This window comes from Deltaproteobacteria bacterium HGW-Deltaproteobacteria-18 (assembly GCA_002841885.1).
Taxonomy (GTDB): Bacteria; Desulfobacterota; Desulfovibrionia; order Desulfovibrionales; family Desulfomicrobiaceae; genus Desulfomicrobium.
On the sequence record PHBE01000004.1, the window covers coordinates 1 to 57671 of the forward strand.

Below are 57671 nucleotides of genomic sequence, written 5' to 3' on the forward strand. Positions count from 1 at the left end.
TCATCCTGGAATCAAATCATCACATGAACGACACAATACGTAGGGGCGGCCCTGCGTGGCCGCCCTTCTTCCCTGCGGCCTGCGTGATTGTCTCGCCTTGCACCGAGAATGGGCAGACACGTAGGTCTGCCCCTACGGTTGCACCGGCCATCCTGTTTTATGCAGACCGCACCCACCGCACATGAAAACGGCAACTGCGGTCCTGGGCCAGGACCGCGCCTCCCCCGACGTCGACGAACCAGGCCGATGTATAGCTGCGCCGATCCCCTGTCCAGAGCCACAAATACCTGTCCTCAAATGGCCCATGGCAGAATTCCATCAGCCCCTGTCCGGGCCGCAGCAAAGAAACCAGTTCTTCCACCGTGGGCATCCGCCAGTCCTCGGTCACGGAAGCCACGCCCTCGTCCCAGGTCATGGGCCAGGGAGAGATCGCCCCCCAGACCAGTCCGGTGCAGCGATCCAGCCAACCGTCCGCAACCTCTTCCAGCTCGGCTTCGTGATATTTCAAGGGCCGGTAAAGCTCGTCCAAAAAATCGAAGGGATGTGCCTTGACTCCCGTACGCACAGGCGTGGAGCGTAACGTACCCATGACGGTGCACTCGGGTTCGACCAGCACGCAGTCATTGCCTGCCCGTTGCCGCAGATCCGCTTCAAGCTCATCCAGAGCGACGCGCATTTTCCCGGCGGTCTGAAACCGCGCAACCGGATCGACAGCCAGGGCCCGGTCGAAAAAATTCCGCCACGCAGCGGAAAAAAGCGATGAATCCCCCACCCCATCCACAGGAAGCAAGCCCGTGACCAACCGATGCAAAACCACACCGGCAGCATATAAATCGGCTCTCTCGTCCGCCCTCTCGGGGCTGTCCTCCTGTTCCGGCGCGGCATAGTATGGAGAGCCGATCTTCAATCCCCGCGGCTTGGTCCAGGCCTCGCCATGCAATCGCGACAGGCCGAGATCGATGAGCTTGATGGTCCCGTCGCTGCCAAGCATCAGGTTGCCGGGTTTGACGTCGAGATGGATGATGCCCTGGTCGTGCAGATATTCCAGCCCAACAAGGGTTTGACGCACGAAATCCAGGGCTGTGAAGGCAGGCACGACGCGGGTCGCGTCCTCCACCACCCGGCCTTCGCCGATGAGGGATCCCACGTTCATGCATAGATATTCAAGGACCATGAAGGGCCGCCCCTGGTCCTCGTCCAGATCGAGAGCCGAGGCGATGTTACGATGCTCGCACGAACCCAGCAGCCTTGCCTCACGCAGAAAGGCGGACCGAACCTGATCCTCGCCCATAAGTTCGTTCAAGAGCTCATGGGGCTGCAGAAGTTTCAAGGCCATGATCCGGCCCAGAGCCTGATGCCTGACCTTGTAGACTCCGCCCATGCCGCCCCGGCCAAGACCACCAAGAATATTGTAACGCCCTATCTTCATGCTCACCAAAGCCTTGTGGCGTAATAGTCGGGAAAGCCCCGCTCGCGGATTTTGGCCACGGTGCTTTCAATATCGTAGGGAACGAAGCGCACCTCAATGAGATCCGTCGTTGTATTCCAGAGCAGGTATTTCGCGTTGTTGTTTCCGTCCCGGGGCTGTCCGACGCTGCCCGCGTTGACGATGCAGGGGCTCCCGCCCAGCGCGAACCGTTCCCGGCCTAGGTCCCGGCGTACGACTTCGGTCCCGTTCCAGGCGACAAGGCCCAGCTCATGGGTGTGGCCGACAAAGGTCAGTGCTTCACCCGTTGCGAACCAGTTCTCAAGGGCCTCCTCATCGGCCTGAAAAAGATAGGAGGTCACGCTGTCCGGCGGAAACCCGTGCACGAACCTGGCCCCGTCGAGACACAGAAAACGCGGCAGGGTGTCGATGTAACGCAGACTCTCGGGCGACAGGAGATTCGCGGTCAGCCCCAGGCCCTTTTGCGCCGTGGAGTTGAACCAGGCGCGCTCCGTCGCGTTGACGATGCCGAGTTCATGGTTGCCCATGCAGCACAGCACGTCATGTTCGCGCACCGAAAGAACGGCTTCCTCGGGGTTCGGGCCGTAGCCGACCACATCCCCCAGGCTCACGATCCGGTCGACGGGCAGCGGAGCCATGTCCTGCCAGACAGCGTCCAGGGCTTCCATGTTGCCGTGAATATCCGAAAGAATCGCGACCAGCATACATTCTCCAAAAAAGGGAAAGCGTCATCGCCCCTTTTCATTTTTCAAAACCAATGCTAAGCGAGCGCTCAACATCGACAACATACCTGCAAGACAATTTCAATATTTCAACACGATAGCAATAAAGAGTTCACTCATGATCCGCAAATACATCTTCATGTGCCTGATTATCCTGTGCATCGCATCCCCCGCCTCCGGCGGCCAAATCGGCGATATCACCCTGCCCGACCAGCTTGCCCACGGCGAATCCACCCTGACCTTAAGCGGCCTCGGGATGCGCACCTTCACCTTTTTCGATGTCTACGCCGCCGGGCTCTACCTGACCGCACCGTCCACCGACGCCGGAGCCATCCTGGCCACGGACGCTCCCCGGGCCATGACCATGCATTTTCTGCGCAAGGTCGAGGCCGAGAAGATCGCCGGGGCCTGGCTGGAGGGCCTGGAGGCCAACACTCCCGCCGCCGACGCGTCGCTCAAGGAGCGCTTTGCGACGCTCGGGAGCATGATGGAAACCATGAACGAGGGCGAGACCCTGAGCTGCCTTTACGATCCTGCGGACGGAACAACCATCGTGGTGCGCGGTCAACTCAAGGGCGTGATCCCGGGCAAGGATTTCAGCGATGCCCTGCTTGCCTGCTGGATCGGGCCCAAGCCCGGACCCGGTGAAAAATTCAAGGCCGGGATTCTGGGCCTGCGCTAAAAAGACCCGAAGCCCAAGGCGCCCCTGGCGCCTTCATTTTTTTCTGCGCCATGGAAAGCGGCAACTCACTGCCTCCCACGCATATCGCAGCCCCCGCACCACAAACACCCCCAGCACGGTCAGCAGCGCCGCATTGACCTTGGCCGCCTGGACCGTGGATTCCTTGAAATATGACTTGGCGTGCTCGTATTCCTGCTCCACCGGCGTAACGGGAGGCTCTTCCCTCTTTTCCACCGGCACCAGAGCACCCTTTTTTTCTTCCATCACTTCTTTCTCCCCATGAATTCTTCAGTGAGCCGTTTGAATGCCTCAAGGTCTCCCCGGCCTCCGTAACGCAACGCGGCGTACGCTTCGGCGATATCCCGGACAGCCGGGGCCAAATCGGGACGCAGCGTGCCGACGCGGCGGGCAAAATCGCGCGGGCCCTCGGCCGATCCCCTTGGCAATCCCTGTTTCTCCAATTTGCGGCAAAAGCGAGCGTACAAAGCCACAACCATATCCCGTCGGCCACGCTTTGCCCGGAGCATGAAGCCAAGCGCCCCGCCCAGAACGGCGCAAAGCCCCACCGCGAGGATACCCGCCAGTTTTCCGGCTCCGGCCTTGGAGGTGGGATCGACGCCCAGCCGCTCCCACAGGCTGCGCTGGCGTTCATGGCTGAAGCCGAGCACCCATTGATTCCAGGAGTTGTTGGCCGCGTCCCATCCCAGCTGAAAAAATCGTCCCAGCTTGCGCAGGGCCTGGACCCCTTCAGGCAGCGCCCCGCCCTGGCCACGGGGCACGAAGGTCTCCACGCCGGTCACCAGCCGCTGCGGGGCGACCACGGAGGTGGGGTCCACGCGCAGCCAGCGGCCTTCGATCCAGACCTCGACCCAGGCGTGGGCATCGGATTGGCGGACGATGAGGTATCCGCCCATGGGATTCTCCTCCCCGCCCTGATAGCCGACCACAACCCGGGCCGGAACTCCGGCGGCGCGAAGCAGAAAGGTCATGGCCGAGGAGTAATGTTCGCAATATCCCAGCCGGGTTGCAAACAAAAATTGATCGACGATGTCCTGGTCCATGGCTCCGGGGCGCAGGCTGTAAACGAACCCGCCCTCCCGGAAAAATTTCAGCGCGGCCGTGACCATCTCGGCCGAAGAAAGGCCCTCCTCCTTCCACTGGGCGGCCATGGCGCGGGCCCTGGGATTGCCGCCAGCGGGCAGCGTGCTCCACGACAGGCCGGGCACGGGCGCGGGAGCGGGCGTCGGCACCGAAGAAAGCTCGTAACGAACCCGCGAGCGGACCACGCGCAGACTGGCCAGGGTCTGATCATTGCGGAGCACCGTACCCCTGGGGGCGATCACCGGCAGGTCAAGGGCAAAAATCCACTCCCTGTTGTGCGGCTCCATGGTCAGCGTGTAGGACACTGCTCCCTCCGGGAGGTCGCCACCGCGCGGGGCGGTAAACTCGAAGGGAAGGTCCCGGAACCAGGTCTGGCCGTCGAAGCTGTCCAGCACCAGGCCGCGCCAGTAGAGACTGTCCCGGCCAGGGATGAGGCCGGGAAAATCGACCCTGAAGGCCACCTCCCGGGACAGGGCCAGGCTCGCCACTGACCCCGGCTCAAGGGTCTCGCTGAACCCGCTGACGCCCTCGTCGCGCTCGTCGTGCACGCCCCACAGGGCGCCCTGCAGACGCGGAAAAAAGACAAAGAGAAGCAGGGCCAGCGGCAGGGCCTGAACAAGGAGCATCCCGCCGCGTCGCAGGTCCGGGAACAGGCGGGATTCCCCGGAATGCAGATGGACCAGGGCTGCGGTAACGGCCATGACCGAAAAAAACATGTACGCGCTCATGACCAGGGTCTGGGAATAGAGCACGTTGGTCACGACCACGAAATAGGCCAGAAAAAGCAGGGCCAGCATGTCGCGCACGGACTTGCTCTCCACGGCCTTGAGCCCGAGCATGAGGGACAGCAGGGCCACCCCGGCGTCGCGGCCGAAAGACCGGCCATAGGTGAAGAGCACCAGGGCAAGGCAGCCAAAGGCCAGAATGGCGCGCAGCCACCGTGGCGGAACGGGCCAACCCCGGTACTGCATGCCCAGGGCGTAGCCCCAGGCCGCGCAGACGAAAACTCCGACAAAGAACGGCACGCGGGGCAGGTGCGGGGCAAAGGCCAGGGCCAGAGCCAGCAGGGTCACGCTGAAACGGCGTTTGTCGTGGATCATGCGCCCTCCGGGAGCAGGGCCAGCGCTTCCAGACAGCGATGCGCCTGTCCTGCGCCGCTGCCCGGCTCGATCATCAGCCCCGGCACCCGCAGCCCGTAGCATATCCCTTCACGCTCCGCTTCACGCACCAGTCCGGCCAGCAGGCTGATGCGCTCCTCGTAGCCGGAAGACCGGACCTCGTCCCAGTCGAAGACAAGCGTCCGGGCCACGCCGGACCTGAACTCTTTGGAAAACAGGCCCGCACCCCTGGCCGAGGCCTTCCAGGAGACCCGGGACAGCCCGTCTTCAGGGCGATAGGGCCGCACACCGCCGAACTCTCCTGACTGGCTGACGATCCCAAGCCCGCCCTCATCGCCATCACCCAGCAACTGATGGCGGTCCATCCTGTCGACGGCCACAGGTTTGGGATAAACCAGACCGGTCACGGGCAGGACAAGAGGGGACCAGGCGCGAAAGAGCCCCAGGGGATAACGGGTGCTGATCACGACCTGTCCCAGGGGCAAGAGGCCGCGCCTTGAGGTCGGGACATCAAGATCCAGCTCCCGTCCGGCTCCGGCATGCAGGGAAAATTTTTCCTCGGCCGCACCGACGCGCACGCAAAGGTGCCTGCGCTCCCGGCCCGCAGCCCGGAAAAAGAGCTGCAATCGCGCGTCATCCTGACAATAGGCCGGGAAGAGTCGCCCGGCCTCGACCTCGAGCCCTGCCAGATTTGCATACGCATGGATGGCGGAAAGAATGGAGATGCTGCCCAGCAGGAAGGTTAGCAGGAACGCCAGATTGTTGGTATAGTTGATGGCCGCAATGAGCATGGCCAGGAGAAAAAAGGCAAAGACCGTCCCGGCCCGGGTAGGCAGGATGTAAATCCGCCGCCGGTTCAGACGCAGGGGCAGATCCGCGCGTTGCCGCGCCAGGATCAGATTACGGATGAACCGTGGCAAAACCATGCTGTTCTCCCCGCACGGAGTTCAGGGGATGGGCACCGCGCCCAGAATCGCGGTCAGGTCGACGCCCGATCCGTCGGCCGAGCGCAATCTGTGTCCGGCGAGGCTGGGGAAGACGGCCTGCACGTCCTCGGGCAGCACGAAATCCCGGCCGTCAAGGAAGGCCCAGGCGCGGGATGCGCGGACCAGCGCCTGCCCGGCGCGGGGGGAGAGGCCGCTTACGAACCGCCCGCCCGTTCTGGTCCAGTCCAACAGGTCGCGCACGTAGCGCAGCAGGGGGCCACTGGTACGGACATGATCGACGCGTTCCTGCAGATCGAGAACCTCGCCTGCGTTACTGACCGCCTCGGGCAGCACCGGGCGGCCTGCATTCTGGCTGCGGCCAAGGAGCTCCAGTTCGGAATCGAGATCCGGATAGCCAAGACTGATGCGAAACAGAAAGCGATCCAGCTGCGATTCCGGCAGGGGGTAGGTCCCGGCCTGATCCAGGGCGTTCTGGGTGGCCAGAACGAAAAAGGGGCGGGGCAGCAGGCGCGTGCTGTTGTCCAGGCTGACCTGCTGCTCTTCCATGACCTCCAGAAGCGCGCTCTGGGTGCGCGGCGTGCCCCGGTTGATCTCGTCGGCCAGAAGCACGTTGGTGAAGACCGGGCCGGGATGGAATACGAAAGAGGACTCGGCCGCGTCAAAGACCGAGACCCCCAGCACATCCGCCGGCAGGAGATCGTTGGTGAACTGCACCCGCTTGAATTCGAGACCCAGCACCACGGCCAGGGCCTTGGCCAGGGTTGTCTTGCCGATGCCGGGAATGTCCTCGATCAGGAGATGCCCACGGGCCAGGAGGCAGGCCAGGGAGAGGCGCAGCTGCGTGTCCTTGCCCAGGACCACGCCCCCGAGCAGATCCAGGGCCTGCCGCAAGGTGCCTTCCATCTATTCTCCCAGAAGCTGGCCCATGGAATAGAGCCCGCCGGGTTTGCGGCTTGAAAGCCAGGTCGCTGCGCGCAGTGCGCCACGTGCGAAATTTTCACGGGAATGGGCGCGATGGGTGACCTCGATGCGCTCGCCCGGGCCAAAGAAATAGACCGTATGGTCGCCGACCACGTCACCGCCGCGCAGGGCGTGCACGCCCAGCTCCTTTTCCGGCCGCGCGCCGATTATGCCCTGACGGCCATAGTTGCCGACCTCGTCCATGTTCCAGCCGCGAGACTCGGCCAGTACCTGGGCCAGCTTGACTGCCGTGCCGCTGGGGGCGTCCTTCTTGTGATGATGGTGTATCTCGGTGATCTCCATGTCGTAGGCTTCGCCCAGGATGCGTTCGAGCATGGGCAGGATGCGGACCAGGGCGTTGACGCCGATGGACATGTTCGGTGACCAGAAAATCGGGATGTCCCGGGCCAGGGTTTCCAGTTCGGCCTGCTGCTCCGCCGAAAGTCCGGTGGTGCCGATGACGATGGGATTGCCCGTTTTTGCGGCCTTGCGTGCCGAACTCAGGCTCACTTCCGGAGCAGTGAAGTCGATGACAGTGGCGCCGGGACAGGACGGCAGCAGCTCGCCCAGATCGTGCTTGACCGGGCAGCCCAGCGCTTCCAGCCCCTTGCTGTATTCGGCCCGCTCCACAACCCCGCTCACGGTAAACTGGACGGACTCCATGGCCAAATGGGTCAGGGTGGAACCCATCCGCCCCTTGGCGCCCATGATGATGACTGGAATGCTCATACAAGACTCCTCGTGTTTGATTGCCCTTCCGCGCCGATGAGACGCAGATATTCGTCTTCCTGCAGGATGGCCGTCCCGAACTGTCTGGCCTTGGCGAGCTTGCTCGCACCGACGTTTTCGCCGCAGATGAGAAAATCCGTTTTGGAATTGACCGCGCTCTGCACCAATGCTCCCTGGGCGCGTGCCTCTTCCTGCATGTCCTCGCGCGAACCGCGCATCTTGCCGGTGAAGACCACATGCCTGCCCGCCAGCGCACTGTCCGCGACCTGCTCACGGGCCGCTCCAGTGGCCATGATCTTGAACCCCAGATCAAGCAGATGACGCAGGGTCGGGGCCACACGCTGCAGCCCTGCGGCGATGGAGCTTGCGGTGATTGCGCCAAAACCGTGAATGGCTTCGATCTGGTCCCGGGTGACTTCCGGCAGGTCCTGCAGGCGAAACTGCCCGAGCAGCTTGCGGCTGTCGCCCTTGCCCAGATCCTCGATGCCAAGGGCGGCCAGGAAACGCCAGTCCTCCACCTCGCGGGTGCGGCTCAGATACACGGCCTCGGCCAGGTTGGAAGACTGCACCGGCCCAAAGCCCATGGCCCGAAATTCTTCCTCACCCAGTTCGTAAACCTTTTCAAGGCTGTCATAACCGGATCGGACCAACTTTTCCACGGTTTTGCGGCCGAACCAGTCGGCGTTGCCCAGCGTCTTGAACCAGTGCTCGATGGTCTGCACGACCTGATCGGGACAATGTTCGTTTCCACAGATCAGAAAATCGTTTTCCCGGACCAGCGCCGTGCCGCAGGACGGGCAGATTTCGGGGAGCGTGGTCGGGGCCGGGACGAGCACTGCTTCGACCTTGGGAATGACCTCCCCGCTGCGGATGATCTCGATCTGCGCCCCGGGACCAAGGCCCTTCTTTTCCATCAACCCGGCATTGTGGGCCGTGACCCGGCGAATGGTCGCTCCGGAGACGTTCACGGGTTCGACCATCAGCACCGGGGTGACCTTGCCCGTGCGCCCGACCTGCCAGACCACCTCCCGCACCTCGGTCAGGGCGGTCTCGCCCTTGCGCTTGATCGCGATCTGCCAGCGGTAGTGATGGCTGGTGGCGCCCATGCTGCTGCGCACGTCTGCGTTCACCACCTCCGCCACCATGCCGTCCAGGGGATAATCCACCTGTCCCGAAAGCTCATCCGTAAGCGCGTCCATGCGCTCGAGCAACTCCGCTGCGCTGCCTTCCCAGCTGGGCAGTTCCGAGTAGGGCACGAAATGCACGGCCTCGTCGTCCAGGGCTTTTCTCGCGAATTCGTTGACCGTGTCCGAGGACACGATGCCGACCACCAGGTTACGCGGATGCTCGAAGGCGTCTGACAGGTGCTCCTGAAAATAGCTCTGCAGGATGACCATCTCGCCCACACCCTTTCCCCGTCCGCCAAGCGGAATCATACCCTTGGCAAAGGCCGAACTGACCTCGTAGCCGCTCTCGCCGTTGCCGCGCGTGACAAAGACCGTCCCGTCGTCGCGGCCGGCCAGGCCGTCGAGCTTGGGCGTGACCCTGAAGCGCACCTCGCTCACCCCTATCTCCGCAGCTTCCTTTTCCACGCGGGCCACAAAGCGCTCCAGTTCCTCGGGGGTGTAGGCCTTGTCGGTGGAGAGCATGGGCACGGGGTGACGGATTTCGCGCTTGCCGGAAAAAGTTTCTGGTTCGACCCGGTGCAGGAAAGGATGCTCCGGGGCGAGTTCCCGCAGCCGGGCTAGCAGCAGGTCATACTGGGCGTCGCTGACCTGGGGCACGCCCCGTCGGTAGGCGTCGTTGTACTCGTTCAGTCGCTCGACCAGCCGCATCTCCTCGGAAGGAAGATCCAACGGCAGGCTCATGCTTCGTCCTCCTGCGTGCCCCGGCACACGGACTGCAAGCCGGAAAAATTCTCCGGAGGGCCGACGGCGATGAGCGTGTCCCCGACCTCGATGGTCACTTCCGGATGCGGATTGAAGGTCATCTTCCCGCCCATCTTCTCGATGGCGATGATCATGAGATTGAACCGGGGCCGGATGCCGGAGGTGATCAGGTTCTTGCCCACCAGTTCCGAACCGGGCCGCACGGGGATCTCCTCCATTTGCAGGTTGTGCCCCTGGGTGGCCAGATCCATGAAATCGGTGACCGTGGGCCGCAGCATGACCTGGGCGATGCGCTTGCCCCCGATCTGGTGCGGGGTCAGTACACGGTTGGCCCCGGCCCGCTCCAGCTTGGAAACGGATTCGGGCCGGTCGGCGCGGGCGATGATGGTCAGTTTGGAGTTGAACTGACGCGAGGACAGCGTGATGTACACGTTCTCGGCGTCCTGGCTGACGCAGGCAAAGAGCCCCTTGGCGCGCTCCACCCCGGCGGAGATGAGAAACTCGTCCGAGGTCGCGTCCCCGGCCAGAAAAAGATAGTTGTCCCGCTCCAGTTCAAAAAGCAGCTCCGGGTCCTTTTCAATGACGACCACGGACAGGTTTTCCCGCCTGAGTTCCTCCGCCACCACGGCGCCAATGCGCCCGTATCCGCAGATGATGTAATGATCCGCCATTGAATCGATGATTTTCTGCACCTTTCGTTTCCCCCATAAATCCTGCAACCGGCCCTCGACCACGACCTGAGTAAAGGCGCCCACCAGATAGGCAAAGCTGCCCACGCCCATGAGAATCAGAAAAGAGACCATGAGCCGCGCCCGGTCCGAGAGCGGATGCAGCTCCATGAAGCCCACGGTGGAGAGGGTCATGACGACCTGATAGAAGCTGTCCAGCAGGCTCCAGCCTTCCACCACCAGAAAGATGAACAGCCCGTAGGCAAAGACCGTGAGCAGAAAGCCCGCGCCCAGAACCAGTGGAAAAAAGGATCCGAAACGGAACTTGACCATCTGGTAGAGCCCGGTGAAGCCGCGGATTCCCGCCGAACAGCGCGGCAGGAAGCGGCGCAGAAATGATGTCCGCAGTGAGCATGTGTTCATGATCGTGTCGCCCTGGAACCTTCCAGACCGTGGCGCTTCTCCAGGGTCTTGATCCGGTCCCGCAATCGGGCCGCCTCCTCGAATTCAAGCATTTCCGCCGCCTTGCGCATTTCACGGCTAAGGCGGGCCACTTCCCTGGCCGCGTTCTCGGGTCCGGGATCATAGTCCGCCGTTCGCTCTGCCGCCCGTTCCAACTCCTTGGTCTCTCGGTGCAGGTCGTAAAGAGTGTTCTCCGAGGTCTTGCGGATGGACTGCGGAGTGATGCCGTGCTCCTCGTTGTAGAGGGTCTGCCGCTCCCTGCGCCGCTGCGTCTCGCCCATGGCCTCGGCCATGGAGCGGGTCACGGTGTCGGCGTAGAGCAGGACCTTGCCCTTCACGTTGCGCGCGGCCCGCCCGAAAGTCTGGATCAGGGACCGGGTCGAACGCAGGAACCCCTCCTTGTCGGCATCCAGCATGGCTACCAGAGAGACTTCCGGTATATCAAGGCCTTCGCGCAGAAGGTTGATGCCGACCAGTACGTCGAACTCCCCAGCTCGCAGGGCCTGGATGATGGCCACCCGCTCCAGGGTGTCGATGTCGGAATGCAGGTAGCGGGCGCGCACGCCCCGGGCCTGCAGGAATTCGGTCAGGTCCTCGGCCATGCGCTTGGTCAGGGTCGTAACCATGACCCGCTCGTCCACGGCGATGCGCGCCAGGCACTGCTCCATGAGATGATCCATCTGGCCGCTCGTGGGCACGACCTCGACCTCGGGGTCGATGAGGCCCGTAGGGCGGATGATCTGCTCCACCACCACGCCCTGGGCCCGCTCCAACTCCCATGGCGCGGGCGTAGCCGATACAAAGACGGTGGTGCCGATGCGCTCCAGAAATTCTTCGAAGTTCAGGGGCCGGTTGTCCAAGGCCGAGGGCAGGCGGAATCCGTAGTCGACCAGGGTCTGCTTGCGCGAGCGGTCGCCCTTGAACATGGCCCCGACCTGGGACACCGAGATATGCGACTCGTCCATGAAGAGCAGGAAATCTTTCGGGAAATAATCGATGAGCGTGGCCGGAGGCTGCCCGGTCATGCGGCCATCCAGGTGCAGGGAATAGTTCTCGATGCCGTTGCAGTAACCAAGCTCCTCGATCATCTCGAGGTCGAGCTGGGTCTTCTGCTCCAGTCGCTGCGCCTCGACCAGCATGTTTTTGCCCTGAAAATACTCCAGACGCTGCCGCAACTCCTCGCGGATGTCGACCATGGCCCGGATCAGATTGTCCCGGTCCGAAACGTAATGGCTGGCCGGGTAGATGACGGTCTTCGAAATGCGCGACAGGATCTCGCCCGTGAGCGGATCGGTCTCGTAAATCCCGTCGATCTCGTCCCCGAAAAATTCAAGGCGCAGGGCCTGCTCGTGCTCGTAGGCCGGAATGATCTCAAGAACGTCCCCGCGCACTCGAAAAGTGCCGCGATGCAAGTCATAGTCGTTGCGTTCGTACTGCACGTCCACCAGCCGCCCGATGATCGTCTCCATGGCCACGTGCTGCCCGCATTCGACCGGGATGACCATCTTGGCGTAGTACTCCGGCGAACCCAGACCGTAGATGCAGGACACGGAGGCGATGATGATCACGTCGCGACGGGTCAGCAGGGCGTGGGTGGCGGCATGGCGCAACTTGTCGATGTCGTCGTTGATGGCCGAATCCTTCTCGATGTAGGTATCGGAATGCGGCAGGTAGGCTTCGGGCTGGTAGTAGTCGTAATAACTGACAAAATACTCGACGGCGTTGCGGGGAAAGAGGCCCTTGAACTCGTTGTAGAGCTGCGCGGCCAAGGTCTTGTTGGGGGCCATGATCAGGGCGGGGCGATCAAGTCTTGCGATGACGTGGCCCATGGTGAAGGTCTTGCCCGAGCCGGTCACGCCGAGCAGGACCTGATCGCGCACGCCCTGCCGGATTCCCGAGCAGAGGGCGTCGATGGCCGCCGGCTGGTCGCCGCGCGGGACATATTCGGATTCAAGCTGAAAAAGAGACATGGATAACCTGCACGCCGGGCCGCTGGCCTGCGTCATGAGGGGCTTTATTTGGGCCGGATGCCCAGCACATTTGGCGCGGGCCAGAAATTCTTGTTGCTACCCTGAAAAAAATCGGACCGGTATTCGCCGACGAATCGGCCCACAAAACCGCCCACATCGACATACATGGCCGCATCGGCCCCGCCTTCGACGTACATGGCTCCGATCAGGTCCAGGGGCAGGTCGATGAGGGCCTGGGCAAACTCGTGCAGCGACAGCCGGGGACGGCAATGGACAAAGAGCAACCGCCCTTCCCGGTCCATGGCGATGGCCGCGCCGGAATGACGGCGCTCGCTCTGTTCCCAGAGATTCTCCCGCTCGCGGCTGATAAGGCGGTAATTCTGGATGATCCCGTCGTAGCCGGCAAGTATGTCCTGCCAGTCGGAGTCGCTCTTGCGGTCAACCCAGCGCAGTGAGGGCTGGTCGGGATCGTGGGGATGGAAGGCCAGGAACGCGCCGTAGTTCGGATGAATGAAGGAATTGATCACCACATTGGCGTCACGCATGTAGCCAGTGCTGCGCATCCGGTCATCGGCCCGGAACATGCCTGCATTGATGACCGCGACGAATCCCGAATGCCTGGCCCATTCCTGCATGCTGCGCATGCGTCCGGTGCCCAGGGCCGAACCCAGGGCCACGTCATACCGGCCGGGATCAATGCGCAACACAGCCATGGTGCTCTGCTCGCCCGCCAGATCCCCGAACTGGTCGGGAATCATGAACTCGCGCAACTCAAGCCCCGGTGCCAGCACGCGCCACTCTTCCGCGTGCAGCGGAGCGGCCGGGACGCAGAGAACCAGGCAGGTAAAAATGGCGCGAAGAAAAAAGGCGGACATGCTCGGTGCTCCCTGAAGGCCTGAAGGCCCAACTCGCAATTACATTCCACAGAAGCGGAATCATTTCAAGCAGAACGGCGCGCGCGGCATTGAAGCCCATCTCAAAGCGTGCTACACGGCTCTTCAAACACCGTCGCAATCAACCCGTCCAGGGAGGAAGGTTTCATGGAGATAGTCCGACAGGAATCAAGATCCGCACACCTCTGTCCCCGCGGATATGTCGCCACCATCTGCATCCGGGTCTTCAAGGGCCGCCGGGATGTCCTTGTGCACCTCTTTCGGCCCGACTGGGCTTCGGAGGGCGCCGATTATCCCTGGCCCGATCTCGTGCAGGAATGTCCAGGCCTCGATCCGTCCACGAGCCGGGGTGACAGCCGGGCGGTCCTGCTCGAATCCTTCAATCGGGAGGAAATGGACCAGATAGTCGAATACCTTGGCATCAGGTACACTGACCGACTGACCCGCATCAGCATCAATTCCCTGGAATTCCCACTGCCCGCCGGCCTGCTTCCCTTGAGTTCCATGCCCGAAGGCAAGGACATCGGTCGCATCCGTTTTGAGATCGTTCCCCGTTATCCCCTGCCCTTCGCCGTACACGGGCTCTACGACCTGAGCCAGCACAAGCCCATGGATCAGGGGATGGCCCAGACCTAGTCCGAAGCCTGCTCGCGTTCGAAACTCTGGCGCAAAAGCCGGAAAAGGGCGCGACCGTTCTTGGCCGGCTTTCCGGCAGCCTTCTCGGCCGCAGCCTGCTTCGAGAGCTGGCGCAGTTGCTGAGGGTCAAGCCCGAAACGCCCCACCAGCTCCGTCAACACATCCGTATCACCAGCCACAAGCGCGTCGCGCCAGATCTCGATCTGATGAAAGGCCTCGGCCTGCTGAAAACGAAGCTGATCGAGCTCGTTCAAAGCCTCGCGCAGGGGCACGGGATCGATCTTGCGCATGACCGTGCCGATGAACTGCTGCTGCCGCCGACGGGCTTCCTTGTCCTTGAGGGTGTGGAAAAAGCGGATGGCCTCGACCAGATCCTCGTGCAGATCAAGTCGCCCCAGCTGTTCCGGGGCCAATTCGATCAGGCTTTCCCCGAGCGTCTGCAGGGCGACCATGTCCCGCTTGCGTTGCGATTTGCTTGGCCGTCCTTCCCAGTCTTCCTCATTTCCGCGTTCAAATTCAGTCATTGTTTGGCTCCGTTAAATTTATTCATGGCCCCGGCCGAGCAGGGCTCCATCACGCAGGCTCCAGGGCCCGCAGGGAGTTTGCAGCTTCAGGGCCATCTCCAGGCGGAAAAGAAATTCGCCGCGCGGCACCTCGAATCCGCCGAAGCGGAGCATGTGCGGAGTTGTCTGCTGGCAATCGAAAAGAACGAACCCTGCCCCCTCAAGGGCCCGCATCAAGGTCACCAGACCGGCCTTGGAGGCGTCGGGCTCGCGGTAAAACATGGATTCCCCGAAAAAAGCCCCGCCCAGGGCCACGCCATAGAGACCGCCGACCAAGGTTTCGCCGGACCAGACCTCGATGCTGTGCGCGAACCCCAGCTCATGCAGGCGGCAATAGGCGGCCAGCATCTCTGGCACGATCCAGGTCCCGCATGCGCCACAGCGGGGCGTATCGGCGCATCCGGTGATGACCTGTTCGAAGACCGTGTCCAGGGTAAAGCGAAAGCGCCCCTGGCGCAAAATGCGTTCGAGTCTTTTGGGCACATGAATGCGCGCGGGCTCCAGGACAAGCCTGGGGTCGGGACTCCACCAGAGGATGGGGGAGTTCTCGCTGTACCAGGGAAAAATGCCCTGGGCATAGGCCATGAGCAGCCTGTGCGACGAGAGGTCCCCGCCCACGGCCAGCAGTCCGTCCTCGTCGGCATGCACCGGATCGGGAAAGACGGGCTGAACGGGCAGGGCAAAAACGGTCATGGCAGAATCACTTGAGGGAGAAGATGAAATCCAGTTCCCCGCTCCCAGTCAGTCCGATACGCACGCTTCCGCCGCTGGCGAGTTCTCCGAAAAGAATCTTGCCTGCCAGTTCGTCCTTTATTTCCTTCTGGATGAGCCTTCCCAGCGGCCTGGCCCCGAAAGCTGGGTCAAAGCCCTTCTTGGCCAGCCAGGAACGGGCCTCGGGCGAAAGATCCAGGGTCACGTTCTTGGCCGCGAGTTGGACACCCAGTTCGCCCATGAACTTGTCCACGATCTTTTCCATGATGTCCTGGGTCAGGGAATGGAACGGGATGATGGCATCGAGTCGGTTGCGGAATTCCGGGCTGAAGAGCTTCTCGATGGCGGCCAGCCCGCGCAGCCCTCTGTCCTCCTCGGCTCCGGCCTTGAAGCCGATGGCGTTGCCGCTCATCTCGCGGGCGCCCGCATTGGAGGTCATGAGCAGGATCACGTTGCGGAAATCGGACTTGCGGCCGTTGTTGTCCGTCAGGGTGGCGTGGTCCATGACCTGCAGCAGGATGGAGAACATGTCCATGTGCGCCTTCTCAATCTCGTCCAGCAGGAGCACGCAGTGCGGGGTCTTGCGGATGGCGTCGGTCAGCAGGCCGCCCTGTTCGAAGCCGACATAGCCGGGAGGCGCTCCGATGAGCCGGGCCACGGCGTGCTTCTCCATGTATTCGCTCATGTCGAAGCGCACGAAGGCCACATCCAGACAGTTCGCAAGCTGCTTGGCAAGCTCCGTCTTGCCCACGCCCGTGGGGCCGCTCAACAGGAAGGAGCCCAGGGGCCGCTCGACATTGCCCAGGCCAGCGCGGGAGCGCTTGATGGCCTGGGCCAGCATCTCCACAGCCTCCTTCTGACCGAACACCTTGGAGCCGAGCTCGTATTCGAGGCTGGCCAGACGGTCACGGTCCGAGGCGCTGACGCGGGCGCTGGGGATACGGGCCATGCGCGCCACCACTTCCTCGACGTCGCGCCGGGTCACGAATTTTCGCCGCTTCTTTTCCCCGGAGAGAACAAAGATGGCTCCGGCCTCGTCGATGACATCTATGGCCTTGTCCGGCAGGAAACGATCGTTGATGTGCCTGGCCGAAAGCTCCACGGCGGCGGAAATGGCCGAAGGCTGGTATTTCACTCCGTGAAAATCCTCGTAATAGGGCCGAAGACCCATGAGAATCTTTTCGCTCTCGGCCACGGTGGGCTCGACGATGTCGATTTTCTGGAAGCGCCGGGACAGGGCCCGGTCCTTCTCGAAATGATTCTTGTATTCCTCGTAGGTGGTGGAGCCGATGCAGCGCAGTTCGCCCGAGGCCAGCACGGGCTTCAGGATATTGGAAGCGTCCATGGATCCGCCGCTGGTCGAGCCCGCGCCGACGATGGTGTGGATCTCGTCGATGCACAGGATGGCCCCGTCCATGGCCTTGAGTTCGGAGATGACCCCCTTGAGGCGGGCCTCGAAGTCGCCACGATATTTGGTTCCAGCCAGCAGACTGCCCATGTCCAGGGCGAAAATTCGGGCTTCGGCAAACTGCTCCGGCACCTCGCCGCGGGCGATCTTGAGGGCCAGCCCCTCGGCCACGGCGGTCTTGCCCACGCCGGGGTCGCCGACGAAGATGGGATTGTTTTTTTTGCGCCGGGCCAGAACCTGCAGAGTGCGCTTGAGCTCCTCGTCACGGCCGACCAGAGGATCGATCCTGCCTTCCTTCGCCCTGGCCACCAGATCCACGGTATATTTCTCCAGGGCGCTCTGCTTGGAGGCATCCCTGGTCTCGGCTTCGCCGCTGCCACCGCCATCGGGAATCTGATGGGAAATGTACTCGATCACCGCCAGCCGCGTCAGGCCCTGGGCCTTGAGGTAATAGACGGCAAAGGCGTCTTCCTCTTCGAGCATGGCGGCCAGGAAATCCCCTGCCTCGACCTGGGACTTGCCCGAAGACTGGATGTGCAGGATGGCCCGTTGCATGGCCCGCTGCACGCTGACCGTCTGCACGATCTCGTGCTCGGGACGGGGACTTACATCAAGATGATCGATGAAAAATTGAGCCAGCTGCTTGCGCAGGCGCTCCAGATCTACGCCGCAACCGGCAAGCAGGCTTTGACCGTGGGTGTCGAGCGTATAGCTGTACAGCAAATGCTCGAGGGTCAAAAACTCGTGCTGGCGGAGTTTGACCTCACGCACGGCATTACCAATGATTCTTTCAAGCTCCTTACTCAGCATTTACACCTCTTCCATGGAGCAGCGCAGGGGAAAAGACCGGGCTTTGGCCATCTGATGCACAAGCTGCACCTTTGTCTCCGCGACCTCGGCCGTGTAGATTCCGCACAGGCCAATCCCTTTCTCGTGAACACTCATCATGATGGCAAACGACTCGGATTCGGATTTGCCAAAAACATTCATAAGCACTTCCACGACAAAATCCATGGACGTATAATCGTCGTTATGCAGCAACACCTTGAACTGCCTGGGCTCCTGCAGCTGGTCCTCGACCATGATGTCGGGATCGGAACCCGGAACCTCAAATGGTTCGGTCATGACACACCCCGGCCCTACTCATCTTCACCGTATTCGTCGATCCAGGCCTGCAGAATCTGCACAACCTGCTTGGCCTGCTTGACCGAGGATATATTGAACTTGGAGTGCGGGGAAAACCGGCCGTTGCGCTTCTGGTAGCGTCCGACCCTGAACTTGACCGGCCCGAACTCCTCCTCGCCGCGTCCCACTTCCTGATAGGCGAACATCAGGGTTGACCATGCTCCGCGGGTCAGCACTTCCTTCTTCAGTTCCTTAACCTTCTGGACACCCTCTTCATCGGTCCAGTCTATGGAAATATCGTCGATGGTTTCAGCCATTGTCTCTCCTCGTGATTGATTCATCCGTCAGGCAGGTTCTTGGGTCCGGGCAACGCTGCTCGGGAACCGCCGTCGTGCGGGACCGCCCCTCAAAGGGATACTGCCCCACAAAGGGGGACTATTAATGCCGCGTTCGCTAAAAGCAAGCCTCAATACTGCCCGTGATCCATGGCGCATCGCTCGGCCATGCAAACTCCGAGCGTGCCGCTCCGAATGCATTTTTCCACTACCGCTCCAGGACGAAATATATTACCCAAGGCATGTTTTTTCCAAAACAACTCCTATTTTTTTACTATCAACATATTTAATTTCAAGGAGTTTTCATGTCTCTCAAAGTCGTTGTCATCGGCGGCGTGGCTCTCGGGCCCAAGGCCGCATGCCGCATCAAACGCATAGCGCCTGATTCCGAAGTGACCCTGGTCGACGCCAGCAAACTCATCTCCTACGGCGGCTGCGGAATCCCCTATTATGTTTCAGGTGACGTCAGCGATCACCAGCAACTGCAGGAAACAAGCTTCCACATGGTCCGAGACGAACAATTCTTCAAGGATTGCAAGGACTTCAATGTCATGACCGAGACCAGGGCGCTGTCCATCGACCGCAAGGCCAAGACCGTCCTGGTCCAGGCCAAGGACGGCACGCAGACCACGCTGCCCTATGACAAGCTGGTTCTGGGCATGGGCAGCACGCCCCGCAAACTGCCCATCCCCGGACGCGACCTGGGCAACGTCTTCACCGTGAGCACCCTGGGCGAAGCCATCCGCATCAAGGAACAGGTGGCGAGCGGCAGCGTCGGTTCGGCCGTTATCGTGGGCGGAGGATTCATCGGCCTTGAGATGGCGGAGTCCTTTGCCGACATGTGGGGCATCGAGACCACGGTCATCGAGGTTGCGGACCAGATCATGCCGGGCTTCATGAGCAAGGCCATGGCCACCATCGCCGAAAAGCATCTCGCGGAAAACGACGTCACCGTTCATACCTCGGAAATGGTCCAGGCCATCGAGGGCGAAGACGGCAAGGTCCAGCGCGTGGTGACCAACAAACGCACCATCGACGCAGACCTGGTCATCCTGGCCGTGGGCGTCGTGCCCAACGATACCCTCGCACGGGAGGCCGGACTGTCCTGCTCCGAGCGCGGCGGCATCATCGTCTCCAAGACCATGCAGACCTCGGATCCGGATGTTTACGCCGGCGGCGACTGCGTGGTCATCGAAAACATCGTCACGGGCAAGATCGGCTACTATCCCCTGGGCTCCCTGGCCAACAGCCAGGGGCGCATCATCGGCACCAACGTGGCCGGTGGCAGAGAAACCTTCGACGGGGCGGTCGGCACCTACATCATCAAACTTTTTGATTTCGCCTTCTCGGGCACAGGACTGTCCCTGCCCGTGGCCCTGCGCGAGGGCTTCGACGCCTTCAGCACCCATGTCATCATGAGCGACCACTCCCACTTCTACCCCAAGCGCGACATGGTCAGCCTGGAGATCGTGGTCGAGCGTCGCTCCGGCCGGGTTCTTGGATTGCAGGGAGCCTGCCATAACGGCGATTCGCTCAAGGGCCGCATCGACACCATGGCCGCCCTCCTCAAGTTCCGGCCAACCCTGCGCGATGTTTCCAGCCTGGAAATGGCCTACGCCCCGCCTTTCGGTTCGGCCATGGATGTTTTGAATGCCGCGGCCAACACCGCCGAGAACATCCTGGTAGGCAGGAACGTCCCGCTCCAGCCTGTCGATTTCGCCAAGCTCTGGGAGAATCGCGTCAGCGAAAACCTGCTGTGCATCGACACCCGAGAGTGGGGCAACGCCGAGCCCTTCGTCAACAAGCACCCGGAATTCTGGAAAAACATCCCGCAAGGGCAACTCAGGAACAGACTGGACGAGATTCCAAAGGACAAGAAGATCGTGCTGCTGTGCAACACCGGCGGCAGATCCTACGAATCACAGGTCATCCTGCGGCACGCCGGTTTTCTGGAACCGGTCAATCTGCAAGGGGGCATGGGCTTCATCAAGCAGCTCGGATTCGACCCGAGCCAGGAAGATTGAGAACACGGCCAACCCTCGGGTTGGCCTTTTTTTACGCAGGAGGACACATGACCAGAATTCTGACCGCGCTCATGCTTCTCTTTCCTTTTTGGGCCTGGGCCACGCCGACTCAGGTAACGCTCTTTCCCGATTCCGCACAGGTCGAAGAGGTTTCGACGGTGACGCCCGAGACGGCAGAGGCGGGTCTTTCGGCCTGCATCCTGATCCTCCCGGGACAGGCCGATCCGGCCAGTCTTCGCTTCGGTCGTCTGGCAGGCGGGGGCACCATCGCGGACCTGAGCTGGAAGACCAGGCACGAACAGAACCACAGTGCCATCGAGCCCCTCAACCGCCGTCTGGCGGATTTGAAGGCCGAGCGTGGCGAGGTGCTGTCCGAGCTTGAAGGCGTGCGCGGACGCATGGCCTTCTGGAAGGCCCAGACACTGCCTGCCGAAAAGACCGTGGCCGCCCTGCGCGAACTTGCCGCAGAGATGGGCAAGGCCCTGCGTGAAGATTCCGCTCGTGCGCAGGGTCTGGAAACCCGCCTCGAAGAGCTGAACACAAAAATCGCCTGGGTGGAAAAGGAAATTGCAGACGCCGTAGGCCAGGGACGCACGGTCTGGGAAGTGCGCGTTCTGGTAGCAGGAGCCGCCCCCAAAGAGCTGGATTACGCCTATACCCTGCGCGACTGCGGCTGGGCTCCGCTCTACCGTTTGGAGGCAGCCCCGGCCAGCGACAAAATCGACTTTTCCTGGCAGGCCAAAGTCTGGCAGCGCTCAGGACAGGACTGGAGTGACGTGCGTCTTTTCCTGGCTACCATGCAGCCGCAAATCCAGGCCGAGCCCTCAAGCCTCCCGCCCTGGGAAATCGGTCCGCTGCGGGTCTTCCGCAAGGCCATGGCCGGAGCGCCCATGATGGCCATGCGCTCCGATGCCGCCAGCGAAGAGATGCTCGCGCCCGCCCCGTCCGAACCCGTGCAGGTCCGGCACAGCACCTACGCCGCCTGGGACATGGGCAAGAAATCGTTACCGGCCGGAGATACACGCATCCTTGAGATCGAGCGCGACGCCTGGCCGGTCGGCTTCACGCACCTGATCCGGCCAAGCCTCGATTCCAAGGCCTTTGTGCAGGCGACCGCCGAGTTCACCGAGCCCAAGGAACTCCCCCCAGGCTCGGCCTTCTTCTTCATCGACGGTGCAATGGTCGACCAGCGACAGTTCTCGCTCTCCGGCCGGAAAGCGACCGTGTTCTTCGGTACGGACCCGCTGCTGACCTGCACCACCGTCCTCAAAGACAAGAAGACGGGTGAAAAAGGTATCTTCAAGCAAAAGCAGACGTTCCTGCGGCAGTGGACAATGACCGTGCGCAATGCCTCCGACCGCCCGGCACAGGTGCGCATCGAGGAACCGCGCCCCCTGCCCCGCGACGAACGCATCAACCTCGAACTGACGGCCAAACCCGAGCCCCTCAAAGAGGACGATCCGGAAATCCTGGCCTGGAACAGCACCATCGCGGCCGGAGCGGAAACGACCATATCCCTGGACCTCAAACTCGACGCCCCCGGAGACCTGAGCATTGATCCGGGCTGGCGCTGGTAAGGCCCGCCGGAAACACGAGCCGAAGCAAAAACGCGCGCCCTTGCATATGCAAGAGCGCGCGTTTTTCATCGCCGATCTTTCGATTCCCGATTTCAGATCCCAAACTTCAAATTCCTGAAAATCATAAAACCAGACTCGGCCCCTATCCCTTGTCCTTGGGGAACGGCAGGGGCGCGCCGCACTTCTCGCAACGCTCCCGTCGCTTGTCCACAGGCTGGGCGGACTGCCTGTGTCCGCAATGCGGGCAGACCCGGACCTGGGAAATCAACCTGCGCATCATTTCAACGAGAAACATGTCATCACCCCATCGTTGCAATCAATTCCAGGTGTCGCCTTCGGCACCGATAAAAAGCGCGGCCTTCTCGGAAATCAAATCCTGCTCGCCAAAGACATGCACGCGGTCCCCGGCTTCGAAAATCCATTCCGGATCGGGATTCAGCATGGTCCGGCCTTCACGCTGCACGGCCACGACGGTCAGGCCGTGCTCCTTGCGCAAGCGCGCCTCGATCAGGCTCTTGCCCTCGACGAACGCGCCCGGGACAACCCTGAGCACTGTCGCGCCAAAAGAGGAACAGACCCCGCCAAGGTTGCAGGCATCGGCGGTATTGAGCACGGGCCGACGCAGCATTCCGTAGCCCTCCGCCCTGATCTCGCGCACGAATCGTTCGATATCGCCTCGTGGTACCAGATAGGTGGAAAGAACGCGAATGAACATCTCCACGGAGGTCTCGTATTCCTCGGCCACGACCTCCTGCGCCCCCAGTTGCAAGAGCGGCTCGATCTCGCTGACGAAACGGGTGCGGACCACGATGTGCAGGGCCGGATTCTGGGTCCTGGCCGTGGCCACGATGCGGCCGATGGCGGCCGGGTCGGAAATGACCACGGCCAGGATGCGGGCTTTGGAAACGTTGATGTGCTCCAGCACTGCCGTCTGGGAAGCGTCTCCGAAAAGAATGGGCTCACCCTTGTCACGTTCGCGGCGCACCGTGTCCGGATTCATTTCAAGGATGACATAACGGATTCCGGAAGCCTGGGCCGCCCTGGCCAGATGGTGCCCGCCCAGACCAAAACCGGCGATGATGAGATGATCGGACAGGTCCGTGTCCGCATCCTTCTCCGCCTTGAGACTCATGCCTACGGGCAGAAGGCGGGCCAGTCCGGCTGAGATGGAAGGCACTCCTGCGATAAGAAAGGGCGTGAGCGCCATGGTCACGATGGCAACGGCCAGAAAATATTGGTACTCAACCGGAGAGAGCAGGTGGTGCAGCATGCCCACACCGGCCAGGACAAAGGAGAATTCGCCAATCTGGCACAGACACAAGCCTCCCAGAAACGCCACATGCAAGGGGTAGCCCAGAATTCGCCCGGCAACAGCGGCCAGCCCGGTCTTGACCAGGAGTACGGCCAGGGTCAGGCTGAGCACCTGCGGCAAGTGCGTCAGTACAAAAAAAGGGTCCAGCAACATGCCGATGGACACGAAAAAGACGCTGGTGAAGACATCGCGGAACGGCAGCACCCCTTCCAGGGCCGAATGGCTGTATTCCGACTCACTCATGATCAGCCCGGCCAGAAAAGCTCCCAAGGAGAGGGACAGCCCCGCCGTGGATGTCAGTAGGGCAATGGCGAAACACAGACCGAGCGTGGTCATCAGAAAAAGTTCCCGGCTGCGGGTCCGGATGACCGCGCCAAGGATCAGCGGCACAACCTTGCGCGCGCCGATGAAAATGACACCTGCCACAAAAGCGCCTTTAAGTCCCATTTCGCCCAGCGCGAGCCAGGGATTGCCCGAAGCACCGGCCAGCAAGGGCACAAGCAGCACCATCGGCACCACGGCCACATCCTGGAAAATGAGCGTTCCCAGGGCGATGCGTCCATGTGGCGCGGCCAGTTGCGCTTTCTCTCCCAGCACCTTGAGCACGATGGCCGTGCTGGACAAGGCGGCCAGGAAGCCGATGAACAGGGATTTGCCAAGCCCCGTATCAAAAAAAACCAAGGGCAGTCCCATGACCGCGATGGTCAGCAAGACCTGGGCAGCACCACCAACAAAGACCGGACGCCTGAGCCGGATCAGTTCATCCAGAGACAACTCCAGGCCGATGACAAATAGCAGCAGGATGACCCCGACCTCCGCGAACATCTCGACCTCATGCGACGCGCCCACCAGACCAAGGCAATTCGGCCCGGCCAGCACGCCGGTAAGCAAAAAGCCGATGATAGTCGGAATGCGCAGTTTGTGGCTGGCCACGATGACCGCGCAGGACAGGCCAAAGATCATGACGGCATCGGCCAGAATGGGAATCTCGACGATCATCGCACTCCTCGAAAATTATTTTGCCGCATCTTCACTCCTCCTTGACTCTTCTCATGATCCGTCAAAGCCAAAAAAAACGGCGGGATCGTTCCAAAAAAACAACCGGTCAAACCCGCGCAGGGCTTGACCGATTGTAGTTTAGAATATGGGTATGGATAAGTCTAGCCGAAGAACTCCGCCATGTACTTAAGCGCCGTGCCCAAAATGATGACGCACAGCATGGTCTTGATGAGACGTGCCGGAACGTGTTTCTGCATTCTGGCCCCGCAATACATGCCGCACATCCCGCCCAGGCCGAAAAGGATGCCAAGCCCCCAATCCGGGGCGATGGACTGACCGGCATGAAAGGCGGCCAGAAACTGGTAGAAGGCCACCCCGGCCACGGATGTGACCAACGTGCCCATGAGCGCCGCCCCCGCGACCGTATAGACCGGCAATCCGCAGATGGATACAAAGAATGGAGCGACGATGGACCCGCCGCCGATGCCATACACGCCGCCAACTACACCGACGACGAGGCTCATCATGAAAATGGTCATCGTGGAACAGGTATAGGTTTCACCGGAAAATTCATAACTGATCCACTTCATGGAAAATTCCTTGACCGTAACCTGGCCTGTGGCGCCCCCCCCCTTGGACTCCTTCACCGACTGGCGAAAATTGCTCTCCGACTTCTTCTCCTTTTGTTTCAAGAGATCCCTGAACATGCGAAACCCTATATATGCGAGCACCAACCCCGCAAACACCTTGAAATTCTTCGGGTCAGGCAGATAATTGACCCGGATCACGGCCCCCAGAATAACCCCCGGCAGGGTGCCAATAACCACGGCCCAGGTCAGGGGCCAGACCATGCGCTTTTCCTTGAGATATCGGTACACACCGCTGGGGATGGCCACTATATTGAAAAGCTGGTTCGTGGCGCTGACCGAAGGCGCGGTGTATCCGAGAAAGGACATCTGGAAAGGCAGGAGCAAAAACGCTCCGGAAACCCCACCCATGGAGGTGAAAAAAGATACGACAAATGCGGCCAATGGGGGGAGCCATAGGGAAACTTCAATTCCGGCGGTTTCAAAATACATAGGGCCTCCTCGATTCGGCAGAACCGAAAAAATGAATGTGGATCACCATCATCCCCGTACGGATGACCCGAATTCCGGGGGGCGGCGGGGACTCAGCAGGTCAGCCAAAGAACACACAGAGACATTTTTTTAATTTTTATCGTGTCAATAAATATCCAGAGTCATCCGCCCATGTCAAGATATGCTTGTCAATTTCCACAGGGCAAAAAATTTGCGTTCTCGACTCGAATTTTTGCGCTGACATTGACGAGACAAGGCATCTCGGCTCATCTGCGGACCGGGAGGAATAATCATGCGCGCTTTGAAGGGTTCGCTCCAGTTCAAATTCGTGTCGGCCATCATCTGCATCGTCGTGCCGCTCCTTGGCATCATCTTTCTGTGGCAGGGCTTGGCCGAAGAGCGGCAGGCCTGGTCCCAGGTGGTCAATCAGGCCCGTGTCCTGACCAGGCAGATCATCCTGACGCGCCAATGGGTTTCGGACAGCCAAGGCGTCTTTCTCCGACAGGACACTCCCGGCGCACAGGGCGGCGGCGGGTTCTACTCCGATCTACTGCCCACGGAGCGCGGAGTTCTGCAACGCTTCACCCCCTCCATGATCACCAAGCAACTCTCCCTCTATTCCTACAAACAGAATCTCTATCGCTTCCGTCTGGCGGGCATAGCGCCCATGAATCCGGAAAACAGACCTGACGAATTTGAACAGGCGGCCATCAAAAGCTTTTCCCAGGGAGAAAACACGGAATACTACTCCCTCGCCGATCATGACGGAGAGGCAATCTTCCAGTATTCAGCCCCCCTCTATGTCGACGAGACATGCCTGTCCTGCCACAAAAACTACACAAGCGGAACCGTCAGCGGGTGCCTGAGCATCCACTTGCCCGTTCAACATGTGCTCGACTCCCTGAGCAGTAGCAAGTTGCAGCTCTTCTCCTCGGCTCTGGCGCTCATCGTACTGACGGTGCTGACCCTTTATTTTCTGGTCCGGCACCTTGTGCTCAAGCCACTGAGCGCGCTGGAGAACGTGGCCGAGGGCATCAGCCGTGGACAGTTTCCGGAACGGATTAACATCGACAGCAGCGATGAAATGAACCGGGTCGGACAGGCTCTCGGCAGCATGAGCGCCAAACTGCGGGAGGGACGGGACAGGCTGGAGGAAGAAGTGCAAAGCGCGACCAACGAACTGGCCCTGGCCAACGAGGAGCTCAAAACCCTGGACCGCCTGAAGAGTGAATTCCTGGCCACCATGTCGCACGAACTGCGCTCTCCGCTGACCTCCATCCGGGGCGGGCTTGACTACCTGCGCCGCACGGAGACCGCCTCCGACAGGCAGGACTACCTCCAGATCATGGACAAGAACCTGCGCCGCCTGGTGCACCTGGTCACGGACATCTTCGACATTACACGCATCGAGGCGGACAAGATCGAGTGGAACTTCGGACCGGCGGATATGTCCGAACTGGTGGGAGAAATCGTGGAGATCATGACCCCGCTGGCGGAAGAGCGCGAACTGCGCCTGCACTTTCTTTCGCCCGGTCCCATGACCGCCAGGGTGGACGTGGAACGCATTGAGCAGGTCATCGTCAACCTGACGGACAACGCCATCAAGTATTCTCCCAGGGGCGGACTCGTCAGCTTCGTCGTTACGCGCACGGCGATCGAACTCAGAATCCAGGTCCGCGACCAGGGCCCAGGCATTCCGGTCAATGACCGCGAGGCCATCTTCAAAAAATTTCACACCGCCCCATCTTCCGGTCATTCCGGCAAACCGGGTGGCACCGGCCTCGGGCTGTCCATCTGCAGCCAGATCGTACGCGCTCACGGTGGACGCATCTGGGTCGAGGACAATCCGGAAGGCGGCAGCATCTTCATCTTCACCCTGCCATGTCCAGACGCCTGAGGATGGAGTGACCAACCGGCAGAAAAACAGGACGGAATCGACCTGGCATGGGGGCGCGCCGATCAAACATCATAAAAAAGGAACTGATGCTCTGGGCACAAAATAACTTTGAAAAACAATTAAACGATCTATTCAAGCCCATTGCATGCATTTTGAGTCATGAAACATTGTTTTCCGGAAAAAATAAAAATAATAAACGTTGACATTAAATTCGGCGCCACCTAGTGACTACTGACTTTGGCGGAAATGAAATCCTGAATTCAAGACTGAATCCACTTTCATTGTTTCGCAATCCTGTCGGTAGCTGTTTTCCGCAGGAACAGAGTTTTTCTTTTTACTTTTTTTTCTTTGGAGTTACTGTCTTGTCTAAGAACATCTATGTTGGAAATTTGTCCTGGTCGACCACTGATGCAGATCTGCACGCCATGTTTTCCCAGTACGGTCAGGTCAGCTCTGCCCACGTCATTGAAGATCGTGAAACCGGTCGTTCCCGTGGCTTCGGCTTCGTGGAAATGGATGACGAAGGTGCACGCAAGTCCATCCAGGCGCTGAACGGAACCGACTGCCAGGGCCGCAACCTGAAGGTCAACGAAGCGCAGCCCCGTGAAAGCCGCTCCGATAGCCGTTCACGCTACTAAGCAGAACACTACGATCGCGATGAAGCCCGTCACCTGACGGGCTTTTTTTTGGCCAAAAATCCACGAAAGCCCGCAGCCTATCCCGGGTTCGCTTCGAATCTGTAACCGACTCCGGACACGGTCAGAATGAAACGCGGGGTCTGAGGGTTGGCTTCGATCTTTTTGCGCAGCCGTTGAACATGCACGTCCACGGCCCGGCTGTGGGAATAGAGCTTTGAATCACCCCAGTTCTGACTCTGGATGAAATCCCGGGACAGGGTCTCGCCGGGATGGGTGATAAAAAGCTCAAGCAGGGAAAACTCGGTGCGGGTCAGGCTCGCCTCGCGGCCCTGAATCGTGGCCTGATGGTTTCGGTAATCAAGAACAATATCTCCGTGGCGATTCAAATTGGCCGGCTCGCAGCGATGCACTCTGCGCAGCACGGTTCGTATCCTGGCGGAAAGTTCCAGCGCGTTGAAGGGCTTGACCAGATAATCGTCGGCACCGCACTCGAGTCCCAGCAGCTTGTCGGCGACCGTGTCCCGGGCCGAGAGCATGATCACCGGCACCCCACTCTCCCGGCGCAGAATCTGACAGACCTTGATCCCGTCTATGTCGGGCAGGTTCAAATCCAACAGGACCAAATCGGGCGATTGCGTTTGCAAAGCTGCAAGCCCCTGGTTTCCGGTAGGCGCGCTTGACACCTCAAAGCCGTCCAGTTCCAGATTGGCGGACACCGTTTTCACAATGTCCGCGTCGTCATCGATGATCAAAATTCGTTGCTGCGTCATGGGCATTATCCATTAAAAAACATTCCCGAAAAACAAAGTCCCTGCCAAGCGCGACACCCCTTGCGCACGAATTATCCGATACACAAGTTTCAGTTCTGTTACAACTTTTACCACCCACTCACGATATATTCATGATAACCAGCAAGTATAAATGTCGGCACCAAATTGAAAACTCGCGGTGTGCAGGCAATCCATGTTGATCCCATAGTACCTTTCACAGGAGGGAGTATGACCCGGAAAAAAGATGCATCCAGCGGACGGGGATGGCGGTTCGCCCTGCCTCCGGCCATAGCGGGCATCGTGGTCACGGTTGGGGCGGCGCTGGCCATGACCGCGACGGACCAGGCCAGTTTCTGCGGCAGTTGCCATTCGATGGCGGAAGCAGCCTTTACGCACAAGACGTCGGTCCACGCCGAACTGGCCTGCAACGAATGCCACGCGCCGCACAATCTGGCGGCCAAGATCCCGTTCAAGACCAAGGAAGGCACCCGGGACATCCTGGCCACGGTGACAAAGACCATCCCTGACCTCATTCATCCGGGCGAGGAAACCAGGGAAGTGACCCAGGAAAACTGTCAGCGTTGCCACGGTGCGACGACTTCCACGGTTGTTATGCAAAGCAAGAAGTTCTGCACCGATTGCCACCGCCACGTGCCCCATTCTCCCAAAATCCCCGTAGCCAAAAGGAGTGCCGCCGATGCGTAACACCCGATCCCTTATTGCCCTGCTGGCCGTGGGCTGCGCCCTGGCCTTGAGTGCTTGTTCCGAAGCCACCGAACCGAAAGCTCCGGAATTCAAGACCAAACTCAAATCCGACGAGATCAAGAACTCCGCCTTCAAGGCTGAATTTCCGCTCCATTATGAAACATTCCTGCGCAACAACGAGTCCGAGATCATGACCGAGTACGGGGGATCTGTCGCCTACAACAAGCACGACAACGTAAATCCCCTGCCCGAAGGCTACAAGCACGCCCAGCCCTACCTGAAGAACCTCTGGCTCGGCTACGCGTTCAGCTACGAATACAAGGCAGCACGCGGACATACCTACGCCATCAAGGACATCCTGCACATCGACCGTCTGAACCGCTACGACGAGAAGGCCGGACTGCCCGCCACTTGCTGGAACTGCAAGACCGCCAAGATGAACGAATGGGTCGGGGAGTACGGCGACGAATTCTGGGCCAAGGATTTCAACCAGTTCCGCGAACAGATTGATATGGACGACAACACCATTGGCTGCGCCAACTGCCACGACCCGGCCAACATGGAACTGCGCCTGTACTCCGTACCCCTGCAGGACCACTTGAAGGCAGAGGGCAAAGACTTCAAGACCCTCTCCCGCAACGAACAGCGCGCGCTCATGTGCGGCCAGTGTCATGTGGAATACTACTTCACGGACAAGGGCCAGGGCACGCCCAAGAAGCCCGTCTTCCCCTGGGCTGAGGGCAAGGACCCCGAGCAGATTTACGCCTATTACAAAGGCCACGGCGACACCACCATCCCCGGCTTCGAAGGAAACTTCGTGGATTGGGTTCATCCCGTGTCCAAGACCCCCATGCTCAAGGCCCAGCACCCTGAGTACGAAACCTGGTATAATGGCGTGCATGGTGCGGCCGGTGTCAGCTGCGCCGACTGCCACATGAGCTACACCCGTCTCGACGGCAAGAAGAAGATGTCCAACCATCACTGGAACTCGCCCCTGAAAGACCCGGACATGAAGGCCTGCCGCCAGTGCCATACGGACAAGAGCCCCGAGTATCTGAAGCAGCGGGTCATCTACACCCAGGACAAGGTCTGGGAGCAGCTCATGGCCGCCCAGGACATCTCGGTCAAGGCGCATGAGGCAATTCGCATGGCCGATGAATTCCAGGGCGAAAAACCGGCAGATTACGCCCAGCTCATGATCGATGCCCGCGAAATGTGCCGCAAGGGCCAGTTCTTCTGGGACTACGTCTCCGCCGAGAACAGCGTCGGCTTCCACAACCCGGCCAAGGCCCTGGACACCCTGGCCAAGTCCCAGCAGTTCAGCCAGAAGGCCGTGGACATCGCCATCAAGGCGGCGGCCTTCACCACGGCCCAGGCCCTGTCCGGGGACATCAAGGATCTGGTGCCGCCCATCATGAAGCACAGCCGCGAACTGCAGATGAATCCCGAGCACATGGCCAGCCACCAGTGGCTCAAGTATCTCAAAGTCAACCCAAAGGCCGAAAAGATCTGGGAAGGCAACAAGCGCCTTATCCCGGCTCCTGCCGCCAGCTAGTCAATCCGTCTTCCCGACCTTGCACGGGGGTTTCGGCACAACGCCGAAGCCCCCCTTTTTTGCCTCCCGATTTCACTGGCAAACTATTTCCCTCATTGATTGATGAAATATCGCCAAGGACCTTGTCCTTTCGATTCCATTTAAATATGGTAAAGCTATCCGTCTTGGAAAGAACTATCGTTATCATCAATACAAGCCACGGAGGTCAGTGATGGGAGAAGAATTGGCGGCAGGCTGCACCAGACCAACAGCTGATGTGGAGCAGACGCCGGAAGAAACCGTTCAACCAGCAACACCAGTCCAAGGAGCACGCCCCATGATCCAGGTAGGAAAGAAAGCCCCCGACTTCTCGGCCCCGGCCTATTTCAACGGCGGGTTCACCAACGTCAGGCTGTCCGAATTCCTCGGGAAATGGGTGGTCCTGTGCTTTTATCCAGGTGATTTCACCTTTGTCTGAGCGACCGAAATCTCGGCGGTCGCCGAGAAGCACGCGGAGTTCGAAAAGCTGGGCGTTCAGGTCCTGTCCATGAGCACGGACAGCATGTTCGTGCACAAGATGTGGGTCGACGACGAACTTTCAAAGATGATCACGGCAAAGACCGTGCCCTTCCCCATGCTGTCCGACGGCGGCGGCAGGGTGGGCAGCATGTACGGCATCTATGACGAGGCCGGCGGCGTGGACGTGCGCGGCCGTTTCCTCATCGACCCGGACGGCAACGTACAGGCCTATGAGGTGCTTACTCCTCCGGTAGGCCGCAACGTAAACGAAACCTTGCGCCAGATTCAAGCCTTCCAGCTGGTGCGCGAGAGCAAGGGCACCAAGGCCACCCCATCCGGCTGGAGGCCCGGCAAGCCGGTTCTGAGCCCCGGCCCGGGCCTGGTCGGCAAAGTCTGGGAAGTCTGGACCGTGGACAAGGCCTTCGACTAGCCCTTCCCTCTTCTCACCAAACGAAGCGCCCGGTTTCCCGGGCGTTTCGCGTTTCAGCCGCGCGCAAGGACCAGCGAAGCACGACCTGAAAACTCAGCGAGAAATCCATCCATCCAAGAAGAGGCAACAGCTCAAAAGATGGAATGCTTCGTCGAAGACTTCTCGCAATGTCGACTTGAGAGTGCATTATTGGCAAAGAAACGCCAGCAATCCAAACAGTTCATTTCGTGACCTGTCCAGTGCCCCACCCAAGCGACGCCGCCGGTTCCGGACAAGGGACGACGACTGTCTGACCGAGCCAGGCATCGTCGGTTTATCCGTCGCCCCTTGCCATGCCCAGGCCTGCCGCGCCAAACGCGACGGAGAAACCCTACGAGGCCCGCGAGGGAGTTTCGGCGGCCCTTGCCCGGAACCAGCGGCGCCGCGGCCGCACTGGCTCCATCCCTCTCCTCGACACTGCAACAGCAAAGACTCGCCCCGTACTTCGGCGCCACGACCGCAAAATTAATCAATCGCTTGATTGATACAATCGCTTGATTTATAAAATCCGTCATGAACATTGACCTTCTTCACGAATCCACGCCCAGTCGGGCCGATCGCGCCAGGGCCAGTCTCCTTCAAGCCGGGTTGCAGTGCTTCGCCGATCGGGGCCTGGATGGCGTGACCATTCGGGAAATCGCCCGGGTCGCGGGGCAGAACTCCGCGGCCATCACGTATTACTTCGGCGGCAAGGAGGGCCTGTACGGCGCCGTGCTGGACGCGGTGATGCGCTTCTTCCGCAACCATGTGCACGAGGCCCGGCAGGCCTGGGAATCCCTGAACGAAGCGGACACGAAACCCGAACAGGCAGTGGCGTTGCTCAAACGCATCCAGCGCAGCTTCGCGCTGGGCATTCTGACCGACGCCAAGGCCGCCCAGTTCGCCATGCTCATGGTCCGGGAGCAGACCCAGCCCACGGCCGCCTTCGAAGCCCTCTACCGTGACACCGTGGAACCGCTGCACTGCATGATCTCGCGCATTCTGGCCCGAATCACGGGCGACGAGCCGGAGTCACCCCGCGCAGTGCTCCGGGCTCACGCCCTCATCGGCCAGTTGCAATCCTTTGTCATGGCGCGGGAAACCCTGCTTCGGCGCATGGATTGGAATGCGTACGATGCTTCCCGCGCGGCCGAAGTGGCCAACATGCTGGCCGAGAATCTCGACATCTTCGTGGCCGGACTGAACGCCCAAGCTGAACCTCAACCGGAATATCCATCGTGAAACGCATCCTTGTATTTTTTCTTCTCCTGGCCACGGTCGCCGGCGGCTGGTACCTGTGGCACACCCAGCGCGCCGCGCACAACAACACACCGCCTGTCTTCCACGGCAACGTCGACATCCGCGAAGTGCGACTCGGATTCAGGGTCAGCGGAAAAGTCCGGGAAGTTTTAAAGGAAGAAGGAGACGAGGTCAGGGCAGGCGAAGTCGTGGCCAGGCTCGATGCCGAACCTTTTCAGAACGCCGTTGATCAGGCCGAGGCCGAGACCCGCGTGATAGAGGCCCGGCTGATGGAACTGCGCAGCGGTGCACGCCCCGAAGATATCGAGCAGGCCCGCAAAAACCTGGCGGCAACCGAGGCCACATACGAGAACGCCCGCCTCATCTTCGAACGCCAGAGTCAGCTCGTCGCCAGCGGAGCCGTTGCCAGGCAGGATTTCGACACCGCACGGTCCACGTTTGAAGCGGCCAGGGCCAGAAGGGGCAGCGCAAAGGCTGCCCTCGATCTGCTCCTGGCAGGAACGCGCGCCGAACAGATCAGGCAGGCCGAGGCCAGCCTGGAGGCCGCCCGCGCAGCACTGTCCCAGGCCCTCACGCAACTTGCCGACACGGTGCTCACCGCACCCGAGGCGGGCGTGGCCCTGACCAGGGTCGTGGAACCGGGCAGCATCGTGCAGGCCGGAAGCACGGCGCTCACCGTAAGCCTTGATTCTCCCGTTCGCGTCCGGGCCTATGCGCCCGAACCGCAGCTTGGCCTCGTTCATCCCGGCCGCAAGGTGCTGGTCTTCACCGATTCCCGCTCGGAACCCTACCAAGGTCAAATCGGAGACGTCTCGCCACGGGCGGAGTTCACGCCCAAATCCGTGGAAACCGAAGAACTGCGCACGGCGCTGGTCTATCGTTTCCGGGTGGTCGTGCTGGACGCGGACCAAGGACTCCGGCAGGGCATGCCCGTCACCGTGAAGCTGGCGGACTGAACATGGCCGCAGTCAGCCTCATTGAAGTCGGCAAATCCTTCCCCGGTCTGGACACACCCGCTCTTGCCGGCATCTCGGGCTCCATCGAATCCGGAATCATCACCGGCATCGCCGGACCCGACGGCGCAGGCAAGACAACCCTCATGCGTCTCATGGCCGGATTGCTACGCCCCGACAGCGGCACCCTGACGGTGCTCGGCCGGGAACCCGTGGCCGCTCCAGAACTACGTCTGCGAGTGGGCTACATGCCGCAGCAATTCGGCCTCTACGAAGATCTTACGGTCATGGAAAACCTGACCCTGCATGCGGACCTGCGCGACGTAACCGGAGAGGAGCGCGAGAAAACCTTCGCACGACTTCTGGCCTTCACCGATCTGCAGAAGTTCACGAAACGCCTGGCCGGACGGCTCTCGGGCGGCATGAAGCAAAAACTCGGCCTGGCCTGCGCCCTGCTTGGCACGCCGGAACTGCTCCTGCTCGACGAACCCGGAGTCGGAGTCGACCCCATCTCCCGTCGCGAACTGTGGAAAATGGTACACGAACTCGCCGACCAGGGCATCGCCGTGGTCTGGAGCACATCCTACCTCGACGAGGCGGAAGCGTGCGACGAGGTGTTCCTGCTCAGCGAGGGGAGCCTGCTTTTCTCCGGCAAGCCGGGCGACCTCACCAGCCGTCTGCGGGGACGCTGCCTGCACCTTGGCGGCGTGGAAGGACGCAGACGGCAGGCGCTGGCGACCCTGCTCCGCCAACCGGAAGTCAGCGACGGAGTCATCCAGGGACAAAACCTGCGCGTCGTCTTGAAAGACGGCGCTGCCCGTCCCGATCCCCAGGCTCTCGATATCCCCGGCCCGGTCCAATGGAAGGAGGTCTCCCCTCGCTTCGAGGACGCCTTCATCGACCTGCTCGGCGGCGGTCCGGGGGGAGAGTCCGCCCTGGCCGCGTCCATGCAGCCGCGGCCCGAAATCCGCGAAAGCCTGATCATGGCCGAAGATCTCACAAAAACCTTCGGCGACTTCACGGCCACGGACCATGTCAGCTTCGAGGTCAGGCAAGGGGAAATCTTCGGACTCCTGGGACCCAACGGGGCGGGCAAATCCACCACCTTCAAGATGATGTGCGGCCTGCTCAAACCCACCTCCGGGCGGGCCGAAGTCATGGGCATCGACCTGCGCCACAGCCCGGCCAGGGCCAGGGAACGTCTGGGCTACATGGCCCAGAAATTCTCCCTCTATGGCAAGCTCACCGTACGCCGGAATCTCGAATTCTTTTCCGGGGTGTATGGGCTCTCGCGGACCCGGCAACGGCAGGCCGTGGAGTCGATGATCGAGTCCTTCCATCTGAAGCAGTTCCTGGGCGTCACCACGGACGACCTGTCCCTTGGTTACAAGCAGCGCCTCGCCCTGGCCTGCGCCGCCATGCACGAGCCGGACATCCTTTTTCTCGATGAACCGACCTCGGGCGTCGATCCCCTGACCCGCCGCGAGTTCTGGAATCACATCAACGGCGTTGTGGAAAAAGGGGTCACGGTAATGGTCACCACCCATTTCATGGACGAAGCCGAATACTGCGACCGCATCGGCCTGGTCTATCACGGCAAGCTCATCGCCCTGGCTCCGCCGGACGACCTGAAGGCCCAGGTGGCCTCCACCGCCCTGCCCGACCCAACCATGGAAGACGCCTTCATCGAACTCATACACAGACAGGAGGCCACGTGAAATCCGTATCCTTGCGAAGGCTCTCCGCCCTGTGCATCAAGGAAACCCGGCAAATTCTGCGCGACCCGAGCAGCGGCGTCATCGCCTTCATCCTGCCCATGATTCTGCTCGTCATCTTCGGCTACGGCCTCAACCTGGACACCACCCGCCTGCGCATGGGCCTGTGCGACGAGGACGGAGGGCCGGCTGCGGCTTCATTCGTGGCGAAGCTGACAGGCTCGACCTATTTCGAAATACATCCCGGCAGCCGCGCCGAACTCGACGCCCTGCTCGAAACCGGGGCCATCCGGGGCTACACGGTCCTGGCTCAGGATTTTTCCCGCATCGTGGACCAGGGCCGGGAAACGGCGCCCATCCAGGTCATCACCGACGGAGCCGAACCGAACACGGCAAATTTCGTGGCTGCGTTCATGAAGAACGTTTGGCAGGAGTGGCTTCTCACCAGAGCCAAGGATCAGGGCCGGGAAGCCGTCCAGGGCGCAAGGCTGGAGGTCCGGTACTGGTACAACGCGGCGGCCATAAGCAGGCACTATCTCATCCCCGGTTCCATCACCATCATCATGACCGTCATCGGCGCCATGCTGACGTCCCTGGTCGTCGCCCGCGAATGGGAACGCGGGACCATGGAAGCCCTGCTGGCTTCTCCGGTGACCAGGACCGAACTGCTGCTCTCCAAGCTCCTGCCCTATTACGTGCTGGGCATGATCTCCATGTCCGTGGTGGCCCTGAGCGCCGTGCACCTCATGGGAGTGCCCTTCCGGGGCTCGGTGGGCGCGCTCGTCCTGGTCACGACGGTCTTCCTGCTCAGCATGCTCGGCATCGGTCTTCTGATCTCCTCGGTCATGCGCAACCAGTTCGACAGCGCCCAGACCACCCTGAACGTGGCCTTCCTCCCCGCCGTCATGCTCTCGGGTGCGTTCTTCGTCATCGCCAGCATGCCCGCGACCGTGCGCGCCCTGACCTATCTGCTGCCGCCGCGCTATCTGGTAAGCTCCCTGCAGACCATCTTCCTGGCCGGTGACGTCTGGGAAATCCTGCTCCCCGACATCCTCTTCCTGACGGGCACGAGCGTTCTCTTTCTGGCCCTGACCGCACGCAAGACCGTACGGAGGCTGGACGCATGATCTGGCTGCGCCGCATCCTGGCCCTCATCAGAAAGGAGCTGCAGATTCTTCTGGCCGATCCGCAAAGCCGCAAGCTTGTGGTCATCCCAGTCCTCATGCAGGTGATCCTCTTCCCCCTGGCCGCCACCCTTGAAGTGAAGAACAACACCCTGGCCGTGCTGAACGAGGACGGGGGCGCGTCTTCGGTGGAACTGATCCAGCGCTTCGCCAGCGCCCGGGCCTTCACCGAAATCATCCACCTGTCCGGAGCGGGGCAGATCGAAAGGACACTGGACAACCAGGAGGCCATCGCGGTGGTCCGCTTCGGGCCGGACTTCTCGCGCAAGGCGGCGGCAGGCCTCCCCGCTCCGATGCAGCTGCTCCTCGACGGCCGACGCTCCAACAGCAGCCAGATCGCGGCCAGCTATATCCAGGACATCACCACCCAGTATTTCAATGAACAAAACCTGGCCGCAGGGCACCCCCCTGCGTCGGAACTGGTCATCCGCCATCGCTACAACCCGAACCTCGAATACCAGTGGTTCATCCTTCCGAGCCTCGTGGCCATCATCCTGACCGTGAGCGCACTCATCCTGACCGCCTTGTCCGTGGCCAGGGAACGGGAACAGGGGACCCTGGACCAGCTCCTGGTATCCCCCCTGACCCCGGAAATGATCATGATCGGCAAGGCCTCGGCCGTGCTGATGGTAGGCCTGTTCCAGGCCACGGTCATTATCGTGGCCGCCATCTTCGTGTACAAGGTACCCCTGTCGGGCTCCCTTGCCCTCATCTACGCCAGCAGCGTGCTCTACTTCGCGGCCCTGGTCGGCGTCGGCTTCTTCATCAGCGCCATTTGCGCCACCCAGCAGCAGGCCTTTCTCGGGGCTTTTGCCTTCATCATGCCGGCCATCCTGCTCTCGGGTTATGCCTCGCCGGTCGAGAACATGCCCCAGTGGCTGCAGACCGCCACCTGGATCAATCCCATCCGGCATTTCATCGTCATCGTGAAAAGCATCTTCCTCAAAGACGTCTCAGCCGCCTTCGTACTGGAAAGCGCCATCCCGCTGCTGGTCATCGCGGCGGGGACACTGACCATCGCGGTGATCATCTTCCGCAGGCGATTCGGCTAGTCCGCCCGGCAGCGGACGACAAAAAGCCCGCCGACCCTCAGGACCAGCGGACAACAACCTTGCACTGAAGAAAGCTAGGACCGATCGCTGCCGCGCTGACCTTCCAGCATGCGCAAGATCTCGTCCTCTCCCAGGGGTTCGGGATGCTTGACCGTCAGGCTGCGGGACCACTCGCGGGCAAAATCCTTCTGCAGATACATGTTCAGCCCCAGGGTGATGAGCATGGCGATGAGCGCGCCGATGCTGGCCAGGAGCATGTCCTTGTGCGCGTCCCAGACATCCCCCTGAGTGCCCAGATAGGCGATGCCCAGGTCCCCGCCGAAGAACTCCGCCGCTCCCCACTCGATGAGTTCATAGAGCATGGAGGTCGACATGGCGAAATCGAGCGGCAGGAAATAACCCCAGAACCCGTCCGCCTGGGCGACACGAAAATAGACCTCGCGAATGGGATAGGCCAGCAGCAGGCCGTAGAGAAAATGCACGATGCGGTCGAAATTGTTGCGTTCCCAGCCTACAATCTCATTGAAGGTCGCGCCGAAGATGGACGAATACCAGGCATCGTATGGAACTTCCGAATACGTGTAATGGGATCCGATCTCGTGGATGGCCAGAAAAATAAAAATAAGCGTGTAGGAAATCCTGGAGAGAGGAAATTTCTTTACGGTAAGAAACAAAAAAATGAAAAACATGAAGACAAGAACATTTTCCAGAATCCAATCCTTCCTGTCGTGCGGATCAACGGCCAAAAAAATAAACTCTACAAGAAAAAGCAGAGTTAGAAAAAGTAAATACGTTCTGTGTGTGGCAATTTGCATCCATCTCATGAAATAACCTCAGTGCGTTCGAATTTCACTATCCAGCCAAGGGAAAAAGCGCATCATTCGCAGGTTGGGTATTTGCGGAGCTTGAAAGAGACAATACGCATAAACTCGTAGCGGAAAACTCACCCCAAAAAAACGCAGCAATGCCGTCAGACGCCTCCGGCCATAACCTCGGCGATGAGGCGAGCCAGGGAATCCATGTCCACGGGTTTGGAAAGATAGGCCGTCATGCCGCACTCCAGGAAGTGTTCACGGTCTCCGGGCATGGCGTGTCCGGTCAGGGCGATGATCGGAATTTCCCGGGACACGCGCTCAATGGTTCCGGAACGAATTCTGCCGGTGGCTTCAAGCCCGTCCATGAGCGGCATCTGGATATCCATGAGCACGCAATCGAAATCGTCCAGAGCCAACTTGCCCAGAGCTTCCCGGCCGTTGCCGGCAAGGGCCGGAAAATGACCGAGCTTCTTGACCATCCGGGTCAGGGCCAGCTGATTGATGGGGTCATCCTCCACCACCAGGATGCGCTTGCCCCGGACCACGGGCAGAGGGGGCTTCTCCCGGAACTCGCACACCGTCGGGCCAGGGATAAGCGGAATCCTTGTGGTCATGGTCGTGCCCTGCCCTAGCTCGCTCTGAACCGTTATCGACCCGCCCATCATGTCCACCAGACGTCTGACGATGGCCAGCCCCAGCCCGACGCCACCGTGCGCGCGTACGGCCGACCCGTCGACCTGGGTGAAGGCGTTGAATATGTCATCCTGGCGCTCGCGGGGGATGCCCACGCCGGTGTCCTTGACCGTGAATTCGACGAACATCTCTGTGCCTACATCCACACGTCGGGCCAGAATCTGGACACTTCCCCGGGATGTGAACTTCGTGGCGTTGCCTACCAGATTGAAAAGAATCTGCCGCAAGCGGCCTTCGTCGCCCACCACATGCGACGGGATGGCCTCGTCGACCTCGAACGCAAGTTCAATTCCCTTGGCCTTGGCCGGTATGGCAAAGAGGTCGCGCACGGAGTCGCGCAGGTCCACAAAGTGAAATTCCTGCGCGGCAACGGCCAGTTTGCCCGCCTCGATGCACGAAATCTCGAGGATGTCGGTCAGAAGCTGGGTCAGGCGCTTGGATGACCGGATGGCCGTGAAAACAAACTCCTTCTGCTCAGCATCCAGAAAGGTCTGGCTAAGGAGCTGCAGCATGCCGACGATGCCGTTCAACGGAGTGCGGACCTCATGACTCATGTTGGCCAGGAATTCCGATTTCGCTCGGCTGGAGGCTTCAGCTTCCAGCCGAGCGGCGGCCAGATCCGTGACATCGGTCAGGACATTTATGAATCCGGCCAGTTGCCCCTGACTGGTATGAAATTGCGCGCGGGAAGCCAGCATGCGTCGCATGCAGCCGTCAACCGCCCGACACTCGAACTCTTCCATCCCCGGGTCTGCGTTTTTGGCGGGCTCCAGAACAAAGGCGGCCCGGAACCGGGATTCATGCTCACCGACAAGTTCGCGCTCGGGCGTTCCCAGCAGAGCGGAGAAAGCATCGTTGCACCGCAGGATCCGGCCATGCACATCCTGCACGAACACTGGATTGGGCAGGCTCGAAAGAAGGGTCGACAAAAAGGCATGCTGCTCTTCCAGGCGGTCGCGCGTGGCCTGCAGCTCGGCGGTGCGCTCGCGCACGGCCAACTCCAGATCGCGATACTGATCCGCCTGACGCATGATCAGCGCCAGCAGGGAGGACAATCGATCGAGGCTGTGCACGATGGTCTCGACCCCGTACGAATCCATAAGTCCGAGCAGAACCAGCGCTCCGATCATCTCGCTGCCGACACGCAATGGCACGATCACGGAATCCGACAGGCCGAGGGATTGCAACAACCTGCCCGGTACGGTCTGGTCCTCCGGGCTTACGGTCATGGCCAGGGGCGAGGCATGACTTTCGTGGATGAGCTGATCGATCTCAACGCTTTTGAACAATGTCTCCTGCCTCAAGGGACGCACGGCCAGGAGACGATGGGGCTTGCCATGCCCCTGGCAGGCGACCACGCCCACGGCCTTGACCCCCAGAAGCTCCCGGACCTGCGACGCCACATACTCGGCGCACTTCACCGGATCCGTTACATGCTCAAGGGTGCCCGAAGCCAGATCGGCGAAAAGCTGGTAAAAGGCCCGGGGCTCTCCGGCATCACTGGGCATCGAGCTGCTCCTGGGCGTTAGCGATGTTTAGCTCCAATCGGTCAAGTCCCACCGCAAGAACGGTCATTGGCATCTCCAGTTCCCGGCTGATTTCATCCAGAAGCGCCTCTGGCACAGGCATGACCCCGGTGTCCAGATAGATAAACTTGTTATGCACTTCACGCAGCATCTCCCCGGCCCCGCGCCCGCCCGCAAAGCCCAGTTCGCGCTCGAAGACATCTCTCCAGCGCAGCGTCCATTCCGGCAGGAAAAAAAATGCTCCGGCCTTGCGCAAGCGGCGATACTCCTCGCGTCCAAGCAGGATTTCACAGCAGTTGATGCCCGTGGTCTTGGCAAAGCCAGGCTTGCGGGACAGCTCCACAATGCGCGGGGTGCAGTCCCCATAAATGAAAAGCGTCTTGCCTGGCGGATGCTTTGCGAGCTCGTCGTCGATACGGCTCTGGAGCAAGTCCGGGCGCATATGCAGCATGGAATCGGCCAAAACGAAGCGCAAACGGGGAAATCGCGGAGCCAGGCGCTGCATTTCCGCCTGAAAAATACCGCAGGTCAGGGCCAGGATGTCTTTCATGCGACCTCTCCTGCGTCCATGACCGCTTTGCGCACAGCCAACAAGGTCTCCGGGCTGGTGTCGAAAGGGATGTCCGCATGCGACGAGGCCAGCACGAAAGCCCTGTCCGATGCCCTTTCGGCCAGAAGCGCGGACACGGATGCATACGCCTTGTCCGGATGCATGCGCGCCAGGCCGGGGCCATTCACATTGCCGAGCATGAGCCGCTGCGGACCCAGGGTTTCCCGGGCCAGGGACACGCTGTCGCGCGGATCGAGCAGAAAACCGGCCACCTTCGGGAGGCTCGAGAAACGCTGGAGGTGGTCGAGGATGCGGTTGCCGCCATGATGGTAGACAAGCGGCCCCCCGGTCTGTCCGAAAGCCCGGGCCAGGGCGGGGAGGACGGTCTCTTCGAGCAGGGCCGGAGTAACCAGACGCAGATTGGCGAACATGACCGGAACCACCACAAAGGCGGCGCCGGCCGCGAAAAAGGCTGCGATCATACGCAGAAAATGCTCCTCGGCCAGATCCATCAGACGCGCGGCGCGCTCAGGGTCGAAGAGCAGCGTTTCAAGCCAGCCCTCGATGCCCAGCAGCATGGCCGGCAGGTCCACCGGGGCCGTGGCCACGGCACAGACGGGTTTCGACGCTCCGAACTCCGCGGCCAAAAGGCGCGTGGACTCGACCAGGTAGGACACACCCGGAGCGCAGAGCACCTTGTCACCCAGCGGCTTTGGCATGTCCTGCCCGAGAAAAGGGGGCTTGCGGACATTGGGCGGAAATTCATCCAGCCAGATCCCTTCCCCTCCGTAAGCCAGAGCTTCGAAGGGCAGGGCAAAAGGGGCGAACACGATATCCGGATCTATGAGGCGAACAACTTCTCGCTGCCCTTCAAGATAACGTTGCGGCTCGGAATAGTATTCACGTGTCGGGCATCCGGATAGTCTGGCGCCGTAAAGGCTCAAGGCCAGCGTGAAGGCCCGCCGATCCGCGGGTTTCCCTTGCAGGGCGCAAAGCACACGCTCCATGCCGGTCATTTTGCATCCATCCCGAGACTTTGGGCCCAAAGCCGCTCGAAGAGTGCTGGGGCCTCGATGGCATTGGGGGCGGTGCCATCGCCGCCGACTTCCAGCATCAGTTCGGGCCGCAACTTGAAAATCGCGCCGCCCACGGCCAGTCGGACCTTGCCGCCAAGGCCCCGTGCTTCTATCTCGGTCCGCAGGGCTCGAATGTTCTCGGCCGTGGTCAGCATCATGGCCGAAACTCCGATGACCCTCGCACCATGCGCGATGGCCGCATCGACAAACTCCCCGGGGGGCACGTCGTTGCCCAGATCGATGACCTTCCATCCGGCTGCGCGCAAAAAAATGGCGACCATCTTGCGCCCCAGAGAATGATAATCATCCTCAACATTGCCGATCACCACCGGTCCCTTGACATCCAGAGGCAGATCCCCGCCGGATTCGGCCGCGGCCACCAGCAGGTCCTCGGCGATCTTTCCAGCCACGTAGCCCTGGGCCAGGGACAAATTCTCCCGGTGCCAGGCTTCGCCCGCCCTCTCCAGCACCGGTTCGAGCACATCGCTCACCGCCGACTGGAAGCCGCGCGCCTCCGCATGGTCGAGCAACAGCCGCAGGGCCTCTTCGCGCTTGGCTTCAAGCATCAAGGCATACAAGGCTTCCCTGAGCGATCCCAGGTTGGCGTCCCTCTCTTCAGTCATGCTCGCTCCCTCTCAAATCCGGAGAATGAATTCGTCGCAGTTTGAACACACTCTCTTGATCTTGGCAACGCGTCCTACGTCATTGCCTTGGGTGTCATACACTCTTCCGAACTCTCCCCGGTCCACTGGCCATACTCTTGTTGACTTCGCGGCTCATGGTGGCAAAGTCGGGATTTACTTTTCCGGCACATCCCCCTATTTCACCCGGCTTCCGCAAACACCGCGTTTCGCGGATTCCACATCCCGGCGCGTGGTCTCCACGCCCACCACATCCGGAGGGAAACATGAAGCGTTTTCTGGTCTCCATTGGCCTTATGGCCTTGCTGATCTGTCCGTCCATGGCCATGGCCAAGGACCTCACCATCGGCCTCATCCTGGTCGGCCCATACAACGACAAGGGCTACAGTCAGGCCCAGTACGAAGGCGGCAAGTACGTCGAGGAAAAACTGCCCGGCACCAAGCTCATCTACCTGGACAAGGTCAACCCCGCCGACCGCCCTGGTCTGACCATTCCGCAGGTGGTCGATGATCTGGTGGAAAAAGGCGCTGATCTGATCATCGCCGGTTCCGACGACATGAAGGACGGCATCCGCGAAGCCGCGAGCCTGCACCCGGACAAGGTCTTCGTTCACGTCTCCGGTGACGACGTCCTCACCGGCAAGGCTCCGGCCAACCTGGGCAACCTGTTCGGACGCATGGAATACGGCAAGATGATGGCCGGCTTCAGTGCGGCTCTGACCTCGAAGACGGGCAAGATCGCCTACCTGGGACCGTTGATCAACGAAGAGACCCGCCGCCTGGCCGCCTCCGCCTTTCTGGGCGCGCGCTATGCATGGACCGAAGTGCTCGGCAGAAAGGCCGAAGACCTCAAGTTCAAGGTCAGCTGGATCGGTTTCTGGTTCAACATCCCCGGCGTGACCACGGATCCCGCCCAGGTCGCTGGCTCCTTCTTCGACGGCGGCTATGACGTTGTCATCTCCGGCATCGACACTCCCGAAGCCGTGACCGTGGCGCGCCAGAAGCGCGATCAAGGCCGCGATGCCTGGGCCATCCCTTACGACTATGCTCATGCCTGCGAAGGCCAGGGTCCGACCTGTGTCGGTGTGCCCTACTTCAACTGGGGCCCATCCTTCCTGCGCCAGGCCACGGCCGTACAGGGCGGCACCTGGAAGCAGGACTTCCAGTGGGACGCCCCCCACTGGGCCGACATCAACGATCACGACAAATCCACCATCGGCTTCATGGCCGGCGAGGGTCTGTCCAGCGAGAACAAGGCCAGGCTCGATACCTTCGTGGCGGATCTTGGCGCGCACAAGATCAACCTCTTCAGCGGCCCCCTGAACTATCAGGACGGCACCCCCTTCCTGAAAGACGGCGAAGGGGCCACGGACGAGCAGATCTGGTCTCTGCAGCAACTGCTGCAGGGCATGGAAGGCCAGTCCAGCGCAAAATAACATGATCGTTCTGCAAGACATCAGCAAGCACTACGGCCGGGTTCGGGCCAACGACGGCATCAGCCTGACTCTCGAACCAGGCCGCATCTACGCCCTGGTGGGTGAAAACGGAGCCGGCAAGAGCACACTCATGCGCATCCTTGCCGGTCATACCGTGCCCGACTCAGGCGTCATATCCGTTCGCGGCGAGGCCCACCCGGGCCTCACCCCGGTCACGGCAGGGCGCCTGGGCGTGGGCATGCTCTATCAGGACCCCCTGGATTTCCCTGCCTTGCCGGTCTGGGAAAACTTCCGCCTGAGCGGTCCGCCCCGGACCAGGGCACAGGTCGTGGACCGGCTGGGCGAACTCTCCAACCATTTGGGCGTGTGCTTCCTGCCCGAAGAACCCGTGGCCTCCATGACCGTGGGAGAACGACAGTTGCTGGAACTGCTGCGGCTGCTCGACCTCGGAGCCACGACGCTCATTCTCGACGAACCGACCACCGGCATCACCCCGGAACAAAAACGCGGCCTCTTCGACCTCCTGGCCCGGCTGGCCCGTCAGGAAGGACACACCATCATCCTGGTCACGCACAAGCTCTCCGAGGCGCTGGAAATGGCTGACGCCATCTTCGTCATGCGCCAGGGACGTCTGGAAGCACGACTTGCGCCCCCTTACGATCCCAAAGAGCTGGTCCAGCGCATGTTCGGTGATGCCGCCGCCCAATCCGTGAACAACTCCATGCCCGAGACGGGACAAAGCAACCGCGTGACGCTGGCCGAAGCAGTCTTTGCAGGGCCTAAATACCATCTGGGGCCATTGAAACTTTCGGCAGCGCTCGGAGAAATCATCGGTCTGGCCGGACTCGACGGCAGCGGTCAGGAACTTTTTCTGCGCGGACTGTGTGGCCTGGATCGCATGCCTGCAGGATGCCTCATTATCAACGAAACCGAGCATACCCGTACAGATTTCAAGTCATTGCGACATGAAGGCGTGCATTTCGTGCCTGCGGACCGCATGAGCCAGGCCCTCTTCCCGGACCTGTCCATCCGCGACCACATCCTGCTCGCCTTCCCGGAACATGCCTCAAGGCTGGAAGAATTTCACCAGTCGCAGTGTGTGGAGCGCTTTGACCTGCGCGCCCACCCGGACACCCCGGCCAAGGCCCTGTCCGGAGGAAATCAGCAACGCCTGCTCCTGTCCCTCATCCCCGACGACGCCCCGCTGTTGCTCATGGAGCACCCCACCCGCGGACTTGATGCCGGATCGGCCAGACAGGTCTGGGAGCATCTGCGCGGGCGTTGCGCTTCCGGCGCGACCCTTTTCTTCTTTTCACCGGACCTGGACGAAGTCATCGAGCACAGCCACCGCGTGCTGGTCTTTTTCGATCGGAAGCTGGTGGCCGACGTGCCGCGCCTGGACGCAAGCGTGGATCGCCTTGGGGCCCTCATGGCCGGAAAAAAACCGGAGAGCGCACATGTCGCATAGCTCATGGTTGCAACAGCTGCTCTGGATCGCCGCAGCACTCGCCATGGCGCTGGCCCTGACCGTGCTCGTGGCCCTGCCCTCCGGCGCTCCGCCCTTTGAGACCCTGCGCATTCTCTTCGTGGGCGGGCTCGGCTCCGCCTCAAAATTTGGGCAGGTCCTGACGGTCTTTGTCCCGCTGCTGCTCTGCTCCATGGGCCTGCTCATCCCCTTCACGGCCAGATTGTGGAACATCGGCATAGAAGGACAGATCGTGCTGGGGGCAATTTTCTGCACCGGTGCGCTCATGCCTTTCGATCAGGGCGGCCCTTGGCATATTGCGCTGGCCCTGGGAGCGGGCATGCTCGGAGGAGCGCTCTGGGCGCTTTTGGCCGGCCTACTCAAAACTCACGGCAGGGTGCACGAGATTTTCTCGGGGCTCGGGCTCAACTTCGTAGCCATGGGCATGGCCATCTGGCTCATTTTCGGCCCCTGGAAACGCCCCGGCATGGCTTCCATGAGCGGGACCGAGCCCCTGCATCTCTCCTTGTGGCTTGAGCGCATAGGCTCCTTCGCCGTGAGTTGGACCGCGCTCGGGCTGGCCTGCGCAGCGTTCCTGCTGGTGGCTTTTCTGCTCCTGCGCACGCAATGGGGACTGGGGCTGAGGGCGGTGGGACAGAACCCCAAAGCCGCTCGTCTCTTTAACTTGAGCCCGCGCCTGCGCATGCTGCAGGCCTTTGCCCTGTGCGGCGCCCTGGGCGGACTGGCCGGGGCTGTCCAGGTTCTGGGCGTCTATCATCGCCTGCTGCCGAGCATTTCCTCCGGCTATGGCTACACGGCTCTGCTGATCGGCATGATGGCAGGTTTCAGGGTCTTGCCGGTGCCCTTCATCTGTTTCTTTTTTGCCGTGCTGAACGTGGGTTCGATCCAGTTGCCCCTGCAGCTTGGACTGGACTCATCCTTAAGCGGCGTCATCCAGGGGCTCATGGTGCTCTCGGTCTTCATCACCCAGGGCATTCGCACCTACATTACCCGTCGCCGGGAGGAACGCTGATGCAGGAATTCGCGCTCATCATGGCCGGTATTCTCCTGGCCGGGGCACCGCTGGTTCTGGCCACTCTTGGCGAGACCATCACCGAGAAGGCCGGGGTCATCAACCTGTCCCTGGACGGGACCATACTTCTCTCCGCCATGGCCTCCTTCGCCCTGGCCTCGATCACGGGCAACGCATGGATCGGCGCTCTCGGCGGCATGGGCATGGGGGCGCTGGTGGCTTTTGTGCTCGGCCTGACCAACATCTACCTTGGGCAATCCCAACTGGCCGTGGGGTTCATCCTGACCCTCCTGACCCGCGACCTGGCCTATTTCCTTGGCCATTCCTACTCCCGCCAGCCCGGTCCTAGCCTTGGCTACTGGGGCATTCCCGGCCTCTCCGAAACGCCGCTGCTGGACCTTGTGCTCGGACGGCAGTCACCGGTGGTGAGCATCAGCCTGGCAGCCATCGCGCTGTGCTGGTGGTGGATGTACAAGACGAGTGCAGGCATGCGGCTGCGCGCCGTGGGAGAATCGCCCCGGGCGGCTTTCGGGCGCGGCATCAGGGTGAGGCTCTCAAGACTCATGGCCTGCCTTGTCGGCGGGGCTTTGGTGGGGCTGGCGGGCGCGGCCTACTCCCTGGCCGTCAAGCCGGGCTGGGGGCGCCCCCAGGGCTGCGAGGGCGCGGGCTGGATCGCCCTGGCCATCGTCATCTTCGGCGGCTGGCACCCTGTAAGGGCGGCCATTGGTGCCTACTTCTTCGCGGCGCTCCAGGTCTCGGGCATCTATCTCCAGGACATCTTCCCCTCCATCCCGGCCCAGGTCTTCCAGGTGGCGCCCTTTCCCATGATGATCCTGACCCTTTTGGCCGTGAATCTCGGCAGAATAGGCTTCGTCCAGGACATGATGCGCCGCTACCCCTTTCTGGGGCGCTTCTCCGGCAGTTGGCCCATCACCGCGCCTGCTGCGCTGGGACAGGATTTCGATCCGAAAAAGGGGTTGTGACGAAGGCGTACGTGCTCTTAAAATCATCGTTCAAAGGCGTAGGCCCCCCGTCTTGGTGTTTGGAAGTCAACATGACCGGACGAAAGCCGAAATCCTTACCACACTGCACCCTCATCTCGGAAACACCGCCGGTTTCGTGAAAACCCAGTCGCGGTCCTGCACCGGCGTGTGGCAGGAGATACATGCCTCCGGGCCCTTGTCGAAGGGCTTCTGCTCCGGCCCCAGCCAGCGCGCCCAGCCCCAGCCATAGGTGTCGGCGTACTTCTTCGAATCCTTGAACATGAACTCGGCGTGAACCAGGTCGCCCGGGACCTTCGCTTCAGGCCATGCGTCCAGGTCAACCGCCTTCCAGACCACCTTGCCCAGGACCGCACCGTCGGGCCAGGGATTGGTCTGACCGGCCCGGGCCGCCTTGACGGCCGCATCGTTACCCACAATGAGCCGGATCGTGTCGTTGTCCGTGCGGTGAGCCACGGAGATGGCCGCCCAGTCCTGCCAGCCCGCAGGGTAGTCGATGCCGTGCGAAGGACCAGGGCCCGCCAAGCCCGCTGCCCATGCCGTCATTACAGTCAGGCAGAACGCCGCCAAAAGAATGATCGTCCGCATTTCGCAACTCCTTTGCTTATTGTTGAAAAAAGGATGGGCAAAGCGCTGCCCTCCTACATCCGGCTCTCCCCATCCGCCAGGGACCGGAGGCGATCCATGTCCAGAATGCTGATCTCCTTGCCCTGGACCTCGATGAGTCCTTCCTGGCTCAGCTTGCCGAGCACGCGCGAGAGGGTTTCCTGAGAAGTACCCAGGATGTTGGCGAGCACGCCCTTGGTCACGCTGAGCTTGACCCTGGCCGAGACGGGTTTCAGGGACTGCTGGTGCACGAGATACGTTGCCAGGCGCTGGGGGATCTCCTTCAGGGACAGGTTCTCGATGAGGACCGTGAACTCCCGCAGACGGCGCGAGAGAACGGCCAGCATGTTCATGGCCAGGGAAGGGCTCTCGCGGTAGAGTTCGATGAGCTTTTGGCGGGGAAAGAAATAAAGAACCGATTTGCCAAGGGCTTGGGCATTGGCCGGATAGTTCATTCCGGCAAAAACCGGCACCTCGCCCAGGGGGTCGCCGGGTCCGAGGATGTGCAGAATCTGCTCCCGGCCATCAAAGGACATCTTGAAGACCTTTACCTGCCCGGTCACCACAACGTAAAACCCGACCCCTTCCTTGCCCTCGCCAAAGAGCAGGTCTCCCTTGTCATACTGGCGCGGCTCGCTGATGCGCTCGAGCTGTGCGAGTTCCTCCGCTCCAAGGCCCTTGAAGAGCGTGCTTTGCCCCATGGCGGTCAGAAAATCCATGCAGCGTGTCCTTATCTTTTGAATACGAAGATGTTCGCTGAAAAAACCTCGGGGTCAAACCCGCTGCCGGAGTAGTCGGACACATGCTCGACCAGATGGAACCCGCGCGCTTCATGCCCGGCCACCATTTCGGACGACGACAGCGGATACAGCCGCACCTGATCGTCAAAGACCCGCTGGCCCTCGATGTCGAGGCCCGTGTGAAAGGTCAATCCTTCCGGAGTGATGTCTTCATAGGCGCGGTGAAAGACCGCCCCGTCCATGACCTTGGCCGGAAAGTTGAACGCAGGCAGGCCCAGAACGTAATCCCAGTTCATGACCTGCACGATCCACACCCCGTCCGGCAGAAGCCGGTCGCCCACGTTTTCGACGCACTGCCAGAAGCGGTCCCGCGGCAGATGGGCGGCGGTATTTCCGATGGAGTAGATCATGCTCCAGGGACCTCCAAGGGTCGGGAATTCCGTCATGTCCAGGGCATGAAATTCGGTCTCCGGGCCACGGGCCCGAGCCTGGGAGACCATGGCGGAGTCGAGGTCAACGCCAACGGCCCGCACGCCGTCGCGGGTGAAGGCGGCGCAGTAGTCGCCCGTGCCGCAGCCCAGGTCCAGGACCGGTCCGCCGCGATCGCCCAGATGGTGGGTCAGAAAGGCGTAGACGCCGGGACTGAAGGGAAAGATGCGGTCGTACCACTCGGCGAACTTGGAATACATGGACATGGCGGCCTCCTTGTCGTGAACGTGAATCGGAACTTACTGATATGTCCGCACCGCCCCAAGGTCCAGTCCGAAACAAAACGGCGTCCCTGCCGCACCGGCCACACGTGTCGAATGGACTCGAAGCGCTGCGACAAAGATGCAGATCGTCCACGCAATGGTTGAAAATCATCCACGAGATGGTTGATTTTCAACCATTCATCTTCGAAACTAAAAATCATAGCATTCTGATTTTATTTGCTTTTAAATCCAAACCAACACATTCACGCCTATCGAATTGCATTCAAGCCCGCGCTCCAGTATTGCCGTGAAAATCATACTGAGCACACACTCAACGACCAATCACAAGGACACCCCATAGATATGAACACCACTCATGGAACTCAACAACTCCTCATCAAGAACATCCTCCAGGCCCCTCTCCAGGACAATCCAGGCCAGGAGATCACCTACGCAGGCACCCTGCGCTTCACCTACGCGCAGTTTCGCGAACGCGTCGCCCGCCTGGCCTCCGCGCTCATGGCCCTTGGCGTGAAAGCCGGGGACACCGTGGCCGTCATGGATTACGACAGCCACCGCTATCTGGAATGCTACTTCGCCATCCCCATGATCGGCGCGGTCCTGCACACCATCAACATCCGCCTCTCCCCGGAGCAGATGGTCTACACCATCGGCCACGCCGAGGATGATGTCATCCTCGTCAATTCCGACTTCCTGCCTCTGCTGGAGCAGATCAAAGGCCGCCTCGACACTGTGGAAAAGTTCATTCTCCTTTCCGACACAGGCGAGACGCCCGCGACCACCCTGCCCCTGGCCGGAGAATACGAAGCGCTCCTGGCAGCGGCCACCCCCTTGCAGGACTTCCCCGATTTCGACGAGAACACCCGGGCCACGACCTTCTACACCACGGGCACCACGGGTCTGCCCAAGGGCGTGTTCTTCAGTCACCGCCAGCTCGTGCTGCACACCCTGGCCGGGGTCGCGGCGTTGGGCTCGAACGCAACCCAGGGCCGCTTTCACCGCGAAGACGTGTACATGCCCATAACCCCCATGTTTCATGTCCACGCCTGGGGCATCCCGTACATGGCCACCATGCTCGGGGTGAAGCAGGTCTACCCGGGCAAATACATACCGGAAGTCCTGGCCCGGCTCATCGCCACGGAGAAGGTCACCTTCAGCCACTGCGTGCCGACCATTCTGCACATGCTCCTCTCGGATCCCAAATGCGCCAAGTTCGACCTCTCGGGCTGGAAAGTGGTCATCGGCGGCGCAGCCATGCCCAAGGCCATCTGCGCGGCAGCGCTGGACCGGGGCATCGACGTCTTCACCGGCTACGGCATGTCCGAGACCTGCCCCATCCTGAGCCTGGCCCATCTCTCGGAAGCTGAACTGCTGCTTGACCGTGAGACCCAGATCGCCCTGCGCACACGGACGGGCAAAGCCCTGCCCATGGTCAGGCTGCGTCTGATCGACGACAATGGAACCGAAGTGCCCAGTGACGACAAAACCCCCGGAGCCCTGCAGGTCCGAGCGCCCTGGCTCACGGAGTCCTACCTCAAGGACGAGAGCAACTCCAAAAAGCTGTGGGCCGACGGATGGCTGAACACCGGCGACGTGGCCTGCCGCGACGCGGGGGGGAGCCTGCGCATCACGGACCGCACCAAGGACGTGATCAAGGTCGGCGGGGAATGGATCAGTTCGCTGGAGCTCGAAGACATCATCCTCCAGCACCCTGACGTGGCCGAGGTGGCGGTCATCGGAAAGCCCGACCTGCGCTGGGGCGAGACGCCGCTCGCCCTGGTGGTGCCCAAAAAGGGAGCAGCCCCGCAGGAGAAGGAAATCGCCCAGCACGTGAAGAGTTTTGTGGACAAGGGCGTACTGCCCAAGGAGGCCATCCTGCTTAAAGCCCGCCTGGTCGAGGCCATTGCCAAGACGAGCGTCGGCAAGATCAGCAAGGTGACCATGCGCGAGATGTACCTGAAGGATCTGGAAGACTAGGAGCCGAAGCTTTTCGGCAGAAGACGAGGGGCTTTCCCGGAACGCGGGGAGGCCCTTTTTTGCGTCTGGCCCGGAGTCACTGCGGGGAGGCGATGCCGAAGCGCCGCCTGTACTCGCCCGGCGTCAGGCCTGTCAGTTCCCGGAAGGCCTTGAAGAAGGCCGTGGCGTCGGCATACCCCACCATGGCGGCGATCTCGTCCGCAGACTCGCCGCCCGTAGCCAGGAGCCGCTTGGCCCGCTCGATGCGCACGGCCTGCAGGTACTGAACCGGAGTGCGCCCCACGGAACCGCGGAAACGCCGTAGCAGCGTGCGTTCTGTAAGGAACATGGCCTCGGCCAGCTCGCGCATGCGCACGGGCCGGGCGTGATTGTCCTCCAGCCAGCGACAGGCCTTGGCCACGGTCTTGTCGGCGGCGGCCGGCAGAAGGTTCATGTACGGCGTCTGCCGCACCCGGCCGGGGTCGAGGAGCAGCGTCCTGGCGCAGGACAGGGCCGCTTCCGGCGAGGCGTGGCGGGCCACTAGGTGCAGGGCCAGGTCGAAATAGGCCGTCACCCCGCCGGCGCAGACGTAGTCGTCGCCGTCCACGAGCATGCGGTCGGTGTCCAGGGGGACATCCGGGAAACGGGCCGTGAAGGCCTGGGCAAGGCCCCAGTGCGTGGTGGCCGGTCGGCCCCGGAGAATGCCGGCCCCGGCCAGAAAGAACACTCCGGCGCATGCCCCGCAGACCACTGCACCCGAAGCGTGCGCCCCACCGAGCCACCCGGTCAGCAACGCATCCGGCTCCGTCAGGCCGAAGGCTGGGGGGATGTAGACGATGTCCCACCGCCTTTCGCCCGGAAGCGCATCACTGAGCGCCTCATCAGCCCTCACGACGGCGCCGGCGAAGCAGCGCACCGGGCCGCCGTCGGCGCTCAGCACGGTGGTCCCGAACACCTCCCGCTCCATGATCAGATTGGCTACGGCCAGGGTATCGGAAAACCCGTGCACCCCCGAGGCGAGACAGGAATCGTAAGCCAGTATCCCAACGCGCATGGCACCCTCCCGAATGTCGATTTGGACAATTTGTTTGTCGAAACCGACCATTCCGTCAAGCCCGTCCCGCCACTATCTTGCTTCCATGCGCGGCGGATGTCGTTGCGCCGAAAACCAGGAGGCTCCATGAACACATCGAATAAGGCTCTCATCGTCATCGACCTGCAGAACGACTACTTTCCCGGCGGCGCGTTCCCGCTTTGGAACACCGACGGAACGCTGACGAACGTCCTCGAAGCCATCACACAGGCCCGGTCGGCAGGAGTGCCGGTCATTCTCGTGCAGCATGTAGCCGACAGCTCCAAGGGCATAGCCCCGTTCTTCAACTCCGGGACGCAGGGTGTGGAGCTGCATCCGGCTATCCTGGCCGCGGCAAAAAACGCGAACATGATGATCAAGACCTTCGCCGACAGCTTCCTCGGGACCGACCTGGAAGAGGTCCTGGACGGATACGGAACCCGCGAACTGTTCGTCTGCGGCATGATGACCCAGAACTGCGTCACCCACACCGCGATCTCGAAGGCGGCTGAACGCTACGAGGTCACAGTGCTGGCCGACTGCTGCACGACCGTCAGCGAGATGATCCACCTCATCGCCCTGAACGCCCTTGCTCCGCGCGTCCGAGTCGCCACGATGGATCAGGGTTTCTGAGAACTTCCGGGGGAGGATCAAGCGGGGGGACGGCGGCGGCAAGCGGCCCGACATGGCTCGAAATCGGGTCACCCCTTGTTCGCGGGCCAATGCATACTTATAGGATGGCCTTTGAGCGGACGACCCGAAACCCCGAACCCGGAAACGACATGCACCGCACCGCCATCGACCCGATACGCTTCTCTTCCCACCGCGACCTGAACCGCCTGCAGACCCTGCTGCTCCTCGCCCTCATGACCGGGTACGCAGGCTTTGTCGGCTGGATGCTCTGGGGGGCCGACGGACTGTGGTTCCTCGTTATCTGGGGCGCATTTCTGCTACTCTTTTCGCCACAGCTCTCGGCCCGCTGGGTGCTCAGGATGTACGCAGCCCGCCCCCTGCCCGTGGATCAGGCGCCTCAATACCATCAGGCGCTGGCCGTGCTGGCTGCGCGGGCGAATCTGCCGTCCACCCCTACCCTGTGGTGGGTGCCGAGCCCCATGGTCAACGCCTTTGCCGTGGGCCGCCGCGACGCCTCGGCCATCGCCGTGACCGACGGTTTGCTGCGCGCCATGTCACCGCGCGAACTGGTCGCCGTCCTGGCCCACGAGACCGCGCACATCGCCCACGGCGATCTTTTTGTCATGAGCCTGGCCGACGTCATTTCGCGCATCACCTCGGCCATGAGCTTCGTGGGCCTCATTCTCATCTTTCTGTCCCTGCCCCAGGCCCTGACCGGCGACGAGATACACTGGTGGCCGCTCATCCTGATGGCGCTGGCCCCGCAAGTAAACCTGCTCGCCCAGCTCGGGCTCTCCCGCACCCGCGAATTCGACGCGGACCTGACCGCGGCCCAACTGACTGACGACCCACAAGGCATGGCCTCGGCCCTGGTCAAGCTGGAAAGGATCGGACGCGGCTTTCTGCGTCGCATATTCCTTCCCGGACAAGGGCTGCCCGAGCCGTCATGGCTGCGCACCCATCCCACCACCCGGGAACGGGTTCAGCGCCTGCTCGACCTGCAGCACAGCCTGCACGTCCCGTGGTCCGACGGTTATTCCTTCGAACCGCCCGAGTTTCCGCATATCCGAATCCGGCAACGGCCCCGGGGTGGCTGGTGGGGATACTGGTATTAAAAATCCCTGGGAGACGCCCCGTTCAGCGGGACCTCAAAAAATCATCGTACATGACCCGGTAATCCTCGATGATTCCGGGCGTAAGCCAGCGCTCGAAGCCCTGCCTGTATTCAGGCGTGCCGCGATGCTCGAGCAGGACCCCGTTGACGCGCTCGATCATGGCCGTTCCCCAAGTCGTTCGGGGCGCGGCGATACGAGCCCGCCAGGGCACCATGCTCTCCCGCAGCGGAGCGATGGATATCAGATCCTCCTTGTTCTTCATCCGCGCGCCGTACACCGCCTCGAAAGGATAGGCGAGCACCCCGTCCACCCGTCCCAGAAGAAGCATCTCGAGCAGACTTTCAAATAGATTCGAGCCCTGGCTGACGACTACGCGGGACAGGTCGGGAGACGAGAGCAGAACGGAATCAAGCTCCGGGCCATACGACCTGTTGGCGGCCACGCCCAGACGCTTGCGGGCGATGAAGTCACGCAGGCTGACGTGCCCTCCGCGGCCCAGGATTTCCTGTTCCCCGGCCCTGACCACAAGACTGACCGGCGGCACCAGGACGCAGGGCACGGAATACTGCATGATCCGATCGCGCTGCGGGTTCGGGATGAGTCCCACGGCCAGAACGTTCCGCCCGCTTTCCATCCAGTTCAGGGTTCGGCTCAGGTTGGCGGTGACGACGACGTGCCTGAATTCGGGCATTTCGCGGGCCATCAGTTCATGGATCATGTCCGAAAAACCCTGGCCGGCATACGGGCCGTCCATGATGCGCAAAGGGGGGAAATCAGCATGCATCCAGACCACTTCGTCGCAAGATTGCGCTCCTACCTCGCAGGGCAGGCATGCAAGGAGCAAAAAGAGGATAATTTTAAATAATTTCGAAAGCATGGAGTAAATTGTATGACAAAAAAGACAAAATCACAAGAGATGGGAACCAGACATGAAAATCCGCTGACAAACGTTTTTCATGCGGATTTTGGACATTAAAAGGTCACAATCGCCACATTTTTCCTTTATTCACAGCCCGGACAGGCCTATGATTCCTCCAAAAAATAAAAAGGAGGAGAAATGTCGCACCATTCGCACCGTTCAGGCTATTCCGAACTGACCGACCGACTGAACCGCTGCCCCCAGGGCGCCCCGCCCTCCGAGTCCCTGTACAGAATCCTGAAAATCCTTTTTTCCGAACGCGAAGCCGAACTCATCGCCGTGCTGCCCATCAAGCCTTTTACCGTCCGGAAGGCTTCAGAGATCTGGAAGATGGACCCGGTGCAGACCCAAAATCTGCTCGAAGACCTGGCCGGGCGGGCCATGCTCGTGGATATCGAGGGGGAAGACGGGAACACGACCTACGTCCTGCCGCCGCCCATGGCGGGCTTCTTTGAATTTTCCATGATGCGCACGCGCGGCGACATCGACCAGAAGGCGCTGGGCGAGCTGTTCTACCAGTACCTGAACGTCGAGGAAGACTTCATCAAGGCCCTCTTCGTCGACGGCGAGACCCAGCTCGGCCGCGTCTTCGTGCAGGAGCCCATGCTCTCGCGCGAGAACGCCGTGCATGTGCTGGACTACGAGCGGGCCAGCGAGGTCATCCGCACGGCCAGCCACCGCGCCATCAGCACCTGCTACTGCCGCCACAAGATGGAGCACATGGGCCGTGACTGCGACGCCCCCAAGGACATCTGCATGACCTTCAACACCTCGGCCGCCTCCCTGTCCCGTCACGGCCACGCCCGTCTGGTGGACACCGGCGAATGCCTGGACCTGCTGGACCAGGCCCAGGAGCACGGGCTGGTGCAGTTCGGGGAGAACGTGCGCGAGCGGGTCAACTTCATCTGCAACTGCTGCGGCTGCTGCTGCGAGGCCATGATCGCGGCCCGCAAGTTCGGCAGCCTCCACCCCGTACACACCACCAACTTCCTGCCCGTTGTGGATGGGGAGGCCTGCAACGGCTGCGGCAAGTGCGCGGCCGCCTGCCCCGTGGAGGCCATGGGCGTGGTCTCGGCCAACGACCCGCACCAGCCCAAGCGCAAAAAAGCCCGCGTGGACGAGAACATCTGCCTTGGCTGCGGAGTGTGCGTACGCGCCTGCCCGGACCAGGCCCTGTCCCTCAAATCCAGGGAGAAGCGGGTCATCTCGCCGCTCAACTCCGTGCACCGCACCGTGGTCATGGCCATTGAGCGCGGCAAACTCCAGCACCTCTTCTTCGACAACCGGGTGCTCTGGAACCACCGCGCCCTGGCCGCGGTGCTGGGCGTGATCCTGAAGCTGCCGCCCATGAAGCAGATCATGGCCACCGAGCAGGTCAAGTCGCGGTTCATGGAATATCTGGTGAGGAAGTTCCCGGTCTGAAAGGCTGCACGCAAACCGCATAAATCGTATCTGGCAGCCTGCGACACGGCCGCTTCCCACACACGAAAAACGTCCCGGATTCCCATGGAACCCGGGGCGTCGAATTGAGCGGGCTACGTCCCCAGCCGGTCGTGAAACCCGCCTGAAACGCAATTGATCAGAGCATGCCGAGCACGAGATAGAGGCAGAGCATAACGCCCATCCCCCCCACCACCGCGTTGATGACC

General features: G+C 61.2%; 53 protein-coding genes (1 of these 53 running past the window's edge). 23 read left to right on the forward strand and 30 right to left on the reverse strand.

Annotated elements, in window-relative coordinates; translation table 11 throughout:
• Positions 1-157 precede the first annotated feature (157 nt).
• Both CVU60_04395 and CVU60_04400 read right to left on the reverse strand, forming a co-directional pair.
• Positions 158-1429 carry a serine/threonine protein kinase gene (locus tag CVU60_04395; GenBank protein PKN42606.1) on the reverse strand — a complete coding sequence of 424 codons (1272 nt, stop codon included), beginning with the start codon at positions 1427-1429 and terminating at the stop codon, positions 158-160.
• Positions 1430-1431: 2 nt separating this feature from the next.
• Positions 1432-2151, reverse strand: a complete 720-nt coding sequence (locus tag CVU60_04400) for a metallophosphoesterase (GenBank protein ID PKN42607.1) — start codon at positions 2149-2151, stop codon at positions 1432-1434.
• A gap of 136 nt (positions 2152-2287) precedes the next feature.
• Here CVU60_04400 and CVU60_04405 point away from each other — a divergent pair, with 136 nt between their 5' ends.
• The gene (locus CVU60_04405; protein PKN42608.1) at positions 2288-2851 is read left to right on the forward strand and encodes a hypothetical protein; all 564 of its coding nucleotides are present in this window, start codon (positions 2288-2290) and stop codon (positions 2849-2851) included.
• Positions 2852-2884: 33 nt separating this feature from the next.
• On the opposite strand, the gene CVU60_04410 is transcribed toward CVU60_04405, so the two are convergent.
• Genes CVU60_04410 through CVU60_04450 form a run of 9 tightly spaced genes read right to left on the reverse strand, consistent with a single transcriptional unit; the run spans position 2885 to position 13570 of the window.
• Complete coding sequence (locus tag CVU60_04410) at positions 2885-3115, reverse strand: hypothetical protein (GenBank protein PKN42609.1); 231 nt, start codon at positions 3113-3115, stop codon at positions 2885-2887.
• Positions 3115-5154 carry a DUF3488 domain-containing protein gene (locus CVU60_04415; GenBank protein ID PKN42610.1) on the reverse strand — a complete coding sequence of 680 codons (2040 nt, stop codon included), beginning with the start codon at positions 5152-5154 and terminating at the stop codon, positions 3115-3117. Before CVU60_04415 ends, CVU60_04410 begins: the two co-directional genes overlap by 1 nt.
• Positions 5049-5996, reverse strand: coding sequence for a DUF58 domain-containing protein (locus CVU60_04420; protein PKN42611.1), 948 nt, complete (start codon positions 5994-5996; stop codon positions 5049-5051). The genes CVU60_04415 and CVU60_04420 overlap by 106 nt, the downstream gene beginning before the upstream one ends.
• 21 nt (positions 5997-6017) lie before the next feature.
• Positions 6018-6920, reverse strand: a complete 903-nt coding sequence (locus tag CVU60_04425) for an AAA family ATPase (GenBank protein PKN42612.1) — start codon at positions 6918-6920, stop codon at positions 6018-6020.
• Positions 6921-7706, reverse strand: coding sequence for a 4-hydroxy-tetrahydrodipicolinate reductase (locus tag CVU60_04430; protein PKN42613.1), 786 nt, complete (start codon positions 7704-7706; stop codon positions 6921-6923).
• Positions 7703-9574 (reverse strand): DNA ligase, encoded by a 1872-nt coding sequence (locus CVU60_04435; GenBank protein PKN42614.1) that lies wholly within the window; start codon positions 9572-9574, stop codon positions 7703-7705. Before CVU60_04435 ends, CVU60_04430 begins: the two co-directional genes overlap by 4 nt.
• Complete coding sequence (locus CVU60_04440) at positions 9571-10686, reverse strand: potassium channel protein (GenBank protein ID PKN42615.1); 1116 nt, start codon at positions 10684-10686, stop codon at positions 9571-9573. Before CVU60_04440 ends, CVU60_04435 begins: the two co-directional genes overlap by 4 nt.
• On the reverse strand, positions 10683-12695 hold the full coding sequence (locus tag CVU60_04445; GenBank protein PKN42616.1) for an excinuclease ABC subunit B: 2013 nt from the start codon (positions 12693-12695) through the stop codon (positions 10683-10685). Before CVU60_04445 ends, CVU60_04440 begins: the two co-directional genes overlap by 4 nt.
• A 44-nt stretch (positions 12696-12739) precedes the next feature.
• Entirely contained in the window at positions 12740-13570 is an 831-nt protein-coding gene (locus CVU60_04450; protein PKN42617.1) for a hypothetical protein, read from the reverse strand.
• Between the two features lie 165 nt (positions 13571-13735).
• Here CVU60_04450 and CVU60_04455 point away from each other — a divergent pair, with 165 nt between their 5' ends.
• Positions 13736-14224, forward strand: a complete 489-nt coding sequence (locus CVU60_04455) for a hypothetical protein (GenBank protein PKN42618.1) — start codon at positions 13736-13738, stop codon at positions 14222-14224.
• Here CVU60_04455 and CVU60_04460 read toward each other — a convergent pair.
• The 5 genes from CVU60_04460 to CVU60_04480 are packed head-to-tail and all read right to left on the reverse strand — an operon-like array spanning position 14221 to position 18348.
• A complete protein-coding gene (locus CVU60_04460; protein PKN42619.1) occupies positions 14221-14748 on the reverse strand; it encodes a hypothetical protein in 528 nt (175 codons plus the stop codon). The genes CVU60_04455 and CVU60_04460 overlap by 4 nt on opposite strands.
• An 18-nt stretch (positions 14749-14766) precedes the next feature.
• Positions 14767-15480, reverse strand: coding sequence for a leucyl/phenylalanyl-tRNA--protein transferase (locus tag CVU60_04465; GenBank protein ID PKN42620.1), 714 nt, complete (start codon positions 15478-15480; stop codon positions 14767-14769).
• Between the two features lie 7 nt (positions 15481-15487).
• A complete protein-coding gene (gene clpA, locus CVU60_04470) occupies positions 15488-17716 on the reverse strand; it encodes an ATP-dependent Clp protease ATP-binding subunit ClpA (GenBank protein PKN42621.1) in 2229 nt (742 codons plus the stop codon).
• Positions 17717-18031, reverse strand: coding sequence for an ATP-dependent Clp protease adaptor ClpS (locus CVU60_04475; protein PKN42622.1), 315 nt, complete (start codon positions 18029-18031; stop codon positions 17717-17719).
• Between the two features lie 14 nt (positions 18032-18045).
• Positions 18046-18348, reverse strand: a complete 303-nt coding sequence (locus CVU60_04480; GenBank protein PKN42623.1) for a hypothetical protein — start codon at positions 18346-18348, stop codon at positions 18046-18048.
• Between the two features lie 323 nt (positions 18349-18671).
• Here CVU60_04480 and CVU60_04485 point away from each other — a divergent pair, with 323 nt between their 5' ends.
• Positions 18672-20390 carry a pyridine nucleotide-disulfide oxidoreductase gene (locus CVU60_04485; GenBank protein ID PKN42624.1) on the forward strand — a complete coding sequence of 573 codons (1719 nt, stop codon included), beginning with the start codon at positions 18672-18674 and terminating at the stop codon, positions 20388-20390.
• A gap of 47 nt (positions 20391-20437) precedes the next feature.
• Entirely contained in the window at positions 20438-21967 is a 1530-nt protein-coding gene (locus CVU60_04490) for a hypothetical protein (GenBank protein ID PKN42625.1), read from the forward strand.
• Positions 21968-22283: 316 nt separating this feature from the next.
• Here CVU60_04490 and CVU60_04495 read toward each other — a convergent pair whose 3' ends face one another.
• Both CVU60_04495 and CVU60_04500 read right to left on the reverse strand, forming a co-directional pair.
• On the reverse strand, positions 22284-24278 hold the full coding sequence (locus CVU60_04495; protein PKN42626.1) for a potassium transporter KefB: 1995 nt from the start codon (positions 24276-24278) through the stop codon (positions 22284-22286).
• Positions 24279-24439: 161 nt separating this feature from the next.
• Positions 24440-25357, reverse strand: a complete 918-nt coding sequence (locus CVU60_04500) for a hypothetical protein (protein ID PKN42627.1) — start codon at positions 25355-25357, stop codon at positions 24440-24442.
• 292 nt (positions 25358-25649) lie between these two features.
• On the opposite strand from CVU60_04500, the gene CVU60_04505 reads away from it, so the two are divergent.
• Positions 25650-27254, forward strand: a complete 1605-nt coding sequence (locus CVU60_04505; GenBank protein PKN42628.1) for a hypothetical protein — start codon at positions 25650-25652, stop codon at positions 27252-27254.
• A 362-nt stretch (positions 27255-27616) separates the two neighbouring features.
• Positions 27617-27892 (forward strand): RNA-binding protein, encoded by a 276-nt coding sequence (locus tag CVU60_04510; GenBank protein PKN42817.1) that lies wholly within the window; start codon positions 27617-27619, stop codon positions 27890-27892.
• A gap of 77 nt (positions 27893-27969) precedes the next feature.
• Here CVU60_04510 and CVU60_04515 read toward each other — a convergent pair whose 3' ends face one another.
• On the reverse strand, positions 27970-28662 hold the full coding sequence (locus CVU60_04515; protein PKN42629.1) for a DNA-binding response regulator: 693 nt from the start codon (positions 28660-28662) through the stop codon (positions 27970-27972).
• 228 nt (positions 28663-28890) lie between these two features.
• On the opposite strand from CVU60_04515, the gene CVU60_04520 reads away from it, so the two are divergent.
• The 9 genes from CVU60_04520 to CVU60_04560 all read left to right on the forward strand — a co-directional run bounded on the left by CVU60_04520 (position 28891) and on the right by CVU60_04560 (position 38032).
• Complete coding sequence (locus CVU60_04520) at positions 28891-29367, forward strand: 7-cyano-7-deazaguanine reductase (GenBank protein PKN42630.1); 477 nt, start codon at positions 28891-28893, stop codon at positions 29365-29367.
• Complete coding sequence (locus CVU60_04525; GenBank protein PKN42631.1) at positions 29360-30922, forward strand: ammonia-forming cytochrome c nitrite reductase subunit c552; 1563 nt, start codon at positions 29360-29362, stop codon at positions 30920-30922. The genes CVU60_04520 and CVU60_04525 overlap by 8 nt, the downstream gene beginning before the upstream one ends.
• Before the next feature lie 211 nt (positions 30923-31133).
• Complete coding sequence (locus tag CVU60_04530; GenBank protein ID PKN42632.1) at positions 31134-31379, forward strand: peroxiredoxin; 246 nt, start codon at positions 31134-31136, stop codon at positions 31377-31379.
• Positions 31380-31448: 69 nt separating this feature from the next.
• On the forward strand, positions 31449-31850 hold the full coding sequence (locus CVU60_04535) for an alkyl hydroperoxide reductase (GenBank protein ID PKN42633.1): 402 nt from the start codon (positions 31449-31451) through the stop codon (positions 31848-31850).
• A 552-nt stretch (positions 31851-32402) separates the two neighbouring features.
• Positions 32403-33110: a hypothetical protein gene (locus CVU60_04540; GenBank protein ID PKN42634.1), complete on the forward strand. Its 708-nt coding sequence runs from the start codon at positions 32403-32405 to the stop codon at positions 33108-33110.
• On the forward strand, positions 33107-34084 hold the full coding sequence (locus tag CVU60_04545; protein PKN42635.1) for a secretion protein HlyD: 978 nt from the start codon (positions 33107-33109) through the stop codon (positions 34082-34084). Before CVU60_04540 ends, CVU60_04545 begins: the two co-directional genes overlap by 4 nt.
• A 2-nt stretch (positions 34085-34086) precedes the next feature.
• Positions 34087-35799: a multidrug ABC transporter ATP-binding protein gene (locus CVU60_04550; GenBank protein PKN42636.1), complete on the forward strand. Its 1713-nt coding sequence runs from the start codon at positions 34087-34089 to the stop codon at positions 35797-35799.
• Positions 35796-36923 carry a hypothetical protein gene (locus CVU60_04555; GenBank protein ID PKN42637.1) on the forward strand — a complete coding sequence of 376 codons (1128 nt, stop codon included), beginning with the start codon at positions 35796-35798 and terminating at the stop codon, positions 36921-36923. Before CVU60_04550 ends, CVU60_04555 begins: the two co-directional genes overlap by 4 nt.
• The gene (locus CVU60_04560; protein ID PKN42638.1) at positions 36920-38032 is read left to right on the forward strand and encodes a hypothetical protein; all 1113 of its coding nucleotides are present in this window, start codon (positions 36920-36922) and stop codon (positions 38030-38032) included. Before CVU60_04555 ends, CVU60_04560 begins: the two co-directional genes overlap by 4 nt.
• A gap of 74 nt (positions 38033-38106) precedes the next feature.
• Here the strand turns inward: CVU60_04560 and CVU60_04565 are convergent, their stop codons facing one another.
• From CVU60_04565 to CVU60_04585, 5 genes are all read right to left on the reverse strand, one after another.
• A complete protein-coding gene (locus tag CVU60_04565; GenBank protein ID PKN42639.1) occupies positions 38107-38856 on the reverse strand; it encodes a DUF2238 domain-containing protein in 750 nt (249 codons plus the stop codon).
• A gap of 146 nt (positions 38857-39002) precedes the next feature.
• Positions 39003-41048 (reverse strand): hybrid sensor histidine kinase/response regulator, encoded by a 2046-nt coding sequence (locus tag CVU60_04570; protein ID PKN42640.1) that lies wholly within the window; start codon positions 41046-41048, stop codon positions 39003-39005.
• On the reverse strand, positions 41038-41616 hold the full coding sequence (locus CVU60_04575) for a hypothetical protein (GenBank protein ID PKN42641.1): 579 nt from the start codon (positions 41614-41616) through the stop codon (positions 41038-41040). The genes CVU60_04570 and CVU60_04575 overlap by 11 nt, the downstream gene beginning before the upstream one ends.
• The gene (locus tag CVU60_04580) at positions 41613-42632 is read right to left on the reverse strand and encodes a uroporphyrinogen decarboxylase (GenBank protein ID PKN42642.1); all 1020 of its coding nucleotides are present in this window, start codon (positions 42630-42632) and stop codon (positions 41613-41615) included. The genes CVU60_04575 and CVU60_04580 overlap by 4 nt, the downstream gene beginning before the upstream one ends.
• Positions 42629-43315, reverse strand: coding sequence for a corrinoid-binding protein (locus CVU60_04585; GenBank protein ID PKN42643.1), 687 nt, complete (start codon positions 43313-43315; stop codon positions 42629-42631). The genes CVU60_04580 and CVU60_04585 overlap by 4 nt, the downstream gene beginning before the upstream one ends.
• 284 nt (positions 43316-43599) lie before the next feature.
• Between CVU60_04585 and CVU60_04590 the strand changes: the two genes are divergently transcribed.
• The 4 genes from CVU60_04590 to CVU60_04605 are packed head-to-tail and all read left to right on the forward strand — an operon-like array spanning position 43600 to position 48250.
• Positions 43600-44769 carry a BMP family ABC transporter substrate-binding protein gene (locus CVU60_04590; protein PKN42644.1) on the forward strand — a complete coding sequence of 390 codons (1170 nt, stop codon included), beginning with the start codon at positions 43600-43602 and terminating at the stop codon, positions 44767-44769.
• 1 nt (position 44770) lies between these two features.
• Positions 44771-46237 carry a sugar ABC transporter ATP-binding protein gene (locus CVU60_04595; GenBank protein ID PKN42645.1) on the forward strand — a complete coding sequence of 489 codons (1467 nt, stop codon included), beginning with the start codon at positions 44771-44773 and terminating at the stop codon, positions 46235-46237.
• On the forward strand, positions 46227-47267 hold the full coding sequence (locus tag CVU60_04600; GenBank protein PKN42646.1) for an ABC transporter permease: 1041 nt from the start codon (positions 46227-46229) through the stop codon (positions 47265-47267). Before CVU60_04595 ends, CVU60_04600 begins: the two co-directional genes overlap by 11 nt.
• Positions 47267-48250: an ABC transporter permease gene (locus CVU60_04605; GenBank protein ID PKN42647.1), complete on the forward strand. Its 984-nt coding sequence runs from the start codon at positions 47267-47269 to the stop codon at positions 48248-48250. Before CVU60_04600 ends, CVU60_04605 begins: the two co-directional genes overlap by 1 nt.
• A gap of 111 nt (positions 48251-48361) precedes the next feature.
• Here the strand turns inward: CVU60_04605 and CVU60_04610 are convergent, their stop codons facing one another.
• From CVU60_04610 to CVU60_04620, 3 genes are read right to left on the reverse strand one after another with little or no spacing between them, the layout of a single operon-like run.
• Positions 48362-48856, reverse strand: coding sequence for a cytochrome P460 (locus CVU60_04610; GenBank protein ID PKN42648.1), 495 nt, complete (start codon positions 48854-48856; stop codon positions 48362-48364).
• A gap of 53 nt (positions 48857-48909) precedes the next feature.
• Entirely contained in the window at positions 48910-49593 is a 684-nt protein-coding gene (locus CVU60_04615; protein PKN42649.1) for a transcriptional regulator, read from the reverse strand.
• An 11-nt stretch (positions 49594-49604) separates the two neighbouring features.
• Positions 49605-50309, reverse strand: coding sequence for a class I SAM-dependent methyltransferase (locus CVU60_04620; protein PKN42650.1), 705 nt, complete (start codon positions 50307-50309; stop codon positions 49605-49607).
• Positions 50310-50669: 360 nt separating this feature from the next.
• Between CVU60_04620 and CVU60_04625 the strand changes: the two genes are divergently transcribed.
• Positions 50670-52304, forward strand: coding sequence for a long-chain fatty acid--CoA ligase (locus CVU60_04625; GenBank protein ID PKN42651.1), 1635 nt, complete (start codon positions 50670-50672; stop codon positions 52302-52304).
• Between the two features lie 76 nt (positions 52305-52380).
• Here the strand turns inward: CVU60_04625 and CVU60_04630 are convergent, their stop codons facing one another.
• The gene (locus CVU60_04630; protein PKN42652.1) at positions 52381-53388 is read right to left on the reverse strand and encodes an AraC family transcriptional regulator; all 1008 of its coding nucleotides are present in this window, start codon (positions 53386-53388) and stop codon (positions 52381-52383) included.
• Between the two features lie 75 nt (positions 53389-53463).
• On the opposite strand from CVU60_04630, the gene CVU60_04635 reads away from it, so the two are divergent.
• Positions 53464-53988, forward strand: a complete 525-nt coding sequence (locus CVU60_04635) for a cysteine hydrolase (GenBank protein PKN42653.1) — start codon at positions 53464-53466, stop codon at positions 53986-53988.
• 149 nt (positions 53989-54137) lie between these two features.
• Positions 54138-55103: a hypothetical protein gene (locus CVU60_04640; protein PKN42654.1), complete on the forward strand. Its 966-nt coding sequence runs from the start codon at positions 54138-54140 to the stop codon at positions 55101-55103.
• Between the two features lie 22 nt (positions 55104-55125).
• Here the strand turns inward: CVU60_04640 and CVU60_04645 are convergent, their stop codons facing one another.
• Positions 55126-55980, reverse strand: a complete 855-nt coding sequence (locus CVU60_04645) for a hypothetical protein (protein PKN42655.1) — start codon at positions 55978-55980, stop codon at positions 55126-55128.
• Between the two features lie 180 nt (positions 55981-56160).
• Between CVU60_04645 and CVU60_04650 the strand changes: the two genes are divergently transcribed.
• The gene (locus CVU60_04650; GenBank protein ID PKN42656.1) at positions 56161-57444 is read left to right on the forward strand and encodes a (Fe-S)-binding protein; all 1284 of its coding nucleotides are present in this window, start codon (positions 56161-56163) and stop codon (positions 57442-57444) included.
• Positions 57445-57601: 157 nt separating this feature from the next.
• Here CVU60_04650 and CVU60_04655 read toward each other — a convergent pair whose 3' ends face one another.
• A protein-coding gene (locus tag CVU60_04655; GenBank protein ID PKN42657.1) for a hypothetical protein crosses the window boundary here: on the reverse strand, positions 57602-57671 show its end. Its footprint extends 302 nt past the window's final position; the window shows 70 of its 372 coding nt (coding positions 303-372); its start codon lies off the right edge, out of view; it ends in the stop codon at positions 57602-57604.

Bases quoted from the DNA above. Each gene is read 5' to 3' on its own strand.
- CVU60_04395 (PKN42606.1), bottom strand. From the start codon at position 1,429: ATGAAGATAGGGCGTTACAATATTCTTGGTGGTCTTGGCCGGGGCGGC.
- CVU60_04400 (PKN42607.1), bottom strand. From the start codon at position 2,151: ATGCTGGTCGCGATTCTTTCGGATATTCACGGCAACATGGAAGCCCTG.
- CVU60_04405 (PKN42608.1), top strand. From the start codon at position 2,288: ATGATCCGCAAATACATCTTCATGTGCCTGATTATCCTGTGCATCGCA.
- CVU60_04410 (PKN42609.1), bottom strand. From the start codon at position 3,115: ATGGAAGAAAAAAAGGGTGCTCTGGTGCCGGTGGAAAAGAGGGAAGAG.
- CVU60_04415 (PKN42610.1), bottom strand. From the start codon at position 5,154: ATGCTACGGGCTGCGGGTGCCGGGGCTGATGATCGAGCCGGGCAGCGG.
- CVU60_04420 (PKN42611.1), bottom strand. From the start codon at position 5,996: ATGGTTTTGCCACGGTTCATCCGTAATCTGATCCTGGCGCGGCAACGC.
- CVU60_04425 (PKN42612.1), bottom strand. From the start codon at position 6,920: ATGGAAGGCACCTTGCGGCAGGCCCTGGATCTGCTCGGGGGCGTGGTC.
- CVU60_04430 (PKN42613.1), bottom strand. From the start codon at position 7,706: ATGAGCATTCCAGTCATCATCATGGGCGCCAAGGGGCGGATGGGTTCC.
- CVU60_04435 (PKN42614.1), bottom strand. From the start codon at position 9,574: ATGAGCCTGCCGTTGGATCTTCCTTCCGAGGAGATGCGGCTGGTCGAG.
- CVU60_04440 (PKN42615.1), bottom strand. From the start codon at position 10,686: ATGAACACATGCTCACTGCGGACATCATTTCTGCGCCGCTTCCTGCCG.
- CVU60_04445 (PKN42616.1), bottom strand. From the start codon at position 12,695: ATGTCTCTTTTTCAGCTTGAATCCGAATATGTCCCGCGCGGCGACCAG.
- CVU60_04450 (PKN42617.1), bottom strand. From the start codon at position 13,570: ATGTCCGCCTTTTTTCTTCGCGCCATTTTTACCTGCCTGGTTCTCTGC.
- CVU60_04455 (PKN42618.1), top strand. From the start codon at position 13,736: ATGGAGATAGTCCGACAGGAATCAAGATCCGCACACCTCTGTCCCCGC.
- CVU60_04460 (PKN42619.1), bottom strand. From the start codon at position 14,748: ATGACTGAATTTGAACGCGGAAATGAGGAAGACTGGGAAGGACGGCCA.
- CVU60_04465 (PKN42620.1), bottom strand. From the start codon at position 15,480: ATGACCGTTTTTGCCCTGCCCGTTCAGCCCGTCTTTCCCGATCCGGTG.
- clpA (PKN42621.1), bottom strand. From the start codon at position 17,716: ATGCTGAGTAAGGAGCTTGAAAGAATCATTGGTAATGCCGTGCGTGAG.
- CVU60_04475 (PKN42622.1), bottom strand. From the start codon at position 18,031: ATGACCGAACCATTTGAGGTTCCGGGTTCCGATCCCGACATCATGGTC.
- CVU60_04480 (PKN42623.1), bottom strand. From the start codon at position 18,348: ATGGCTGAAACCATCGACGATATTTCCATAGACTGGACCGATGAAGAG.
- CVU60_04485 (PKN42624.1), top strand. From the start codon at position 18,672: ATGTCTCTCAAAGTCGTTGTCATCGGCGGCGTGGCTCTCGGGCCCAAG.
- CVU60_04490 (PKN42625.1), top strand. From the start codon at position 20,438: ATGACCAGAATTCTGACCGCGCTCATGCTTCTCTTTCCTTTTTGGGCC.
- CVU60_04495 (PKN42626.1), bottom strand. From the start codon at position 24,278: ATGATCGTCGAGATTCCCATTCTGGCCGATGCCGTCATGATCTTTGGC.
- CVU60_04500 (PKN42627.1), bottom strand. From the start codon at position 25,357: ATGTATTTTGAAACCGCCGGAATTGAAGTTTCCCTATGGCTCCCCCCA.
- CVU60_04505 (PKN42628.1), top strand. From the start codon at position 25,650: ATGCGCGCTTTGAAGGGTTCGCTCCAGTTCAAATTCGTGTCGGCCATC.
- CVU60_04515 (PKN42629.1), bottom strand. From the start codon at position 28,662: ATGACGCAGCAACGAATTTTGATCATCGATGACGACGCGGACATTGTG.
- CVU60_04520 (PKN42630.1), top strand. From the start codon at position 28,891: ATGACCCGGAAAAAAGATGCATCCAGCGGACGGGGATGGCGGTTCGCC.
- CVU60_04525 (PKN42631.1), top strand. From the start codon at position 29,360: ATGCGTAACACCCGATCCCTTATTGCCCTGCTGGCCGTGGGCTGCGCC.
- CVU60_04530 (PKN42632.1), top strand. From the start codon at position 31,134: ATGGGAGAAGAATTGGCGGCAGGCTGCACCAGACCAACAGCTGATGTG.
- CVU60_04535 (PKN42633.1), top strand. From the start codon at position 31,449: ATGAGCACGGACAGCATGTTCGTGCACAAGATGTGGGTCGACGACGAA.
- CVU60_04540 (PKN42634.1), top strand. From the start codon at position 32,403: ATGAACATTGACCTTCTTCACGAATCCACGCCCAGTCGGGCCGATCGC.
- CVU60_04550 (PKN42636.1), top strand. From the start codon at position 34,087: ATGGCCGCAGTCAGCCTCATTGAAGTCGGCAAATCCTTCCCCGGTCTG.
- CVU60_04560 (PKN42638.1), top strand. From the start codon at position 36,920: ATGATCTGGCTGCGCCGCATCCTGGCCCTCATCAGAAAGGAGCTGCAG.
- CVU60_04565 (PKN42639.1), bottom strand. From the start codon at position 38,856: ATGAGATGGATGCAAATTGCCACACACAGAACGTATTTACTTTTTCTA.
- CVU60_04570 (PKN42640.1), bottom strand. From the start codon at position 41,048: ATGCCCAGTGATGCCGGAGAGCCCCGGGCCTTTTACCAGCTTTTCGCC.
- CVU60_04575 (PKN42641.1), bottom strand. From the start codon at position 41,616: ATGAAAGACATCCTGGCCCTGACCTGCGGTATTTTTCAGGCGGAAATG.
- CVU60_04580 (PKN42642.1), bottom strand. From the start codon at position 42,632: ATGACCGGCATGGAGCGTGTGCTTTGCGCCCTGCAAGGGAAACCCGCG.
- CVU60_04585 (PKN42643.1), bottom strand. From the start codon at position 43,315: ATGACTGAAGAGAGGGACGCCAACCTGGGATCGCTCAGGGAAGCCTTG.
- CVU60_04590 (PKN42644.1), top strand. From the start codon at position 43,600: ATGAAGCGTTTTCTGGTCTCCATTGGCCTTATGGCCTTGCTGATCTGT.
- CVU60_04595 (PKN42645.1), top strand. From the start codon at position 44,771: ATGATCGTTCTGCAAGACATCAGCAAGCACTACGGCCGGGTTCGGGCC.
- CVU60_04600 (PKN42646.1), top strand. From the start codon at position 46,227: ATGTCGCATAGCTCATGGTTGCAACAGCTGCTCTGGATCGCCGCAGCA.
- CVU60_04605 (PKN42647.1), top strand. From the start codon at position 47,267: ATGCAGGAATTCGCGCTCATCATGGCCGGTATTCTCCTGGCCGGGGCA.
- CVU60_04610 (PKN42648.1), bottom strand. From the start codon at position 48,856: ATGCGGACGATCATTCTTTTGGCGGCGTTCTGCCTGACTGTAATGACG.
- CVU60_04615 (PKN42649.1), bottom strand. From the start codon at position 49,593: ATGGATTTTCTGACCGCCATGGGGCAAAGCACGCTCTTCAAGGGCCTT.
- CVU60_04620 (PKN42650.1), bottom strand. From the start codon at position 50,309: ATGTCCATGTATTCCAAGTTCGCCGAGTGGTACGACCGCATCTTTCCC.
- CVU60_04625 (PKN42651.1), top strand. From the start codon at position 50,670: ATGAACACCACTCATGGAACTCAACAACTCCTCATCAAGAACATCCTC.
- CVU60_04630 (PKN42652.1), bottom strand. From the start codon at position 53,388: ATGGTCGGTTTCGACAAACAAATTGTCCAAATCGACATTCGGGAGGGT.
- CVU60_04635 (PKN42653.1), top strand. From the start codon at position 53,464: ATGAACACATCGAATAAGGCTCTCATCGTCATCGACCTGCAGAACGAC.
- CVU60_04640 (PKN42654.1), top strand. From the start codon at position 54,138: ATGCACCGCACCGCCATCGACCCGATACGCTTCTCTTCCCACCGCGAC.
- CVU60_04645 (PKN42655.1), bottom strand. From the start codon at position 55,980: ATGCTTTCGAAATTATTTAAAATTATCCTCTTTTTGCTCCTTGCATGC.
- CVU60_04650 (PKN42656.1), top strand. From the start codon at position 56,161: ATGTCGCACCATTCGCACCGTTCAGGCTATTCCGAACTGACCGACCGA.